The following is a 57,671-nucleotide window of genomic DNA, read 5'->3' as shown; positions in this document are numbered from 1 at the left end:
ATTTTCTCCTTCTATTGGAAGTGGGAGGAGCTGATTCAACCGCTTTTGTATTTGAATAAGCCGGAGCTTTATCCTGTTTCACTTGCGCTGAAGCTTTTTCTCGATACAGAGTCGGCTTCGAACTGGGGCGCGATGTTTGCCATGTCGGCCGTCTCGTTATTGCCTGTGATTCTTGTATTCTTTTTGTTTCAGAAATATATCGTTCAGGGCATCAGTACGACCGGATTAAAATAAAAAGGAGTGTTGCAGATGGCACAGCTTATCTTTGATGAAGAAAAGGTGACGTCCGTCATTGACCGGATCGTGAAACGGACATTTCAGATGGATTTTGCGTGGGATTGGCCTGGCGGCGTCGCGTTTTACGGTGTGGCGGAGGCCTATGAAGCGACGGAAAACGAGGAATATATCAATCTGTTAAAAACGTGGGTGGATGAACAGCTGGAGGATGGGCTGCCGCCGCTTTCGATCAACGGAGTTTCCATTGGGCATACGCTTTTGTTCCTCCACAAGGTGACAGGTGATGACGTGTATTTGGAAACAGCGGCCGAGATGGCGGAATATGTGCTGCATAAGGCGCCGCGCTTTGGCGAGGGTATCCTTCAGCATACGGTGAATGCAGCAGAATACGTGTTTCCTGAGCAGGCATGGGCGGATACGCTGATGATGGCTGGGCTGTTTATGCTGAGAATCGGGCGGATCATGGAGCGTGAGGATTATTTTGAAGACGGCCTGCGCCAGTTTCACGGACATGAGGATGTGCTTCAGGACCCTGTCACGAATTTGTACTACCACGCCTGGGACAACAAAGCGCAAAATCATCTGTCGGGGATTTATTGGGGCAGGGCGAACGGCTGGGCGGCACTCACGATGGCAAAGGCGCTCCCGCTTATTGAGGTGACACATCCTTCCTTTATGATCATCGACGGATCGCTCAGAGACCAGCTGAGCGCGCTTGTCCGGCTTCAGGATGAATCAGGGCTGTGGCATACGATTTTGGATGATCCGGATTCTTATCTGGAGGTTTCGGCATCAGCCGGTATTGCTTCTGCACTGATGTCGAGCGGAAAGCTGTATACAAAATATGTGCAGAAATCGCTTGCCACCATTTTGGATGCGGTGGAAGAGGACGGACGAGTCAGCAAGGTATCGGCCGGGACAGCCGTCATGAAAAATGCCGAAGGATACAAACAGGTGCCTTACAAACGAATACAAGGATGGGGGCAGGGACTTGCGCTGACGTTTCTTGCTGATGTTTTGAAAACGAAAAAACGCGTGTATCAGTAAAGACAGTGGCGGGGGGAAAGGGATGAAAAAACAGCCTCAACAGAAGGAACGGGTTTCTCGCTGGAAGGGAAGGTATTTCAAAAGAAACTTTGTCTTCATTTTGCTGATTGCCTGTATTCCCGGATTGCTGACTGGCAGCGCAATCTACTTTCTTTCGATCGACAAGGTGGAGAAAGAGCTGCAGAGATCGCATGAAACACAGGTGGCGCGTGAGGTCAGCCGAATGGATGAGAAGCTGGGAGTGCTTGAACTGGCACTCACCCAGATGGCCTACGATTCTTCACTGATGAATGGATTGGCCGAGAGGGATTTGGAGAAAGACTTTACGTTCTCCTATCAATTAACGAAAAAGTTGTTTCTTTTGCGGGACCAGCAGCCGCTGATCGAGCAGGCTTCCATCTTTCTGAACAGCCCCCGGCCACTTGTGCTGAGCCCTGAATACAGCGCTTTGACAGAACAAGAGGGCCTTCGCAAGTATCGCTCGCTGCTTGCCTCAGACCACAGCATTTATTGGAAACGGTCGGGAAATCAAGTGATGCTGATCCAGCTCATTCCGGGCGCGGCGGAGAAACCGTTCGGCACGATCATGCTGGCGGTTGATCCGAAAGAAATGGAATCAATCCTGCAAAGCTTGTCCCCCTATCCTGATGGCAGTGCGCTGCTTTTAGATCAAAATCGAGAGGTGCTGTTTCATGAGGGGGAAAAAGATTTTGAAAAGACTTTACTTCATGAGATAAAAAAACAGCCTGCTGAGAACGGCCATTTTCAGATGGAATGGGAAGGCAAGGTGTATTCTGTCTCCTTTGGAGAAATGAACCGGATGCATCAGCAATGGACCTTTGTGTCAGCGGCGCCTCTTTCAGCTATTACAGCGCCGATGGTGTTTTTATCAAAAGTGATCATCGTGATGCTGGTCATTTGCATCGGTTTGGCGGTGTGCATGACATGGTATGCATCAAAAAAAATCTATCGTCCCATCCAGCATTTGCTTGGCTTGTTTACCGGAGGAGAGAAGAAAACATGGCAGGCGTCCGGGCAGGATGAATTCAAATGGATTGAAAAGAGATGGCAGGATCTATCCCTTGAAAGCCGGAAGCTCCAACAGCAGCTCCTGCGGCAGACGCCCCATATGAAAAAGAGTTTTTTGCAGCATCTCTTACAGGGCGATTTTTACTATGACAACGAGGAAAGCCTCAGATTGCGGATGGAGGAGGCTGGCTGGAACATCGGCGGAAACGCGTTTCATGTGCTTGATCTACAGGTGACAGGGCTCCGTTGTGAAAAAAGCATCTTCCGTGAAGGTGATGAACAGCTTGCCGTGTTTACACTGACTAATATCGCTGAGGAATTGGCGGCTAAACGCGTTTTTCAGCTCTCCATACTTGATATCGGCCGGCTTTCTGTCACCGTTCTTGTGATGAAAACAAACAGCTCTGATCTGAAGGCGTATATAACGGAGCTGGCACGCCAATTTGGAGATGTAACCGGACTATGCCTGACCTCGACATTGAGCAGCAAGACGGAGCGTGTCACGGAAATTCCTTCTTTATTTCAGAATGTGAAAAGCGGCAAATCCCGCAGGAAGTTTGCTAACCGGGATCAGGTCATTGATTTGCAGGCCGACTTCCCTCGGGATGAGCAGTTCGCTCCTTATTACCCTTTTGAGCTGGAAAAACAAATTGTTCAGGCCATCCGGCTGGAAAGAAAACAGGAAGCCAAGGAACTGATAGATGGATGTATGAAGGAACTGTCGGAAAAAGCGGCCATAGACAGGCATGTGCATTCCGCCCTGATTCAGCTGTTTTCCCGCATTCAGGAGGATATTTTGCATTCCGGGCTCAATCCCAGCGAACTGTTTCAGCACCGGAATCCGTTTCTTGATATTTCAGAATTGCGCGAACCTAACGAAGCGGCGGCCTGGCTGATGGATGTAGTGGTGACGCCTTACCTTTCCAAGCTTGAGGGCAGAAAAAACAGACAGCAAAAGCAGCTGGCAGAACGTGTGATTGCGATGATTCACGAACAGTATATGGCGGACATTTCATTGGAAAGCTGTGCCGATGCGCTTGGCATGAATTCCTATACGTTAAGCAAGGCATTTAAGCAAGTGACCGGCATTAATTTTATCGATTATGTGACCCAGATCAGAATCGAAAAGGCGAAAGAACTGCTGGTCAATACGAATAAAAAAATTCATGATGTGTCTGAAGAAGTCGGCTATCGCCACAATTATTTCAATCGGATTTTTAAAAAACAGGTCGGCATGCCGCCGGGTGTCTTCAGGCAAATGTATCAGGAAACGCCGTGAAAGGAGAGAACATGTGATGAAGAAACCGATTCAAGTATTTTTAGCGGGGGATTCCACTGTGAGTGACTGCCCGCCTCATGAAGCGCCGATGGCGGGGTGGGGGCAGGTATTCGGGCAATTGTTTTCTGAAGATGTGCTGGTCCGCAATCATGCCAAAGGAGGAGCGAGCACCAATTCTTTTGTGGAGGAAGGAAGGCTTCAAGCAATTGCCAAGCACATCACACAAGGCGATTATTTGTTGATTCAATTCGGCCACAATGACCAAAAACCGCGGGGGACGAAGCCGTACTCCACATTTCAGCAGTTTCTTACCTTGTTTGCAGATACGGCACGCGAAAAGGGCGCGCATCCTGTGTTCGTCACATCGGTGCAGCGCCGCCGCTTTGATGAAGACGGACGGATCGAGCATACGCTCGGTGAGTATCCCGATGCGATGAAAGCACTGGCGAAGGAGCTCGATGTACCTGTGATTGATCTGCTTGCGAAAACAAAGGTGCTGTATGAAGCATACGGGCCGGAGGAGTCGAAGCGATTGTTCGTTTGGTTTCAGCCGAATGAACATCCGAATTACCCGGACGGCATTGAGGACAATACGCATTTTTCGGAAGAAGGTGCAATGGAGGTTGCGAAGCTTGTGGCAGAAGGCATTGAAGAGCTCGGACTTCCGCTTAAGGACCATCTTGTGAGCCGGGAGGGGAAAGAACATGTATAAGGAAGGCGCGTGCCTGTACCGTAATCCGCTCCGGTCTAAAAGCGATGTGAAGGACTGGCGGATGGAGGGAGGCGGACAGATCTCATTTGACGATCACAGCTTGCACCTGTCACATGTCCAGGACGAAGCGCACTTTGTCTTTTGGTGTCCGGAAACCTTTCCAGACGGCATCATTGTGACATGGGACTTCTCTCCGATCGAGCAGCCTGGACTGTGTATGCTGTTTTTTGCCGCTGCGGGTATTCGCGGCGAGGATTTGTTTGACACAAGTCTCAGGAAAAGAACAGGAACATACCCTGAGTATCATTCAGGAGATATCAATGCCCTCCACCTGTCGTATTTCCGCAGAAAATACCCGGAGGAAAGAGCATTCCGCACCTGCAATTTAAGAAAAAGCCGCGGTTTCCACCTCGCCGCAATGGGGGCCGATCCGCTGCCTTCTCCAGACGACGCTGATTCTCCGTATCGTATGAAGCTGATCAAAGACAAAGGCTATGTGCACTTTTCAATCAATGGTCTGCCCATTCTTGAGTGGATGGACGACGGCAGCACTTATGGGCCTGTGTTAACAAAAGGAAAAATCGGGTTCCGGCAGATGGCCCCCATGAAAGCCGTTTACAGGGATTTTGCCGTGCATCAAGCGGTGAGAAGATGAAGACGACTGTAACGGATGCGCTTTATGCAGGCTGCGAAGCGGTGGTGAAAATAGCATGGCTCAACGGGCTGTGGCTGTTGTTTACACTTTTGGGCGGCGTTCTTTTCGGATGGGCGCCGAGCACAGCTGCGATGTGTGCCGTTATAAGGAAATGGCTGATGGGGCAAAAGGATGTCCCGATATTTTCGTTATTTCTCGATACCTATAAAAAAGATTTTCTCAAGGTTAATGCGATCGGATTGGCGTTTTCGGCTCTTTTGCTCATATTGTCTGCCAACTATCATTATTTTTCTGCCAGTACGGATTGGCTGTCCTTTGCCGTAACAAGCTGCACGCTGCTTGCAGGGCTTTTGTATATCATCGCGCTGATGTATGTGTTTCCCCTTTATGTGCATTACCAGCTCCCGCTTCGCAAATATATTCCGCAGGCACTGCTGTTTGGCGCCATGAGACCGCTGACGACCGGCTGTATGCTGATCGGGTGCGGATTTGTCCTTTATTTGCTGTATACGCTTCCTGGCCTGATCCCATTTTACGGCCCGTGTTTATTTGGGCTTGTGTTGATGTTTTTTGCTCTTAGGGGATTTCAAAAGACGGAGGCCCAGCACCATCAAGCCGGGTAACAAAAAAATGACAAATACGCAAAAAAGTGCAGTGTCCGAAATAGGCAGATGCAAAAAAGTGAAATTGAAGACAGCTCACACAGCGCATAAAATCCAATTTAAGTAAGCGCTTACAGATAAATGAGAAGGAGCTGTCTGATGATTACACGAAGGAAACGCATGTTTACCGCTATTACGTTGCTGGTCTTGTTGGTGATGGGAGCCTCTGTATGTCCTGTGAAAGCTGAAGGGGCAGCGCGGCAGATGGAAGCGCTGAACCGGGGGCTTGTAGCGGTCAAGACGGACGGGGGCATTTTTGTCAGCTGGCGGTTTCTTGGAACCGAAAACGCATCTGTTTTGTTCAATGTGTACAGAGACGGGCAAAAACTGAATGCTGCGCCTGTCAAAACAACGAACTATGTGGATAAAAACGGTTCGGCGGGCTCAACGTATACGGTTCGGGCTGTTGTAAACGGTACCGAACAGCCGGTTTCTGAAAAAGCCTCCGTATGGGCGCAGCCGTATCATTCCGTCCCGCTGGATAAACCGGCTGGCGGCACGACGCCAAAGGGTGAAGCTTACACGTACAGCGCTAATGACGCAAGTGTTGGCGATGTGGATGGTGACGGGCAATACGAGCTGATCCTGAAATGGGACCCGTCTAACTCAAAAGACAATTCACAGGATGGCTATACGGGTGACGTGCTGATTGACGCGTATAAACTGGATGGCACAAAGTTATGGCGGATCAATCTCGGCAAAAACATCAGAGCGGGCGCGCACTACACCCAGTTTATGGTGTATGACCTTGATGGTGACGGAAAAGCGGAAGTGGCAATGAAAACGGCAGACGGGACAAAAGACGGCACGGGAAAAGTAATTGGAAATGCCAATGCTGATTACAGAAATGAACAGGGGCGTGTGCTTTCAGGCCCTGAATATCTCACTGTGTTTCAAGGTTCAACCGGGAAAGAGCTTGTCACCGCAAATTTTGAACCGGCGCGCGGCAATGTGTCGGATTGGGGAGACAGCTACGGCAACCGTGTTGACCGTTTTCTCGCCGGCATTGCCTACCTTGATGGACAGCGGCCGAGCCTGATCATGACCAGAGGGTATTACGCTAAAACCATGCTAGTTGCCTATAACTTCAGGGATGGAAAGCTGTCAAAGCTTTGGACGCTGGACTCCTCAAAGTCAGGAAATGAAGCGTTTGCCGGACAGGGGAATCACAACCTGAGCATCGCGGACGTTGACGGGGATGGAAAAGATGAGATTATTTTCGGCTCAATGGCTGTTGATCATGACGGGAAAGGCATGTACTCGACCGGCTTAGGCCATGGGGATGCCCTCCATACAGGAGATCTTGATCCGGGCCGGCCGGGGCTTGAGGTGTTTCAAGTTCATGAGGACAAAAATGCAAAATACGGCTTATCTTTCCGGGATGCTGCAACCGGAAAAATCCTTTGGGGCGTTTATGCCGGCAAGGATGTAGGCCGGGGAATGGCTGCTGATATTGACCCGCGTTATCCGGGACAGGAAGTGTGGGCAAACGGTTCTCTCTACTCAGCGAAAGGGGTCAAAATCGGAAGCGGGGTTCCGTCCTCGACCAACTTCGGCATCTGGTGGGACGGCGATCTGCTCCGGGAACAGCTGGACAGCAACCGAATTGATAAGTGGGATTATCAAAACGGCGTATCGAAAAATGTGCTGACTGCATCAGGCGCAGCGGCTAACAACGGCACAAAAGCAACACCAACGCTTCAGGCTGATCTGCTCGGTGACTGGCGCGAGGAAGTCGTGTGGAGAACGGAGGACAGCAGTGCTCTGCGCATTTACACGACGACCATTCCGACTGAGCACAGGCTGTATACGCTGATGCACGATCCGGTGTACCGGCTTGGCATCGCCTGGCAAAATATCGCCTATAACCAGCCGCCGCACACAAGCTTCTTTTTAGGAGACGGCATGGCGGAACAGCCAAAACCAAATATGTATACGCCTTAACTGAAAGGGGGAAGGAACGGGCTGCGTGCAGCCCGTTCCCATCAAATGAAACCAAAAAAGAGGCAAATGGAATACCTGACCAGAGGTTTGATTGCGGTACAGACAGAACAGGGCGTGTTTGTCAGCTGGCGTTTTCTCGGCACGGATCATGAGACGACGGCTTTTCACCTTTATCGGGATGGAAAGCGGATCACCCGCGATCCAATCGCTGAAAGCACTAATTTTCTCGATCAAAATGGAACGGCTGACTCTGTTTATCAAGTGGCGGCTGTCAATAAAGGACGGGAAGAAAAGCTTTCCAAGGAAGCTCGTGTTTGGCAGGAAAATGTCCTGGAGGTTCCGCTTGCCAAACCGGAAGGCGGTGTGACGCCGGACGGAAAGCCGTACACTTACAGCGCCAATGATGCCAGTGTCGGGGATATAGACGGGGATGGAGAATATGAAATGATCCTGAAGTGGGACCCGTCCAATTCAAAAGACAACGCTCATGACGGTTATACCGGGGAGGTGCTCATAGATGCCTATAAACTGGACGGCACCTTTTTGTGGCGCATCAACCTCGGCAGAAACATCAGGGCGGGCGCTCATTACACGCAATTTATGGTGTATGACCTTGATGGTGACGGAAAAGCAGAAATCGCCATGAAAACAGCTGACGGCACAACAGACGGGAAAGGACATATCATCGGTGATGAGCAGGCCGATTTTAGAAACGAACAGGGCAGAATTTTGTCCGGCCCGGAATATTTGACTGTGTTTAAAGGAGAAACCGGTGAGGCACTCACGACCGTGGAATATGAACCGCCCCGCGGCAAGCTGGAGGATTGGGGAGACGGATATGGAAACCGGATGGACCGTTTTCTCGCTGGAATCGCTTATTTGGATGGGGAGCGGCCGAGCCTTGTAATGGCACGCGGCTACTATACGAGAGCCGTGCTCGTGGCATACGATTTCAGAAACGGAAGGCTCAAAAAACGCTGGGTATTTGACTCCAACCATCCGGGACATGAAGCGTACGCAGGACAGGGGAACCACAGCTTAAGCGTGGCGGATGTCGACGGAGACGGAAAAGATGAAATCATATACGGCGCAATGGCTGTCGATCATGACGGAACCGGCCTGTACTCAACGGGGCTCGGGCACGGAGACGCGATGCATGTAGGGGATCTGGACCCGTCACGAAAAGGGCTTGAAGTGTTCCAGGTGCATGAGGACGCCACGAAGCCGTACGGACTGTCACTGCGAGATGCCGGAACCGGTGAGATATTATGGGGCGTCCATGCTGGAACTGACGTTGGCCGGGGCATGGCAGCTCATATTGATCCAAGCTACAAAGGGTCGCTCGTCTGGGGAATTGATCCGCCGGGCAATGATGGCATGTCGTATGGGCTTTTCACGAGCAAAGGCGAAAAAATCAGCGACAAAGCGCCCGCTTCAGCCAATTTCGCCATCTGGTGGGACGGTGATTTGGTCAGAGAACTGCTTGATCATGACTGGGACGGAACGATCGGCAGGCCAAAGATTGAAAAATGGGATGCTGAAAACGGCTGTCTGAAGACGATATTTCAGCCGGCCGGCGTGCTGTCCAACAACGGCACGAAAGGAAACCCGGTTCTTCAGGCCAACCTGTTCGGAGACTGGCGGGAAGAAGTGATATGGAGAACGGAAGACAGCAGCGCGCTCCGTATCTATACAACGACACATCTCACCCGCCACCGCTTTTACACGCTGATGCATGATCCGGTTTACAGGCTCGGCATCGCCTGGCAGAATACCGCCTACAACCAGCCGCCGCACACGAGCTTTTACCTCGGAACGGGAATGAAAAAACCGCCGAAGCCCGCCCTGTACATAGCGGGAAGTAAAGCGGAGGCACCGCTGTAGGAGGACTAAGGGATAAGACGCAAAGGCTGAACTCTACGACAAGATGATTAACGAACGGGCAGGACGAACCAATGCTCAAGCGCTGTACGCACCGGTCTTTTTCAAGGGAAGAGCTATCCGTGATGGAAGCTGTATAAAAAACGAGGGGGAATGAAAAATGGCAAATCATATTTATCTTGCCGGCGATTCGACTGTTCAAACGTATGGAGACAGCACAAATCAAGGGGGATGGGGGCAGTTTCTCGGCTCGCATCTGCCGGAGCATATTCAAGTGATCAACAGAGCGATCGGGGGAAGAAGCTCGAAAACATTTGTGGAGGAGGGCAGGCTTCAGGCAATCCTTGATGTGATTGAGCCGGATGATTGGCTGTTCGTGCAGATGGGCCATAATGACGCGTCGAAAAATAAGCCGGAGCGCTACACCGAGCCCTATACTACTTATAAACAATATTTAAAGCAGTATATCGCAGGCGCGCGGGAAAAAGGCGCCCATCCGCTTCTCATTACCCCCGTAGCCCGCTTTCATTACGAAAATGGCGTGTTTTTGAACGATTTTCCAGATTACTGCATTGCCATGAAGCAGACGGCTGAAGAGGAGAATGTCCAGCTCATTGATCTGATGGAGAAAAGCCTTGCTTTCTTTACTGAGAAGGGGGAGGAAAAAGTATACACCTATTTTATGATTTCAGAAGGGATTAACGATTACACGCATTTTACAAAAAAAGGCGCAAATGAAATGGCGAAACTTGTGGCAAAAGGCATAAAGGAGCTCGGCCTGCCATTGACAGAATCGATCATCAAAGAAAGGTGAAAATGGGATGAGAAAACTGTATCATGGCGCTTGCTATTATCCGGAATTATGGGATGAAGAGACGATTCAGCAGGACATTGACATCATGCGTGAAGTTGGCGTAAATGTTGTGCGGATCGGCGAATTTGCCTGGTCTGTCATGGAACCTGAAGAAGGAAAAATTGACGTCGGTTTTTTCAAAGAAATCATCGCCCGGCTGTATGAAAGCGGGATCGAAACGATTATGTGCACGCCGACGCCTACCCCGCCAATTTGGTTCTCACACGGCCGGCCCGAACGCATGCATGTCAATGAAAAAAGAGAGATCATGGGGCATGGCTCCCGTCAGCATGCCTGTACGAACAACCCGTATTTCCGAAAAAAAGCCGCCATCATCACCACAGCCATCGCCAAGGAGCTTGGCCGGCTCCCGGGGCTGATCGGATGGCAGCTAGACAATGAGTTTAAATGCCATGTTGCAGAATGCATGTGTGAGACATGTTTGCGCTTATGGCATGACTGGCTCAAAAATCGCTACGGGGTGATTGAGCGCTTGAATGAAGCTTGGGGAACCGATGTGTGGAGCGAAACCTATCAGACGTTTGAGCAAGTCCCGCAGCCGGGACCGGCCCCGTTTCTGCATCACGCTTCCCTAAGCACCATGTATCAGCTGTTTTCGATGGAGATGATCGCTTCGTTTGCGGATGAACAGGCCAAAATCATCCGCTGCTATTCAGATGCGCCGATCACGCATAACGGATCAGTCATGTTCAGCGTGGACAATGAGCGAATGTTTCAGAATCTGGATTTTGCCTCCTATGACACGTACGCTTCGCAGGAAAACGCCTCTGCCTTTTTATTGAACTGTGATTTATGGAGAAATCTGAAACAGGGGCGCCCGTTTTGGATTTTGGAAACGAGTCCGTCGTATGCCGCCTCGCTTGAAAGCTCCGCTTACCCGCACGCAGACGGGTATTTGCAGGCCGAAGCCGTATCGTCCTACGCCTTAGGAAGCCAGGGATTTTGCTACTGGCTATGGCGACAGCAGCGTTCAGGCAGCGAGATTTCCCACGGCTCGGTTCTCAGTGCCTGGGGCGAACCCACCATCGGCTATCAAAATGTGCTGGCGGTTGAGCGGGCAAGAAAGGAAATCGAGCCTGTTATTCTATCGACTGAACCCGTTCAAGCCGAGGCGGCGATGACTTACTCTGACAGAGCAAAAGCATTTATTAAAACTGAGCCTCACCGGGGACTCCGGCATCGTTCGCTTGTGACGCATTTTTATGAACGTATTCTCAACACGGGGATTCACCGTGACCTTATTCCGGAAGGCGCTCCACTGGACGGCTATCGCTTGCTGTTTACGCCATTTGTTCCGTATTTGTCTTCTGAATTTATCAAAAAAGCTTCGGCATTCGCTGAAGCGGGCGGCATCTGGATCACGGGGCCGCTGACAGGAGGGCGCACATGCGAGCATACCATTCATACCGATTGCGGACTTGGCGAACTTGAGAAAACGTCAGGGATCAAAACACTTTTTACCTTTCCGATGAATGAGAACGTGAATACAGGAAAAGCGTTTGGCATCACGGCGCCGCTCGGACTATGGAGCGCGGTGTTTGACACAGAGAGCGGAAACACCCTTGGCACGGTTGAATCAGGACCGGGGGCGGGCCATGCATTTCTGACGGAACGGAATTACGGCGAGGGGAAAATTATCATGCTGGGCTCGCTTCCATCCGGGAAAGAAGGGGATGCGATGCTGGAAGCGCTCGTTAGGCATTACGCGGAGGAAGCTGTTATTTCCAGCCGGTCGGATGTTACGCCCGGCACGATCGTTGCCCCGCGCAAAGGCGATAACGGCCTTGTGTGGATCATCGTGAATATGGATGGAAAAGGAGGAAGTGTGACACTGCCGGAAGCGGGAACAGATCTGTTGACGCACCGCTTGGAAAAGGCGGGGAGGCTGGCGGTCGGACCGCATGAATACCGTGTGATTCAATTTGACAATCCCAGCTGATTCTTTGCATCGAATCAGCTTTTTTCTATGGAGGGAGAGACCGATGAAAAAGATCAAATGGTTATCAGGACAGCCAAAGTTGACAAGCGGCGTGACGTGGGGCGTGCCATGGAAAAAAGGAGAATTAAAAAAAGGAGACCGTCTGGCGCTTATGAATGAAAACGCGGAAACGCGATATGTGCAAAGCGAACCGTCGGCCTATTGGCCGGACGGGAGCATCAAGTGGACAAAGCACGCGGCGGTGTTTGGCGGTAAGGAAAACCAAAACTTTATCGTGCAAAAAAGAGAAGTCCCGCAGCCAACTGAATCGCTCAGTATTCATGAGACAGAGCATGATATCCAAGTGGATACAGGAGCACTCGTTTGTACCATTAATAAAACAGGATCTGATTTCATTCAATCATTGCAGATCAACGGAAAGCCGATCGCCGCAGGCGGGAGGCTCGTTGCCATAAGAGAAACGAGAAAAGAGTCGGCGGTGGAAACGGTTCTATTTCAAGAAGCATCTGTCAGCTTTATCAAACGGGCGACGATTGAGCAGAGTGGTCCTGTCAAAGCAGTAGTCAAAATCGAGGGAGTGCATGTGCTCCATAAAACGAATGAAGAATGGCTGCCGTTTGTCATCCGATTGACGTTTTATGCCGGGCTGTCTGAGCTCGGCCTTGTGCACACGCAGCTGATTGACAGGAGCGGTAAACTAGAATTCGTTAAGGGGCTCGGCATCGAATTCGACCTTTTTTTGGAGGGAGAGCCGTACAACCGCCATTTCCGCTTTGCGGGAGAGAAAGGGATGTATAAAGAACCCGCCCAGCTGTTTGGCACACGTAAATTCAATGAACGATATCCGCTTTATGAAAAACAAATCAATGGCGAAATGCTGTCTCCAGATGAAGAGCATAAGGAATGGTTTGCACATGGCACACAGAATGCGGTTTGGGACGATGTCAAGCTCGTGCAGGATTCAAGCGATCATTACAGCCTGTCAAAACGGACCGGAAAAGATTATGCGTGGATCGGCATGCTGCATGGCTGCCGGGCGAAGGGGCTCTGCTATGCGGGCGGAGAAAATGGCGGTGTGGCTCTCGGCCTGCGGTATTTCTTTGAGAAATACCCTTCAGCACTGGAAATCACAGGTCTTGCCGTCAGCCGCCCCAAAATGACCGTCTGGCTTTGGCCCCCGGACGGCGAAGCGATGGATTTGCGGCATTATACAGGAAACACCCACGTGGCCAGCGCGTATGAAGGCTTTGATGAAATGCGCTCTGATCCGACAGGCATTGCGAACACAAATGAAATCAGCCTGGCGTGCTTTTCGCACATGCCGTCTGACGAAGTCCTCAATGCGCTCGCTGACAAATGGCAGGCGCCGCCGCTCATTGTATGCGAGCCGGACGTCTATTACGAATCAAAAGCACTCGGGGTTTGGAGCATCATTGACACATCCCATCCGCTCAAAAAAGAGCTGGAAGAACAGCTCGATGCGGCCTTTCTGTTTTATAAAAAGGAAGTAGAGCAACGCAGATGGTACGGTTTTTGGCATTATGGCGATGTCATGCATACGTATGACCCGATCCGGCATATGTGGCGGTACGATCTCGGCGGATACGCATGGCAAAACAATGAGCTCGTTCCGACCTTATGGCTGTGGCAGGCGTTTTTCCGCTCAGGCAGAGAGGATATCTTTCGCATGGCAGAAGCCATGACCCGCCATACGAGCGAAACGGACAGCTTTCACCTCGGTGAATACGCAGGACTTGGTTCACGGCATAACGTTGTACACTGGGGATGCGGCTGCAAGGAAGCGAGAATCAGCATGGCCGGGCTTTATAAATTCTATTATTATCTGACGGGTGATGAGCGGACGGGAGATCTTTTGACAGAAGTGAAGGATGCCGATTATGCCCTCGTCAAAACCGATCCGATGCGCGCTTTTTACGAGAAAGGCAAGCACCCGACTCACGCCAGAACGGGACCGGACTGGGCGGCGTTTTGCTCGAATTGGCTGGCGGAATGGGAGCGGACCGAAAATCCGGAATATCTCCACAAAATCCAAACGGGAATCAACTGTCTGAAGCGGCTGCCGCTCCGCTTATTATCCGGCCCGACATTTGAATATGACCCGGCGACCTCGATGCTTCATCACATGGGAGACGGCATTGCGGGCGGATATCATATGATCATTGCCTTCGGCGCGCCGCAAGTGTGGATGGAGCTGGCTGAGCTTCTTGATGACCGGGAATGGGAAGATATGCTGAGTGAATTCGGCGAATTTTACACACTAAGTGATGAGGAAAAACGGAAAAAAAGCGGAGGCGCTCTTCATGACGAGCATTTTCACTGGCCGATGTTCGCCGCCGGTATGACAGCCTACGCCGCGAGAAAAAAACAAGATCCTCATCTCGCCGCCAAAGCGTGGAATCTTTTGCTCGATGATAAGCTCAGCCATACGCCGCTTCCGATCAAACCGGAGCGCATCGAGACATGGACGCAGCTAGAGGAGCTTCCATGGGTGACAACGAACACTGTCTCTCAATGGTGTTTAAATGTCATAGCGGCACTGGAACTGATCGGAGATTCCCTTCCGGCAAAAAAAGAAACATCGGGCAAAAAAGGATAACAGCCGGAATTTCATAGGAGAAATGGTGCAAAAAATGAAGATTGCAAGAATTTATGTAAGCGCTTTATATTGAGAGGGGCAAAGGGGAAATGCAAATTGAAAAAAGGGGGACTTACGCATCATGAAAATAAGAATGCGAAAAAAATGGATGGCCTTGCCGCTTGCTGCCATGATGATCGCCGGATGCAGCCATTCGGAAACATCCAATTCAGCAAGCGATTCGAAAGATACGATCAAAATTATGGCGCCGCTCTTATCGCCGGAAAGCCCAAGTGATAAGAGCCCTTCATTAAAAGCGCTCGAAAAATACACAGGCAAAGAGATTAAGGTCACATGGGTGCCTGATTCATCCTACAACGACAAATTCAACATCGTCATGGCTTCAGGAGAGATGCCTCACGCGATTGTCATTAAAGATAAGTCAGCCGGCTTTATCAAATCTGTCAAAGCAGGGGCGTTTTGGGAGCTGTCTCCTTATTTAAAAGACTACAAGAATTTAAGCCAGGCAGATGAAAAGATTTTGAAGAACAGCTCGGTGAACGGCGAGGTGTACGGAATCTACAGAACGAGGGATCTGATCAGGGCGTGTATGATCATCAGAACCGACTGGCTGAAAAATGTCGGTCTGGATATGCCGGAAACGCTTGATGATTTCTATGAAGTGCTGAAAGCCTTTAAGGAAAAAGATCCTGACGGAAACGGCAAGGATGATACGTACGGCATGGTCGTGCCGAAATGGATGGGACTCGGCAACGGAAGCCCATGGGATGTTCTGCAAATCTGGTTCGGCGCTCCGAACCGCTACGGTGTTGAAAACGGAAAGCTGATTCCGGATTTTACAACGAAGGAATACATGGATGCGCTCACGTTTTTTAAAAAGCTCTATGATGAGGGATTGATCAATAAGGACTTTGCTGTCATGGATTCTGCGAAGTGGAATGATCCGGTTGTAAAAGGAAAAGCGGGTGTCATCGTTGATACAGGCTCAAGAGCGTCTCAAATCCAAAGCGCGATGGAGGAGGCGGATGAGTCGAACAAGGATATCATTGATATCGTCGGCTCGCTTGAGGGACCGAATGGCAAGCGCACCTTCCCGACATCTGGTTATTCAGGCATGATCACGATACCAAAATCAAGCGTCAAAACCGAAAAAGAGCTGAAAGAGGTGCTGTCCTTCCTTGATAAGATGAATGATAAGGAAGCGCAGATTCTCACGAACAACGGAGTGAAGGGCCGCAATTACGAGCTCAAGGACGGCGTATTCACCTCACTTGAAAAAAACAATAAATCTCTCCTGTATGAGCATGAAGGCTTGGCACAGTTCAGCATGTCGATTCCGAAAAGCGAGTATTACATCGAAGACCAGAAAACCAAGCTCTTCCAGCATCGCAAGGACATCATAACCGAAGGAGAAAAAATAGCCGTCTTTAACCCGGCTGAGTCGCTTGTATCTGATGTCTATACCCAAAAAGGAGCCCAGCTTGACAACATCATCCTCGACGCGAGAACACAATTTATCATTGGAGAAATTGATGAAAAAGGGTTCGATGATGCGGTGGAGCTTTGGAAAAAAAGCGGCGGCAATGAACTGATGAAGGACTTGAACAAATTGTACCAATCGTCAAAATAAACCGATGCGCCTGCCTTTCGGCGGGCGCCCCGGTATCACGAAAGGAGAACAGATATGGAAACAGTGCCGAAGAAGGGAGATGCACCTGTTCTCACCGCTGGAAAAGGCATCAGCTGGATGGCTGCGCTCAAACGGGACAAATGGCTTTATCTTCTTCTTATTCCCGGTCTGCTTTATTTCTTGATTTTCAAATACTTGCCGATGTGGGGCGTGCTGATCGCTTTTAAAGACTATTCGCCATATCTCGGCTTCTGGAAAAGCGAATGGGTCGGCTTTGATTATTTCAAAGACTTTTTTATGAATCCGGATTTTTTCCGGCTGCTGCGCAACACCCTCATGCTGGCGAGCCTGGATCTTTTGTTTGCCTTTCCCGCGCCTCTCATTTTGGCCCTGCTTTTGAATGAGGTAAGAAAGGCCGTGTATAAAAGATGTATCCAAACCTTTATTTACGTACCCCATTTTGTATCATGGACAATTGTGGTCAGCATCACCTTCGTTTTCTTTACTGTCGATACAGGTGTGATCAACAAATTGATTATGAGCCTGACAGGTGAGCAGATTTCTTTCTTGTCGGATGCAGACTGGTTCCGGCCAATGATTGTGATGCAAAGCATTTGGAAGGAGACAGGCTGGGGAACGATTCTATTTTTGGCAGCGCTTGCTACGGTTGATCAAGAGCAGTATGAAGCGGCCATCATGGACGGAGCGGGGCGGTTCAGGAGAATGTGGCATATTACTCTGCCGGCGATTAGAAGCACCATTATCGTTTTGTTGATTTTAAGAATCGGCAGCTTTTTGAATCTAGGCTTTGAACAGGTGTATTTGATGACGAACTCGCTCAACCGCAGTGTGGCTGACATCTTCGACACGTATGTGTACATGATGGGGATTACCCAAGGGGCGTATAGCTACAGCACGGCGGTCGGTTTGTTTAAATCAGTTGTCGGGATTATCTTGATTTTTGGCGCCAATTACATTGCGAAAAAGTTTGATCAGGAAGGATTGTTTTAGAGGAGGGAGAGGTATGGCTGAAATTCACACGATGCATAACACCAAAGCCGGACGGGTGTTTGACGTCTGCAACATTCTGTTTCTCGGCGGTGTCGGCGCGATTACCATTTTGCCGTTTTTATATATTATCGCCGGTTCCTTTGCGACAGAAGCGGAACTCGCCCAGCGGAGCTTCTTTATTTTCCCGAAAACCTTTACACTTGATGCTTACAAGTATGTGTTTTCGACACCGACGTTCCTTCGAAGCATGGGCGTGTCCATCTTCATCACGGTGGTTGGGACGGCTGTACAGCTGTTTTTTACCTTCACGATGGCGTATCCGCTGGCGAAGCGGCATGTGAAGGGACGGAATCTGCTGTTGAATCTGGTGATTTTCTCCATGCTGTTTTCAGGCGGCATGATTCCGACGTACCTTGTCGTAAAATCACTTGGCCTTTTGGATACGTATTGGGCATTGATTCTGCCGATGGCGATTAATCCGTTCAACCTTATTATTATCAAAAACTTCTTTCAGCAGCTGCCGCGCGAGCTGGAGGAATCAGCAAAAATTGACGGCTGTTCCGAAATCGGCGTCTTCTGGCGGATCGCCCTGCCACTGTCAAAGCCGGTTATAGCGACCTTTGCGCTGTTTTATGCGGTCGGGATTTGGAATGATTTCTTCCACGCTCTCTTATATATCAATGACAGTGCAAAATGGCCGCTGCAAATGGTGCTTCGCCAAGTCACGATTTTATCGGATTTAACGGCGACCAATGGCGATACGATGCAAAATGCCGTTCCGCCGGAGCAGGGAATTAAACTCGCTGTCATTGTCATTGCAACGCTGCCGATTTTGGCGGTCTATCCATTTTTACAAAAACACTTTGCAAAGGGAATGCTGATCGGTTCGGTGAAAGGCTGAGAAAGGGAGTGTTTCATATCAGTACATTAGATCAGATTAAGATTGCCTATATTGGCGGGGGGTCCCAAGGCTGGGCCAGAAGCTTGATGAGTGATTTGTCGATTGATGAACGGATGTCAGGCACGGTGGCGCTCTATGATCTTGATTTTGAAGCCGCTCAGAAAAATGAAGTGATCGGCAATCACAGCGGGAACGGCAGATGGAGATATGAGGCTGTTTCTACTTTGAAAAAGGCGTTATCAGCCGCGGATATCGTCATTATTTCCATTTTGCCGGGATCACTGGATGATATGGAAGTCGATGTCCACTTGCCTGAGCGCTGCGGTATTTATCAGTCTGTAGGTGATACTGTCGGGCCTGGAGGGATCATCAGGGGCTTGCGTGCTGTGCCGATATTTGCGGAAATTGCCCGGGCAATAAGAGACTACGCACCTGAATCATGGGTCATTAATTATACAAACCCGATGTCTGTCTGTACAAGAGTGCTGTATAAAGTGTTTCCCGGCATCAAAGCGATTGGCTGTTGCCACGAGGTATTCGGGACGCAAAAGTTATTGGCGGAAATGGTCACGGAAAGGCTGGGGATTGAGGTGCCGCGGCGTGAGGATATCCGCGTTAATGTGCTCGGCATTAACCATTTTACATGGATCACAAAAGCCTCTTACCGCCATATTGACCTGCTGCCTATATTCCGTGAATTCAGCGCGCACTATGGGGAATCAGGATATGAGCTGGAGGGGGAAAGCTGGAGGGACAGCGTCTTTTGTTCGGCACACCGTGTTGCGTTTGATTTATTTGAAACGTATGGCGCCATCCCTGCTGCGGGAGACAGGCATCTGGCAGAGTTTCTTCCCGGCCCATACCTCAAACAGCCTGAAGTATGGAAATTTCATCTCACACCTATATCATTCAGAAAACAAGACAGAGCTGAGAAACGACAAGAAACAGAACGGTTGATCGTGCAACAACGGGGCGTTGCTGAGAAAGCTTCGGGAGAAGAAGGCGTGAACATCATAGCGGCTCTTCTCGGATTGGGTGAACTCGTCACAAATGTAAATATGCCGAATCAAGGCCAGGTCTCAAACCTTCCTATACAAGCCATTGTCGAAACAAACGCATTCATCACAAGGAACCGTGTCCAGCCGATTTTGTCCGGAGCGCTTCCGAAAGGTGTGGAAATGCTGGCGGCTAGGCATATATCCAATCAGGAGGCAGTGGCGGACGCAGGTTTAACAAAGGATGCTGGCCTCGCGTTTCAAGCCTTCCTCAATGACCCGCTTGTCCAGATTGACCGCAGTGATGCAGAGCAGCTTTTCAATGACATGCTCCAATTCACCATGCAACGTTGAGCGGAGCTTTTCCGGTTTAGAAAGGAAAGCATTGACCATACTGATAGTATAATCAAGAAGTAGGTGCTATCAATATGGGAAATTATTTAAGCGTTGCGGTAGAACTGGTCTGCGGTCTAGGCATTTTATTTATCATCTTAAAGCTTCTCGGGAAAACCCAATTTTCTCAAATTACGCCGTTTGACTTTATCTCTGCTTTAATTTTAGGAGAATTGGTCGGAAATGCCGTTTACGATCATGAAATCAAAATCAAAGAAATTATTTTTGCTTCGCTATTGTGGGGCGTGCTGATTTATATTATTGAATTTATCACGCAAAAAATGAAATCATCGCGAAAGTTCTTGGAGGGCGAGCCGAATATCGTCATCCGCAAAGGGGAGCTTCAATATAAAGTATTGAAGAAAAATAAGATGGACATTAACCAGCTGCAAAGCCTATTGAGGCAAGCTGGGAGTTTTTCGATCCAAGAAGTAGAATATGCGATTTTGGAAACAAACGGGATGGTCAGTGTGCTTCCAAAATCCGACTTTGACAAACCGACCAATAAGGATTTGCAGATTCCTTCGAAGTCTGTTTCCCTGCCGATCACTTTAATCATAGATGGAGAGGTTGTCCGGGATAATTTGAAGGAAGCAGGTGTGGATGAACAGTGGCTGAAGCAAGAATTGAAAAAGAAGAACATTGATAAGACGGAGGACGTGTTATTTGCAGAATGGCATAAAAATAAGCCGCTGTATACCGTAACATACGAACAAAGCAGATCAACATGACTCTTAGAAAAAAGCTTGCAGCAAGGCGCAAGCTTTTTATTGATTGTATGTCCCTTGTTTGACAGCACGTACATGGTACATGCTCACTTCAGTGCTGATCAGATAGTCAGGCTTTGGTTTGCCTTTGTTTGCTTTGTGGCCGGCGATATGCGCATCGCTTTTTTCCCATTGCTTCCAGCGATCCTCTGATTCCCAGCGAATCATGACAACAACTTCCTCATCACCGCGGCGTACGTTTTTCTCAAGCACTGTCACATCAATTAAACCTTCTTGTTTTTCAATGATTCCTTCAGCGCTGAAACGTTCTATGACTTTATCTGCAAAGCCTTCTTTAACCGTCATTTTTCTTAACTGTACAAACATTTGTCTCACTCCAATCATTCTCACATATGAATAATTGTAAATGAAATTCATTCTCAATGTCAAAGAAAGCGCAGGGCGGAATCGAACCGCCGTGCGCAACAGTTTATTCTTTTAATAAAAACACATTTCCGTCTTCGTCCTTAAATTGAACGAAGGTGCCCCACTCCATTTGATTGGGCTCACCGAGAAATTCTACACCGTTTGTCTTCATTTTCTCGTATGTGCCAAAGATGTCTTCGCATTCAAACACAATAGAAGCCTTCATTTGCTCTGAGCCTTTCATCATGGCTTTCGGGTAAATGACTAAACGAGTCTCGGCTCCTTTTGGCGCAACCTCCAGCCAGCTTGCTTCAGGTCCCATTGGGTGGTCCGCTGCAATATCAAAGCCTACCTTCTCTGTCCAAAATTGCTTCGCTTTCTGCTGGTCCTCGACATATACAGCAACAGTGCCAATTTGTTTGATCATAGGGAAACCTCCAAGTTGAAAAGATAATAATACTATAACCTGTTTACGGCCGAAGTAACATAAAAAAATCAGCCGGGAAACCGGCTGATTTTTAAAATGAGCAGCTGACAACATCGATGTGATTTGTGTCTAAGGCGAAATAAACCCAGCGGCGCCGTGAGGAATCCCAATAAAAGCCGCCGACGGATCTTCTGCCAAGGATAATTGGGTAGAACCAAAATGAGCGGCCATTGGTTAACCAAACATAGGTAAATCGGAAAAGGCAAGGACGAATGGTGATTGGTTCAACTAACAAAACGGCTCCTTGAGAACCCTGCGGTTTTGGGGGTTTCGCTGGTATTTGGGAAGGAGGAGGTCCCTGCGGCGCACCGCCGAAGCCTGGGCTGGCACCGCTGCCAATACCAGGGCCGGAGCCGCCGCCAAAGCCTGGAACAGCGCCGCCGCCAATACCAGGGCCGGAGCCGCCGCCAAAGCCTGGAACAGCACCACCGCCAATGCCAGGACCGGAGCCGCCGCCGAAGCCCGGAACAGCACCGCTGCCAATGCCAGGCCATGGATATCGGTATTCATATTCAAAAGCAGGCCAAGGCTCATAAAAATGCCCCGCAAACATATAAGGATCAACATAATACATGTGATAACGTCCTTTCTCATTGTAAACTGTACATTGCAGTTTATGCAGGCGGACTCTTATTGGTGCATTCGCCTAAGGATATGAAGCTGAAATGCTCTCAGAGAGCAGAATCATTTGATTTTTCTCTAGTCTTATTCACAATTCCGATTTATCATTTTATAATGAAAGTGCTTCTATTACGAAAAAGGAGACAGACCGTGAATATCGATCAATTATTATATCAATATATCATAGACAACACTGCGGATATTACTGAGAAATGGTTCAGTTTGCGTTGCCAGCTAAAAGGCGAGCTATATTCCGCCATCCATTTAAGTGAAGAAACGAAAACACTTTTAACCGAGCAGCATACATTTACCAATATAACAATCGCAAGCGCATTTCTGGAGGATCAAACCGATTTTCAAGACAACATGACAAAATGGGCGGAAAACGTTGCGAAAAACAGGGTAGAGCAGGATGTTCAAGTTCATGAGGTCGTAGAAGCCATATCCAACTCTAGAATCTCATTCTGGGACGCAGTCGTCACATTTATAAAAGAGAATCAGGAGATCGTGACAAATGAGGATGCAGACCGATGGAACCACATTGTGAATCAGTCGTTCGATAAGCTGATTATTGAATTCTCTGAGCAGTACCAAAAATTCATGCTGATGAGGCTCACATCTCAGCAGGAACTGATCTCAGAGCTTGGCTGCCCGGTCATTTCCATTGCCGATGGAATCGGGATATTGCCGCTTATCGGCTCCATTGATACAAAACGGGCACAGGTCATTTTAGAAACAGTGCCGGTCCGCTGTGTCGAGAGAAAAATCACAAGCCTCGTCGTTGATCTTTCGGGTGTTCCGATTGTGGATACCATGGTGGCTCAGCAATTGTACAACCTGTCTAAAACGCTTTTCTTATTAGGCGTCAAAGCCGTATTTTCAGGGATTCGCCCGGATGTGGCCCAAACATCGATTCAATTGGGGCTTGATTTTAGTGAATATGAAACGTACGGCACGCTGAAGCAGGCATTAGAAAACATGGGTGTCCGCTGTATTGTTGAGGAATTGGAAGAAAACAAATAGGAAGTTTCCAGGCATATGATTGTCCGTCACCGGGTGATCATATGCCTTTTTGATTTGAACAGAAATCACCATTGATTTATCAAAAAAAACATAATATTATAATTCTTATAAGAATACTGTGAATTAAACATATTCGACAGGGGGGAAGGTCTTTTGGTTTCAAAATCAACGATTGATCCGGAAGTGATTGAAAAAATAATCAGCTCGCTGGAAACACTCGATTTCGGCACCGTTCAGATTACGGTTCATGATTCTCAGATTACCCAAATTGAGAAAATAGAAAAGCACCGTTTTTCGCTGAAAAGGAAAGAATCAAAATGATAATGTAAAGGGCGTTTGTTTTCATTAAATTCTCCTTAAAACATATACATATTTCATCCAATTTTTATATAATAGACCTTTAAGATCATTTTTTAGGAGGATTTTTGACATGCAAGCTACGGTTCACGAGAGTAAGCAATCGATCATGCAACGCATTTTGACAGTCTTTGTCTTCACTTTGCTGATCGCGACTGTCGGCCTTTTTATCGGCCAATTTGTTCCTGTCGCTTTGATGCTGCCGCTTTCTATTCTTGAAGTGGCGATGATTATTCTGGCCTTCTGGATGCGCAGAAGAAAAGCGGTCGGGTATGCGTTTGTATATACATTCGCGTTCGTTTCCGGCATTACCTTATTTCCGATCGTCAGCCATTACGCTTCCATCGCCGGCGCCTATGTCGTGCTTGAAGCCTTTGGTTCTACATTTGTCATTTTTGCCGTCTTAGGCACAATCGGCGCAAAAATGAAGAAGGATTTATCCTTCCTGTGGTCATTTCTGCTGGTTGCGGTGCTCGCCCTCGCAGTGGTAGGGATTTTCAACATTTTCAGCCCGTTAAACTCAGCGGCGATGATGGCGTATTCCGTGATCGGAACCATCGTCTTTTCCCTTTACATTTTGTATGATTTGAACCAAATCAAACACCGCCACATTACGGAAGACTTGATTCCGGTTATGGCGTTATCGCTGTACCTTGACTTTATCAACTTATTCATCAACCTGCTCCGCTTCTTCGGCATTTTGAGCAGTGATGATTAATGAAAAAGCGCCTGTCATTGGATAGGCGTTTTTTGCCATACACAAAAAGACAGGTGGAGTCGTGCGTCTGTCATGTTGTCAGGCGTGATATTGAAGGAGCCGTTTGAGCTTGTGCACACTGTGTGTCATCAGCGGCATATTTGTTACGGCCATAAAGAAAAAACAGCCGGATGCGTATCCGGCTGCAGAAGAAAAACGCTGTAGCCTGTCCTGATGAGACGGCTTTTTTAGTCTTTAAACACGCTCAGCCTTTCAAAAAGATTACCAAGCATCTTTACGAACATGTCTTTTTCCTCGTCGCTGTAGTTTTCCATGACCGCTGAGATTTTGCTGAAATGGCCGGGCAGAAATTCCTCAAGGCGTGCTTTCCCTTCCGTTGTCAGTTCAATGCTGATTTTGCGTTTATCCTCTGTGTGATGCCTGCGGCTGACAAAACCGTCTCTCGCCAGCCCGTCCAGCAGGCCTGTAATTGTTGCTTTCGTGACATTTGACCGCTTGGCAAGCTCTGTCGGACTTAACCTATGTTCCTTGGCATCAAAGAGCAGCATCAGGCGATCGAGGATGCCATCGCCCTCGCCGAAGAACTCCAAAAACACGCCGACCACGAAACAGCATTACTGGCGTACTACAAAAGAAGAGCCCCACGAGCGCTCAAAGTCTAGAACTTATCCTCAGAAATCGTCCGCCGTGGGCTGAAAGGAGAGCCGGGAGCGGAAGAACTGATTGGGGAGTGCTATGCGGTGTTGAGGGAAGGTTATTAAATAGGAAAAGTCCAGAAAGTGATTTCTGGACTTTTTTTAGTCTTGCTCTGTTTTATTCCTTATCCGCTCAATCACCTCATGCAGCCCCTCAGGCTTATAAAACTCCACCGGTGAACTGCCTTTCTCAAACGAAATCGTCTCGGCTTCAATCAGCGCGACATAGCGCCCGTTTACTTTTGCGAGATGAATTGAATCGCCAAAATCCGCTAGCAATCCCTTAATCTCTGTTTCTCCGACTTTCATTTTCAGTTGGGCCTCTGGCGTGTGCTCGATGATTTGGGCGGAGGCTTCGATGACTTGATGGGTGTCGAGGCGCTCTTGGATTTCCCGTTTTTCGCTTGCTTCCCAAATTTCAATGTCGTGCTCGAACTGCTTGAGTTCTTCGCTGTTGTCTTCAAATGTCTCGTAGACGTGCTCTTGTACCATGTTCATGACCTGATTTTTCATGATTTCCGGCATCGATTCTCCGTACTCGACGAATTTCAGAAAGTCCTCAAAATAGCGGGCGTGCGAGGCCTGGTGGATTTTTAGCTCACCTTCCTCGACCATTCCTTCCTCTGGCATGTACGGGTATTGGATGCTTTTCATGTTTTTTGTCGTGATTGCCATTTCGACTTTTTTAATGAGAGAAGACGCGTCAGAGATGCGGGCGACCTTCGGCTCAAAATCACATTTCATAATGAAGACAAATGACTCGTCAAAGTATTTTCTCGGCACGGCCGAAGCGACGAGAAACACGCCGCCGCGAACCGCGCTTGTGTCAAGGTACGTGCGGACGAACTGCTCGCTCAGCTCATTGAAGTCTTCTTTTGTTTCCGCCAGGCGCGCGCGGTTGAACATGTTGTAGTTTGGGTTGGAATCGAGCTCGTGGCCGGGCTCGACGATAAAATGGCCGATTTTCGTCGGGACCTGTTCGGACTGCGGATGGCGGTCTGCTTTCCGTTTGACGATTTTTTTCAGTTCCCCGTCGAGAAAGTCCTTCAGCTCGCTTTCTTCAAATTCGCCCGTATCAAGGGTCTGGAAGTGCTTGAACTGCTTGTTCGCCTGCTCATCTTTGCCTTCAACCTGTATGACATAAAAGGATAAAAACCGAATTTCAAAATCCATATATAAACTCACCTTATTCGCGTATTGTACAGCTTCTCAAGTATAGAAAAAACAGCAATCATGCGTCAATTGGGAGAACGGAATAATCATGACCATGAAAGGGAAATGTAGTCAAATAGAAGGCATCTCATACGGAAAGGAATGGTTCGATGAAGGAAACAAGCCCGATTCCTCAGCCGAAGACGTTTGGGCCGCTCGGCAATTTGCCTTTAATCGATAAAGACAAGCCGACGCTTTCGCTGATCAAACTGGCGGAAGAACAGGGCCCGATTTTTCAAATCCATACACCCGCGGGCACGACCATTGTAGTGTCCGGCCACGAATTGGTGAAAGAGGTTTGTGATGAAGAACGGTTTGATAAAAGCATTGAAGGCGCCTTGGAAAAGGTCCGCGCGTTTTCCGGTGACGGATTGTTTACGAGCTGGACGCATGAGCCTAACTGGAGAAAAGCGCACAACATTCTGATGCCGACGTTCAGCCAGCGGGCCATGAAGGACTATCATGAGAAAATGGTCGATATCGCTGTTCAGCTCATTCAAAAATGGGCAAGGCTCAATCCGAATGAAGCAGTCGATGTCCCGGGAGATATGACCCGGCTGACGCTCGACACCATTGGGCTATGCGGGTTTAACTACCGCTTTAACAGTTACTACAGAGAAACGCCCCACCCGTTTATCAACAGTATGGTGCGGGCGCTTGATGAAGCGATGCATCAAATGCAGCGGCTTGATGTTCAAGATAAGCTTATGGTCAGAACAAAGCGGCAATTCCGCCATGATATTCAAACGATGTTTTCGTTAGTCGACAGCATTATTGCAGAGCGCAGGGCGAATGGAGACCAGGATGAAAAAGATTTGCTCGCCCGCATGCTGAATGTGGAAGATCCGGAAACGGGTGAAAAGCTCGACGACGAAAATATCCGTTTTCAGATCATCACGTTTTTGATTGCCGGCCATGAAACAACGAGCGGCCTGCTTTCCTTTGCGACTTACTTTTTATTGAAGCATCCTGACAAACTGAAAAAGGCGTATGAAGAGGTCGATCGGGTGCTGACGGATGCAGCGCCGACCTATAAACAAGTGCTGAAGCTTAAATACATACGGATGATTTTAAATGAATCACTGCGCTTATGGCCGACAGCTCCGGCTTTCAGCCTTTATCCAAAAGAAGACACAGTCATTGGCGGAAAATTTCCGATCACGACGAATGACAGAATTTCTGTGCTGATTCCGCAGCTTCATCGTGATCGAGACGCTTGGGGAAAGGACGCAGAAGAATTTCGGCCGGAACGGTTTGAGCATCAGGACCAAGTGCCTCATCATGCGTACAAACCATTCGGAAATGGACAACGGGCCTGTATCGGCATGCAGTTTGCCCTTCATGAAGCCACACTTGTGTTAGGCATGATTCTAAAATATTTCACACTGATTGATCATGAGAATTATGAGCTTGATATCAAACAAACCTTAACACTTAAGCCGGGCGATTTTCACATCAGGGTTCAAAGCCGTCATCAGGAAGCCATTCATGCAGACGTCCAGGCAGCTGAAAAAGCCGCGCCTGATGAGCAAAAGGAGAAAACGGAAGCAAAGGGTGCATCGGTCATCGATCTTAACAACCGCCCGCTTCTCGTGCTGTACGGCTCAGATACCGGCACCGCAGAAGGCGTCGCCCGGGAGCTTGCTGATACTGCCAGTCTTCACGGCGTAAGGACAGAGACAGCACCTCTGAACGACCGGATTGGAAAGCTGCCGAAAGAGGGAGCGGTTATCATTGTGACCTCGTCTTATAATGGAAAGCCGCCAAGCAATGCCGGACAATTCGTGCAGTGGCTTCAAGAAATCAAACCGGGTGAGCTTGATGGTGTCCATTACGCGGTATTTGGCTGCGGCGACCACAACTGGGCGAGCACGTATCAATACGTGCCGAGATTCATTGATGAGCAGCTTGCGGAGAAAGGCGCGACTCGGTTTTCTGCGCGCGGAGAAGGGGATGTGAGCGGTGATTTTGAAGGGCAGCTTGACGAGTGGAAAAAAAGCATGTGGGCAGACGCCATTAAGGCATTCGGACTTGAGCTTAATGAAAACGCTGATAAGGAACGAAGCACGCTGAGCCTTCAGTTTGTCAGAGGGCTGGGCGAGTCTCCGCTGGCTAGATCGTACGAAGCCTCTCACGCATCCATTGCTGAAAATCGTGAACTCCAGTCTGCGGACAGCGATCGAAGCACCCGCCATATCGAAATCGCATTGCCGCCGGATGTTGAATATCAAGAGGGCGACCATCTTGGCGTATTGCCAAAAAACAGCCAAACCAATGTCAGCCGAATTCTCCACAGATTCGGTCTGAAGGGAACCGACCAAGTGACATTGTCGGCAAGCGGCCGCAGTGCGGGGCATCTGCCATTGGGCCGTCCTGTCAGCCTGCATGATCTTCTCAGCTACAGCGTCGAGGTGCAGGAAGCAGCCACAAGAGCGCAAATACGTGAACTGGCGGCATTTACAGTGTGTCCGCCGCATAGGCGCGAATTAGAAGAACTGTCAGCAGAGGGTGTTTATCAGGAGCAAATATTGAAAAAACGAATTTCCATGCTGGATTTGCTTGAAAAGTATGAAGCGTGCGACATGCCGTTTGAACGATTTTTAGAGCTTTTACGGCCGTTAAAACCGAGATATTATTCGATTTCAAGCTCTCCAAGAGTGAATCCGCGGCAAGCATCGATCACAGTCGGTGTCGTGCGCGGCCCGGCGTGGAGCGGCCGTGGCGAATACAGGGGCGTGGCATCAAATGATTTAGCTGAGCGTAAAGCCGGTGATGATGTCGTGATGTTTGTCCGCACACCGGAATCCCGGTTTCAGCTTCCAGAAGATCCTGAAACTCCAATCATTATGGTCGGACCAGGCACCGGAGTCGCACCATTCCGCGGTTTCCTTCAAGCCCGCGAAGTTTTAAAGCGGGAAGGGAAAACGCTCGGTGAAGCTCATCTCTATTTTGGATGCAGGAACGATCGTGATTTTATATACCGCGATGAACTTGAGCAGTTTGAAAAAGACGGAATCGTCACTGTCCACACAGCCTTTTCCCGCAAAGAAGGCATGCCGAAAACGTATGTCCAGCATGTAATGGCTGACCATGCAGAAACGTTAATATCGATCCTTGACCGCGGAGGCAGGCTTTATGTATGCGGTGATGGCAGCAAAATGGCCCCGGATGTGGAGGCGGCACTGCAAAAGGCGTATCAGTCTGTTCATGGCACCGGGGAGCAAGAAGCGCAAAACTGGCTGAGACATCTGCAGGATACCGGTATGTACACCAAAGATGTCTGGGCAGGGATATAGATAAAGAAGACTGGGAACATCCAGTCTTTTTTGTCCTATCGAAAAAATGGTGATCGCGCTAAACATTCATGCATACAATAACTTCAGTCCGCCGGAAGGGCGGGCTGTCTGCAAAACCTATTTTTCGTTTTTGCTAGTTTATGTTATTCTTATACTCGGTATCTATTTCTTTTTTCAAAGGCACACATGACAAAAGAAATCCTTTTTTTATTTCCGAGAAAAAAATGTGAAACGAAATGAAGGTTTCTTTCGTCCAGTGATTGGTTTCCAAATGGTTGTAATAAAAATGATATGGTGCGTAACATAAATATTCCGGCTTGCCGCGGTGTATTTCTTGTTGTGTGATGCCTTGATTTTGTTTGGAAAGAAGGAATTGGAAGGCAGGATATAAAGAGCAGGTAAATATGAATGAAGAACTTAAAGTGTTTAAGAAAGTAGAGGTTGCCATGAAGAAACTTTTTTCTTACAAACTTAGCTTTTTTGTGCTGGCTGTTATACTGTTTTGGGCAAAAACGTATTTATCCTACAAGACTGAGTTTAATCTTGGGGTAAAAGGCACAACTCAGGAGATCCTCCTGATATTTAACCCATTCTCAAGCGCCGTCTTCTTTTTAGGACTGGCTTTGCTGGCGAAAGGGCGTAAATCAGCCATTATTATGCTGATTATCGATTTCTTGATGACATTTGTGTTATATGCAAATATTTTATTCTATCGTTTCTTTGACGATTTCTTGACGTTCCCGAACATTAAACAGTCCGGAAACGTTGGAAACATGGGAGACGGGATTTTCAGTATCATGGCCGGTCATGATATTTTCTATTTCTTAGATATTATCATTTTGATTGCGGTATTGATCTGGAGACCTGAATTAAAAGAATACAAAATGAAAAAACGCTTTGCATCTTTAGTGATCCTTTCTGGGATCGCACTGTTTTTCATCAACCTGCACTATGCGGAAAAAGACCGTCCGCAGCTGCTGACAAGAACGTTTGACCGCAATTATATTGTGAAATATTTAGGCTTATACAACTACACCATTTATGACGGTGTACAGACGGCTCAAACAGAAACGCAACGGGCCTATGCAAGCAGCGATGATTTAACAAGCGTCGAGAATTACACGACGTCTCATTATGCGAAACCGAACGCCGAGTACTTCGGCTCTGCCAAAGGCAAAAATATCATTAAAATTCACCTCGAAAGCTTCCAGTCATTCCTGATTGACTACAAGCTAAACGGTGAAGAGGTGACGCCTTTCTTAAATAAACTTGCGCACGGCGGTGAAGATGTGACGTATTTTGATAACTTCTTCCATCAGACAGGCCAGGGAAAAACATCTGATGCCGAGCTGACAATGGATAACTCGATCTTCGGTCTTCCTGAAGGCTCCGCGTTTGTGACGAAAGGCGAAAACACTTACCAGTCGCTTCCTGCGATTTTAGACCAGAAGGAAGGCTATACAAGCGCCGTCCTGCATGGTGATTACAAATCGTTCTGGAACCGTGACCAGATTTACAAACATATCGGATATGACAAGTTCTTCGACGCAAGCACGTATGATATGTCAGATGAAAATGTGATTAATATGGGGCTTAAGGATAAGCCGTTCTTTACAGAATCGATTCCAAAGCTTGAATCTCTTAAACAGCCATTTTATGCGCATTTGATTACATTGACAAACCATTATCCGTTTAACCTTGATGAAAAAGACGCGTCTCTTAAAAAAGCGACAACAGGCGATAACACAGTTGACAGCTACTTCCAGACAGCGCGTTACCTTGACGAAGCGCTTGAGCAATTCTTCAAGGAGCTGAAGGAAGCCGGCCTGTATGACAACTCAGTCATCATGATTTACGGTGACCATAACGGTATTTCTGAAAACCATAACCGAGCGATGAAAGAGATTCTTGGAAAAGAGATCACAGATTATCAAAACGCACAGAACCAGCGTGTGCCGCTGATGATCCGCGTTCCTGGCAAAAAAGGCGGAGTGAACCATACGTATGGCGGCGAAATTGACGTTATGCCGACACTTCTGCACTTAGAAGGAATTGATTCTCAGAAATATATCAACTTTGGTACTGATTTATTCTCTAAAGACCACGACGATACGGTGGCATTCAGAAACGGAGACTTCGTAACGCCGAAGTACACATCAGTCGACAATATCATTTACGATACGAAGACAGGTGAAAAACTGAAAGCGAATGAAGAAACGAAGAATCTGAAAACAAGAGTGACCCAGCAGCTGAGTCTTTCAGACAGTGTCCTGTACAAAGACTTGCTGAGATTCCATAAACTAAGTGATTTCACAGCCGTTGATCCGTCTGACTATCATTACGGCAAGGAAAAAGAAATCAAATAAAGATGAGAAAGAGCCTTGAGCGGGCGCATTGCCTTCGCTGAAGGCTCTTTTTTTTGGTTACATAACCAACTTCAAAAAATAGATTCTATTTGGTCACCAAGGCCGTCTTTCTCTCATATCATTACAGTAGATTTTGAAACCGGATTGAAATCGGACAAATTATCGGGGAAATGCCTTGATAGATTGTGAAGATGTACCAGGTTTCGAACTCAATATTCATAGAGATGAGGGGTAGAGATGAAAGCGGTCATTCTCTGCGGCGGAAAAGGAACGAGAATGAGTGAAGTCACGAATGACATTCCTAAACCGCTCGCCATGATAGGCGGCAAACCGATTCTATGGCATATTATGAAAATTTATCAGTACTACGGAGTAAACGAGTTTATTCTGCTTTTGGGCTATAAAGGAGAAAAAATCAAGGAATACTTTCTCGACTATGAATGGAAGCACAACAGCCTGACACTCGACAGCTCTACGGGAGAGGTACAGATGCTGGGGCAGCCTGAAACGTGGAAAATTACGTTTTTGGAGACTGGGGAAGATACGCTGACAGCCGGAAGAATCTTGCAGGCGAAAGACTATATCGGTGATGAAACATTTCTGCTTACCTATGGGGACGGGCTGGCCAATATCAATCTTTTCCATCTCATCAGCTATCATCAGACAAAAGGTGCTGCCGCGACTGTCACCGGCATTGACAAAGTCTCGCAGTTTGGCACCTTGACGGTTGAGGACGGCATGGCGAAAACATTTTCTGAGAAGACATCAAGTGACGGAATCATCAACGGCGGATTCTTCGTTCTCAGTCCAAAGGTTTTCGATTATTTGCCGAAGGACGGAAACACGATGTTCGAAGATGAACCGCTGAAGAACCTTGCCAAAGACGGAGAGCTTGCTGTGTACCGCCATTACGGATTTTGGACGGCCATTGATACGTATAAAAATCTCTTAGAAGTCAACAAAATGTGGAATCAAGGACAACAAGTATGGAAGGTATGGTGAATCGATTTGAGTTTCTGGAAAAATAAAAACGTATTTGTCACGGGATGCACAGGTCTTTTAGGAAGCTATTTGGTGAAAGAGCTGATTGAACAGGGCGCAAACGTTACGGGGCTTGTCAGGGATCATGTGCCTCAATCCAATCTTTATCAGGGAGAACATATCAAGAAAATGAACATCGTGCGGGGCTCTCTTGAGGACTTGGCTGTGATTGAACGCGCGCTTGGCGAGTATGAGATCGACACTGTCTTTCATCTTGCTGCACAAGCGATTGTCGGCGTGGCAAACCGCAACCCGATTTCTACCTTTGAAGCGAATATCCTCGGCACATGGAATATTCTCGAAGCCTGCCGCAAGCATCCGTTAATTAAGCGGGTCATTGTCGCTTCAAGTGATAAAGCTTACGGCGATCAAGAAAACCTTCCATACGATGAAAACATGCCGCTGCAAGGCAAGCACCCGTACGACGTCTCAAAAAGCTGCGCAGATCTGATCAGCCACACCTATTTTCACACGTACGGGCTTCCGGTCTGCATTACGCGCTGCGGAAACTTATACGGCGGCGGAGATTTGAACTTCAACCGCATCATTCCTCAGACGATTCAGCTTGTGCTGAACGGGGAAGCGCCGGAAATCCGAAGCGACGGCACATTTGTACGGGACTACTTCTATATTGAAGACGCCGTTCAGGCTTATCTGCTTCTTGCAGAAAAAATGGAAGAAAACAATCTTGCCGGAGAGGCCTTTAACTTCAGCAATGAGATCCAGCTGACCGTACTTGAACTGGTAGAGAAAATATTAAAGAAAATGAACAGTAATCTGAAACCTAAGGTGCTGAATCAGGGAAGCAATGAAATCAAACATCAATATTTATCCGCGGAAAAAGCAAGAAAGCTGCTGAATTGGACACCGGCCTACACTATTGATGAGGGACTTGAAAAAACGATTGAGTGGTATACGGAATTCTTCAAAAAGTAATGTGAAACGAGGTGAACAAGACTGTGACCAGCGCGTATTGCACCGTTTTATCAAAAGGAAGATTATATCAGGCAGTCGCTTTGTTTAAGTCGTTAGAGCAAGTTGATCAAGACAGTCCCATTTTTATACTTTGCATGGATGAAGATACGCACCGCGTGTTACAGAAGCTGAAGATGAAGCAGCTGAACCTTGTGCCGGTGGCCGCTCTTGAAAATGAATTGCTGCTGAAGCTGAAGGAAACTAGAGATCAAAGTGAGTATTGCTGGACGATGAAGCCGATCTTTCTGCAAGCTGTGCTGAACAGCAATCCTGAGCTGGAGCGTGTGACGTATATTGACGGGGATCTCTTTTTCTATGCAGATCCATCGCCGATTTTTGAAAACCAGCCGGACTGCTCGGTGCTGCTTTCACGGGGGGATATTGTAATCCCTTCTTTTGAGAAAGAGCAGATTGACATGCTGCAGCGTCTTTTAGGCAGATATAATTCAGGGTTTATCAGCTTCAAGCATGATGATGCAGGCACGGATTGCTTGGAGTGGTGGAAGGAACGCTGTCTTGAGGAATGCAAAAATGCACCGGGTGAAGGAAAATTCGGTGATCAGGGCTATTTGGATTATATGTCTGAGCTGTTTCCGAATGTGTGTGACATTACAACACCCGGCGTGAACATCGGGCATTGGAATTATGGGCAGCATACGTTTTCCTGGAAAGATGGCCGGATCGTGCTGGAGGATGGCAGTCCGCTGATCTTTTATCATTTCAGCGGATACCGAATCGTCAGCATCAATGAAATCAAACAGATTCATGAAACAACCCGCACAGATCTGCCGTTTGTGCATGAACTGTATCAAGAGACACTGCCGCATATCATTCAGCACATGAAAACGTTAGACCCTGAATTTAACGGTTTTGCTTCAAAAGATGACAACAAATAAATGAGTAAATACAGGAAGTGAAAATGAAGTGAAAGCAAGCGTTATTATTCCTGCATATAATTCGAAGGAGCGTCTTTACAACAGCCTTCTGTCATTAAACCAGCAGGAGTGCGATGAAGAATTCGAAGTCATTGTAGCGGACAATGGCTCTGAGGACGGGACGCTCTCGATGCTTGAGTCATTTCAAGCGGAATTTCCGCTGATCTTTACACGGATTAAAGAAAACAGGGGCATTGCGTACGGACGAAATCAGGCGCTTCGCAATGCCAGAGGAGACATCCTGATTTTCCATGACAGCGATATGCTTGCGGCAAAGGACCTTGTGGCAAAACATATTAAAGCCCATGAGAACGAAGAGAATCTCGTCGTGTGCGGGTTGTTTTGGAAACGGATCTACAGTTTTTATTATGAACGGTTTGAAGAAGAACATAAGGAACAGCTCGCAAAGCTCACAGGTGAAATGCCGAAGAAAGACAAACAAAAGCTGCTGGAGGAAGCGGACATCAAAAACGGAAGCTTTCTTGATAAAAGCTTTGACCTCGATACTGACTTTATAGACGTGCTCAAGAAGATTTTAGATGAGTACGGCGATGACTTGAAAGGCTATCATATGCCATGGCGCTTTTTTATCACGAATAATTCCTCTGTGAAACGCAAGCATGTGGTTGACCTCGGTTTATTTGACGAAGGCATTGTGCGGTACGGGTTTGAGGATTATGACCTCGGGATCAGGCTTCATCAGGCCGGATTGACCTTCAGGCTTCGTCGCGATATTGTCAGTGTTCATCAGGAACATCCAAGCAATTGTAAGTCTGTAGACGATATTCGGGCAAACATTGCCTATATGTGCGATAAATACAATAACATCCGCTCCTTTGACGTTCATCTCGCTTTTAATGGGCCGTTCCCGCCTGACATGACGAACAGAATCATGGCTGATATTCAAAAGCTGCTGGAATCACAGAAATATGATATGCTGCTGAATCTGTTTCTTGAGCTTCTACATGTTGTTAAAGAGCGCAACATTGATCCGGATTGGAGAAAGAAATCCCCAAGGGTGACGGCGAAAAGCTTTGATTTACAAACTGTCCGCAAGCTTCTGCCGAAAGCGAAGAAAAAGCTAGGCGTGAACGATTTTGCCAACGCACTGTATGCGCTTGTCAACGATTTGCTGCACGTGGATCTTAGATCATTGGATGTGGTATAAGTGAGTACATTTCATTTTTCAACGATAGTGTCAAGGACACATATCTTTAAGCTCATGCCTATGATTCATTCTCTCCATGAGCATTGCGATGATTTTCATTTATATGTGCTGTGTGTCGACCAGAAAGCGTATGAATTGCTTCAGCATGTTCCATGGGAGCATGTCACCTTTGTGCAGCTGCATGAAATGGAAGACCCGGAGCTGCTGAAAGCGAAAAGCAACAGAACGTTTCATGAATATTGCTGGACGTTAAAGCCCGCCTTTTTGTTTCATGTGATGAGCAAGTGGGATGACGCTGAATACTTTGCCCATATGGATACGGATCTATTTTTCTTTTCTGATCCGGCACGTATTTTTGCAGAAAACCCAACGGCGTCTCTGTATTTGACTGATCATCGTAATTCGCCGCGCTTCATGTCCTACTACGACCGAACCGGACGCTTTAATACAGGCTTTGTCGGTGCCGGTAATACAAAGGAAGCATATGAAGCGGTGTGGCAGTGGAGACAGGACTGTATTGAATTTTGCACGGTCGAAATGGATACGGAACGAAAGACATATGGTGATCAAAGGTATGTGGAGAAATGGCCGGCGCAGTTTAAAGGTGTTCATGTTGTCAAATCAATAGGAGCCAATACAGCGCTTTGGAATATCGAAAACTATAAGGTCGGGCAAAAGGACGGCCGCGTGTATATAGATGAAACGCCGCTGATTTTCTATCATTTCTCTGGGTTTACACTGGTGACAGAAAAAGAGTTTAATCTTTGCTGGTACTACCGGATTGAAGACGAAGCGACAATTGAGATGATTTATATGCCGTATATATTAAATCTGAAAAGATGGATTGATGAAATACAGTCGGCGTTTCCGGACTTTGCGGATGGCTTTATCCCGAAGCACGCAGTGCCTGACACTCATTTTATCCAGCTGGATTAAAAAACCCCTGCCGCCTGGCAGGGGTTTTTTCAGCTATGCCATTCTCTCAGCTTCTGGTCACTCGGCAATAGGAAGGCAAGGATGCCGAGAACAGGGAGAAAGGCAATGGCGATCATCGTCGGGGTCAGTCCCGCGGCGTCAATCAGAGCGCCCAGCGCCACAGCGCCGATTGCGCCCATCCCGAAGGCAAGCCCGACGGTTAAACCGGACATTGTGCCGATTTTTCCAGGAACTAGCTCCTGTGCGTAGACGACCGTTACAGAAAAACTCGACATCAGAACCAAGCCAATCAATGCGAGCACGCCATAGGCGAGAACCGGGCCGGCAAATGGCAGCACAATCGCCAGCGGCGCCGAGCATAACAGCGAACCGAGGATAACGAAGCGTTTTCCAAAACGGTCTGCAAGCGGGCCGCCGAGAAACGTGCCGATTGCGCCGAACAGCAAGAAGACAAAAATATAGCTTTGTGCCTGCTGAATGCTTACGTGATAGGTATCCATCGCGTAAAACGTGTAAAAGTTACCGATCGCACTCGTATACCAAGAACGAGCAAAAATGAGAAATATAATAATAATAAGAGCAGATACAACAGATTTGGTGATGGCCGTGTTTTCAGCCGTTTTCTTTTGTTTGCCTGATTTCTGGGCAAGGCTGCCGAGACGTGAGGCGTACCATTTCGCAATATACATGAGAAACATAACAGCAAGCGCGGCGACAAGCGTGAACCAAACAGCGCCGAATTGCCCGAGCGGCACAAGAATCAGCGCGGTGATCAGCGGCGCCATCGCCTGGCCTGAGTTTCCGCCCACCTGATAAATCGACTGGGCGAGCCCGCGTTTTGTGCCGGCGGCCATATACGCCACACGGGAGCCCTCCGGATGGAAAATGGCCGAGCCTAATCCAATGAAAAACACACAGCATAAGATCGTTATGAATGACGGGGCAAATGCAAGGCCCAAAATGCCAAGCATGCTGGCGGTCAAACCGACTGGCAGCGCATACGGCCGCGGCCGTTTATCGGTATACCAGCCGACAACAGGCTGCATGACGGATGACACCATGTTTAATGTGAAAGCGATGATGCCGAGCTGTGTAAACGTCAGGCTCATGGAGCGTTCCAAAATAGGGAACATGGCCGGAATCACAGCTTGAAGCGAATCGTTGAGCATATGGCAGATTCCGATAATAATCAAAATCGGATACACCGTGGTGCCTGGTTTTTGAACTGTTTTTTCTTTTAACGGGGCGGCGATAGCCAATTGAGTCTCCTCCTTACATATATAACCAAAGCATACCACCATATTATTCATAAGGTGAAGAATTTATCAAGAGGAAAAAAGACTCTTATGAAAGAAACGCCGTCAGCCTGATTAGCAGCTGACGGTATTTTCGATATTCAAAATGTGATATAGCTCTTCAAGCTTACGAATCTCATAGGTTGGTATGATCTCTGGCACATTCGGCTTCATGTCAGGGTTCATCCAGCAAGTATCAAGCCCGGCGAGCTGTCCGCCTTTGATATCAGCAGTTAGTGAATCCCCGATGATTAATGTGTGCTCTGCTGAAAATTGAGGAATCCGTTCAAACACGTAATCGAAATATTCCTTCATCGGCTTTTGGAAGCCTGTGTCTTCAGAAACGAAAATGTCCTTGAAGAATGGAAATAATCCTGAATCACGGAGACGCTTATATTGTGTGTTAGACACGCCGTTTGTCACGATGTACAAATCAAACTGTTGCTGCAGATTTGAGATGAGATCAAATGCACCGTCAATAAGCTGATGTCCTTCTTCAAGAAAGCGGCGGTATTTTTGCTCAAGCAAGGCGCCGTCCGCCTCGTAACCGTACTCCTTGAGCAAAGCGGAAAAACGCGTGTTTACGACTTCATCCCGTGTCATCTTACCTTCTTCAAAGGCTCTCCAGAGACCTTGATTGATGGTTTTATACTGCGCCTTCATGTCATTTGTTAAAGGAATGTTCTGATCTTCAAACAGCAAACGCAGGGCTAAAGCTTCTGCCGCTTGAAAATCAAGGATGGTATCATCTACATCAAATAATAAAGTGCGGTATCGTTTCATCTGTGTGTCTCCCTTTCCTCATATGTATTCAAAGTATAGCACATAAAAAAAGGAAAAAGCCGGCGGGTGAGGCACCGCCGGCTAAAAAGAGATTATTTGTTTAATAAGCTGTGTTTTCTCGAATATAGGAAGTAAACCAGCGTTCCGACAGCGATCCAGATGACAAATGAAAGCCATGTGACGCCGGGAAGGCTGTACATGAACCAAATGCAGATGCCTGCGCTGATAATCGGCACAACCGGAACGAACGGCACTCTGAAGGACGCCTTGATTTCAGGATGTTTCTTTCTTAGCACAATGACAGCAATAGATATGACCGTAAACGCGGCAAGTGTTCCCATGTTCACCAGATGGGCCAGCGTTCCGAGGTTAATAAAGCCGGCGATTCCCGCTGCAACGATTCCTGTCAGCCATGTGTTGCGGAACGGGGTTTTAAATGACTGATGAACCTTTGCGAACAATCCAGGCAGAAGGCCGTCTCTGCTCATGGCAAATGTCAAACGAACCTGAGCGTACAGCAAAGCGAGCATCACCGTCGTAATCCCGATAATCGCACCGACAGAAATAATTCCGGCAACAGCGTCCTGTCCGACGAATTTCAGCGCAAAGGATACAGGATCTCCGACATTCAATTTGGCATAAGGCATCATGCCTGTCAGCACAAGCGATACCGCGATGTACAGAACCGTGCAGACAGCTAGAGCTGAAATAATGCCGACGGGCATGTTTTTTTGCGGATTTTTCACTTCCTCTGAAGCGTTAGAAACCGCGTCAAACCCAAGGTACGCGAAGAATACAGTGGCAGCGCTAAGAATGACGCCTTTCATCCCGAATGGCATAAAAGGAGACCAGTTGTCCGGTTTTACATAGCCGATGCCGACAATAATGAACAATAAAATGATCGCGATTTTCATCAGTACGATGACGTTGTTAAAGCGTGTGCTTTCCTTGACGCCTCTGCTGACAATCGCGGTGATGAGGAGAATGATCACCGCAGCCGGAAGATTAAATACGGCGCCCGCCGTGCTTCCCGGCGCTCCTGTCAGTGCAGCCGGAATATGAAGATTGAAGCCGGCAAGCAGTGATTGAAAGTATGAAGACCAGCCGGTGGCAACCGCCGACAGTGCAATGACATATTCAAGCATGAGATCCCATCCGATCAAAAAGGCGAGCAGCTCTCCAAGTGTCACGTATGAGTATGAGTATACGCTTCCCGAAATCGGAATTGAAGACGAAAACTCAGCATAACAGAAAGCAGCCAGCGCACAGGCGAGCCCCGCTAAAATAAACGATATGATGAGGGCGGGACCTGCACCGGTCGCTGCCACTGTTCCTGTAATGACAAAAATCCCTGTACCGATGACACAACCGATACCGAGCAAGGTTAAATCAAATGCGCTTAACGTACGGGCAAGGCTTTTTGACTTGCTCTGCGCACTCAATGTTTCAAGCGGTTTTTTTCTAAATAATGAACTCATCAAAAGTTCCTCCTGGAAATATTCAAAATATTCTAATCATTATATACAGTTCTTGTTGTATTATATTGTCGAAATTTGACGCAGTCAATAAAATATTTTTCTGCTTTAAATGATAGAAGCGAAACAGCGTTGTCGTATCATAGGATAGTAATTTTTACTAATCGTATATTCAATTTTATGCAAGATGAACCGATAGAAAAAATAGATTCGCCCATATTTTGATTTGCGGTTATAAAGGAGATGCTGACCATGTTTCAATATGAAGAGTTGAATAAACAGTTTATCGGCGGGAAATGGCAGGAGGGCAGCAGCCCAAATGTATTGGAAAACAAAAATCCTTATACTCAAAAAACATTCACAACATTCCGTAAAGCGACTGCTGACGATGTAGATGAAGCGTATCGGGCAGCGGCGCTGGCAAAGAAAAAATGGGATGCGGTCAACCCGTTTGAGAAAAGAACCATTTTAGAAAAAGCCGTCACGTATATTGAAGAAAATGAAGAAGCCATTATTTATTTGATTATGGAGGAGCTAGGCGGTACAAGGCTCAAAGCGGCTTTTGAAATCGGACTTGTCAAAAACATCATGAAAGAAGCGGCAACGTTCCCAATTCGCATGGAGGGGAAAATTCTTCCGTCCACAATAGATGGCAAGGAAAACAGATTATATCGCGTGCCGGCAGGCGTTGTCGGTGTCATCAGTCCGTTTAACTTCCCATTCTTTTTATCTATGAAATCAGTGGCGCCTGCACTCGGAGCCGGCAATGGCGTTGTGCTAAAGCCGCATGAGGAAACGCCGATTTGCGGCGGAACGCTGATTGCGAAAATTTTTGAGAACGCGGGAATTCCAGCGGGGCTGCTGAATGTTGTTGTCACAGACATTGCTGAAATCGGCGACAGCTTCGTTGAGCATCCAGTGCCGCGGATCATCTCATTTACCGGTTCTACGAAAGTCGGCAGCTACATCGGACAGCTTGCGATGAAGCATTTTAAAAAGCCGCTTCTTGAGCTTGGCGGGAACAGCGCCTTCATCGTACTTGAGGATGCAGATATAGAATATGCGGTCAATGCGGCGGTGTTCAGCCGATTTACACATCAAGGACAGATTTGCATGTCAGCCAACCGCGTGCTTGTTCATTCTTCTATTTATGACAAGTTCCTTGAGCTGTACCAGGCAAAAGTGGAATCGCTGAAAGTCGGTGACCCAATGGACCCTGATACGATTATCGGGCCATTAATCAACAGCAGACAGACGGACGGACTGATGAAGACTGTTGAGCAAGCAATTGAAGAAGGCGCTGTACCAGTGAAGCTTGGCGGATTTAACGGGACGATCGTGGAACCGACGATCTTAAAAGACGTCAAACCGTTCATGAGCATTGCCAAGGAAGAGCTGTTCGGACCGGTCGTCTCCTTTATGAAGTTTGATTCAGAAGACGAAGCGGTGGATATCGCAAACGAAACCCCGTTTGGCTTGAGCGGTGCCGTACACACGTCAAATCTTGAGCGCGGCGTGGCTTTTGCGAAACGCATTGAAACAGGCATGATTCACGTCAATGACACGACCATCAATGATGAACCGAATGTAGCCTTCGGCGGTGAAAAGCAATCAGGCCTCGGCCGTTTAAACGGTGAGTGGAGCCTCGAAGAATTTACAACGCTGAAATGGATCTCGGTCCAGCACGAAAAACGCAGATTCCCTTATTAATGAAAAGGAGTGAATGGAATTGACCATAAACACGGAAAAAGAAACCGCAGATATTCTGGACGCATTTATCAAAGTAGCCCCTTATTTAAACAGCCTGGTTCAGGATGATATTACAATCGGCATTTATGATACGGAAAAACTGCTCGTGAATATACCGGCCAAAACCTTTTCGCTGAACGTAAAAGCCGGCGATCCGCTGCAGGAAGGGGATATCATCACAGATGCCATCCGCAGCAATCAGAAGAAGACGAGCATGGTTCCGAAAGAATTGTTCGGCTTCCCATTGATCGCGCGTGCCATCCCGCTGCACGACGAGAATGGAAGAGTCATTGGAGGTGTCGGCCTCGGAACGAGCCTTGAGGAGTCGTCAAAGCTGCATGATGTGGCGGAAAGCTTATCAGCTGTCGTTGAACAAACAGCCGCGGCTATTTCCGACATTTCTGAATCAATTAACGGGTTTTCAACTCAAATGTCGGGCATTTCCTCTCAGGCGAAAAAAGTAAGCGAAAGCGCCGGTGAAATCGCCGATATTTCAGTAACTGTTAAAGGCATCTCTGACCAAAGCAATCTGCTCGGCTTGAATGCCGCGATCGAAGCGGCAAGAGCAGGGGAGTCCGGAAAAGGCTTCTCTGTCGTCGCAGATGAGATCAGAAAGCTAGCAACGCATTCAAAAGAAAATGTCGGCCAAATTGACCAGATTACGAAAAAAATCCACAGCCTGCTGAAAGGGCTCGAGGAATCCATTGAGTCGATTAACCAGCATACAGACGGACAAGCCGCTGCCGTTGAACAAATTTCCGCCACAATGCAGGAGATTTCAGGAAGCGCGCAGCATCTTGCAAAAATGGCCGAAAAAGCGCTTGAGGAAGAGTAAGAGACCGGGGACAAACATCCCCGGTCTTTTTCTTATCCTGCATTTCCATGAAATTCGTCTGACGTTTTACTAGTTTTATTCCAGCGGCTGATTTAAAATGTACACATGAACTTACGTGAGGATTGATAGGAACCATGAGCATATTAAAAGCGGAAAATCTTTATAAAACATACGGAGATAAAACATTATTTGACCATATCTCCTTTCATATTGAAGAGAATGAGAGAATCGGATTAATCGGGCCGAACGGAACAGGAAAATCAACGCTGCTGAAAGTGATTTCCGGCTTGGAATCTATCGAAGAAGGAGAAATCACGAAATCTGGAAGCGTGCAGGTCGAATTTCTTCATCAAGACCCGGAGCTGCCTGCGGGGCAAACAGTGCTGGAGCATATCTATTCCGGTGAATCGGCTGTGATGAAAACCTTGCGTGAATATGAAAAAGCGCTGTATGAACTGGGGAAAGATCCCGAAAATGAACAGCGCCAGAAACACCTGCTGGCAGCACAAGCGAAAATGGACGCAAACAATGCATGGGATGCAAACACCTTGGCAAAAACCGTATTGTCTAAGCTGGGCGTCAACGACGTAACAAAACCGGTCAATGAGCTCTCAGGCGGCCAGAAAAAACGGGTAGCCATTGCCAAAAACTTAATTCAGCCCGCTGATCTGCTCATTTTGGACGAGCCGACAAACCATTTGGATAATGAAACGATTGAGTGGCTTGAAGGGTATTTAAGCCAATATCCCGGCGCCGTCATGCTGGTGACGCACGATAGATATTTCTTAAACCGTGTCACCAACCGCATTTATGAGCTTGAAAGAGGCAGCCTCTACACGTACAAAGGCAACTATGAAGTGTTTTTAGAAAAACGCGCGGAACGGGAAGCGCAGGCTGAGCAAAAGGAAACGAAGCGGCAAAACCTGCTGCGCCGCGAACTGGCTTGGCTCAGACGAGGAGCGAAAGCCCGCTCAACAAAACAAAAAGCGAGAATTGACCGGGTAGAGTCGCTTAAAGAGCAGAAAGGCCCTCAGTCATCAGGTTCACTCGATTTTGCCATTGGCTCGCACCGTCTCGGAAAACAAGTTATTGAAGCGGAGAACGTCATGATCGCTTATGACGGCCGCATGCTCGTCGACCGTTTTAATGAACTTGTCATACCAGGTGAACGGATCGGGATCATCGGGCCAAACGGCATCGGGAAAACAACGCTGTTAAATGCCCTTGCCGGCCGTCATACACCGGACGGAGGCGATATTACGATCGGACAGACGGTCAGAATCGGCTACTATACTCAGGATCATAGTGAAATGAACGGTGAGTTAAAGGTCATTGACTATATAAAAGAAACGGCGGAGGTCGTAAAAACGGCAGATGGCGATATGATTACAGCTGAACAAATGCTCGAGCGTTTCCTCTTCCCGCGTTCGATGCAGCAGACGTATATCCGCAAGCTGTCCGGCGGGGAAAAACGCCGTTTATACTTGCTTCAGGTTCTCATGCAGGAGCCGAATGTCCTGTTTCTCGATGAGCCGACGAATGATTTGGATACTGAAACATTAAGCGTTCTTGAGGATTATATTGACCAGTTCCCTGGCGTCGTCATCACCGTATCCCATGACCGCTATTTCCTTGACCGCGTCGTCGACCGTTTGATTGTATTTGAAGGAAATGGCGTCATTTCCCGCTTTCAAGGCTCCTACAGCGACTATATGGAGGAGTCAAAAGCGAAAAAAGCGGCCCCAAAACCGGCAGCTGAGGAAAAAACGGCTGAAGCCGAGCCGAAGAAAAAACGGAAAAAGCTTTCTTACAAAGACCAGCTGGAATGGGACGGCATCGAAGATAAAATTGCCCAGCTGGAAGAAAAGCATGAACAGCTCGAAGCTGACATCGCCGCAGCAGGCAGTGATTTTGGCAAAATCCAAGAGCTGATGGCCGAGCAGGCGAAAACTGCGGAAGAACTTGAGGCTGCGATGGACCGCTGGACAGAATTGTCCCTCATGATTGAAGAACTGGAAAGCTAAAAAGCGTGGCCGCAGCAGGCCGCGCTTTTTTTCACATAATGGACAAAAACGAATCGGCCTGCTTATGTTAGGATAAAATTGTGTGTCAGCGGCACATGGAAAACTAACGGAGATGATGAAGTATGACATGGGCGATCGTGATGTTAATTCTCATGAGTCTGGTGAAAATCGTATTAACCTGTCTTCCTACAGGCGTCATAGAATGGCTGCTCGGCAAATTTGAAGTGCACGCCAAGCTGAGTGACGAAAATGCGAGTCTCTCTCTAGATGGAAAACGCCTCGAGGGTGCAGAGAAGCAGAAAGTGATTGATCAATTTAACGAAGCTATCTTCCTGGAAAAATATTATATCTATCCAGGTGATGAAGAGCGTTATTTACATCCGGAAAATGGCGGCACGCCGCTGGTGATAGATACAAAAAAAGGAAAAAAAGACGTGAAGCTGTTCGTGTACCGCTACGACGACCATATCGACGTCGTGAAACAGTACAAGAAGAAAGTGATCGCGTATCGAGTGCTTTCTGAAAGCCTTCAAAAAGAGTCTCTGTCAGTGGCGGGAAGTTTAGCTTAAACAGGAAAGTGAAAGACGGGTGCTTTATGCTGCTCGTCTTTTTTATTGTTTTTTAAAACTTAACGTTTACGTTAAGGTTCAAAAGGTGTATAATGGTAACAGAAACGGCGAAGGGGGATTTACCTTGGAATGGATGAAGATTGATCAAGTGGCCAAAAGAAGCGGACTGACAAAGCGGACCATCCGGTTTTATGAAGAAATCGGCTTGATTCCGGCGCCGAAACGGACAGACGGCGGTGTAAGGCTTTATTCAGAGGATGATATGGAGGAGCTTGAGAAAGTCATCAGCACAAAAGAGGTGCTCGGTTTTTCCCTTCAGGAGCTTCAGCATTTCATGGAAACCAGCCGCCAGCTAGAGTTAAACAAAGAGGGGTATTTGTTGTCACTGGATCCTAAGGAACGGAAAGAAAAACTGGAGGAAATTCAGGAAACCCTGAATCACCAGCTGAGTTTGATTGATGAGAAAATCCGCACATTCCAAAGCTTTAAAGAACGCCTGCAAGGCATGAAAAATAAAGCGGAACGCGCCATTCAATCAATCGAATGAAAAGTTTGTTAAACGCTATTTTTGTAGCGTTTCTTTTAATGGAATAAAGATGGAGGTCAGGTCAAATGGATAAGACAACACAAGTGAATCAGAAAACAGGCTTGCTCAGCCAGCCAAAAGCGGTATGGGCTGTCGCGTTTGCCTGTGTGATTTCTTTTATGGGAATCGGGCTGGTCGATCCAATTCTTCCGGCCATTGCCGCACAATTACATGCTTCACCTAGTGAAGTATCACTCTTGTTTACAAGTTATTTGCTTGTAACCGGATTTATGATGTTTTTCTCAGGAGCCATTTCCAGCCGCATCGGCGCGAAATGGACGTTAATTCTCGGACTTATTTTTATTATTGTATTTGCGGGGCTTGGCGGCAGCTCAAGCTCAATCGCTCAGTTAGTCGGCTATCGCGGCGGCTGGGGATTAGGGAATGCTTTGTTTATTTCAACAGCGCTTGCGGTCATCGTCGGCGTGTCAGTCGGCGGCAGCGCCCAAGCGATTATTTTGTATGAGGCCGCGCTTGGTCTAGGGATTTCTGTCGGGCCGCTTGCAGGCGGAGAGCTCGGAAGCATTTCATGGCGCGCACCGTTTTTCGGAGTATCTGTCCTGATGTTTATTGCGTTAATCGCGATTTCTTTCATGCTTCCGAAGCTGCCGAAACCGGCAAAACGCGTCGGTGTGTTTGATGCGATGAAGGCGCTCAAATATAAAGGCCTTTTAACAATGGCGGTATCGGCATTCTTATACAACTTTGGATTTTTTATTTTGCTTGCTTATTCTCCGTTCGTTCTGGATTTAGATGAACACGGTCTTGGATATGTCTTCTTCGGCTGGGGCCTTCTGCTGGCGATTACGTCAGTCTTTACGGCGCCGCTCGTGCACAAAGCGCTGGGCACAGTGCGTTCGCTCGTCATTCTCTTTATCGCCTTTGCGGCCATTCTCGTTATTATGGGGATCTGGACAGACCATCAGACTTTGATTATTACATGTATCGTTGTCGCTGGTGCTGTCCTCGGTATGGTGAATACGATCATGACAACCGCTGTGATGGGTTCTGCGCCGGTTGAACGTTCAATCGCGTCTTCAGCCTACAGCTCAGTCCGCTTCATCGGCGGCGCGCTCGCCCCGTGGATTGCAGGAATGCTGTCAGAACACTTTACTGCAAGCACACCATATACAGTAGGCGGAATCGTCGTTTTTGTCGGCATGCTTGTCCTTCTCATGGGACGTAAACATCTTGCTGGAATTAAGGCGGGGCATTAATAACGAAAGACACTGCACAGATGCAGTGTCTTTTTTTAAGTTGCTAAATCTACTTATCATAATAGTGTTATAGTATATTCTCGTTTATTTTAGGGGACTAAGAGGACTATTCATCGCGTTGAGTTCCCTGAAGAGATAGGTTGTTATAAAAATTTTAAAATTGCATTTCTCGAACATTAGTTTATGAGAGGATCTTTGATCTTTTAAAAGCTCTTTTTCTTTCATAATACAATGTCTTATGTCCTGTTTAGAGCTAACTAGTAAGGTCATCATCTTATGATTATCCTATTAGCACCACTTTTATGACAAATCTTCTGTTAATACTAATTGGTATCAGAAGGTTGTATAATATTAACTTTATGTCCTTAATATGATATACTACAAAAAAACATACGAGGTGCGTTTTGTCAGATGGAAACGAATCCAAAAACAGTTCAGCAAGATGATGATAAATTTTTTGGCTTTGTTTTAGCAGCAGTTAGTATCCTTGTAGGTTGTGTTTTATATTTTTCTTGGGATACTTTTGGTAATGAAACCGCAATGAAACTGCTATCGATGATATTTTTGGTTTTTGGTATTTGTGGCCTAGGAGTCGAATTAAGTAAAGTAACCCTTAACGATGGTGCGTTAGAGATGTGTATAGGGTTGGGGTTTACGTTAATACCAATAATCCTAAAAGATATTTTTATTAGTTTCCCAAATCTTTTGGCTTTATTTATTATTGCATTTGGGTTTCTTTTTATCGGGAAATCTGCTCTTCGCCTATACAAACCTAAACCTGATAAACCAAAACCAAAGCTTATATTTCGTATTATGATAGCAACAGGACAGTTTCTCGGGTTCATTGTTAATGTAAATAATTTTGTAAAGATGTTTTTTGAATGATAATCTTAAAATGAAAGTTTGAATTCACCTCGCCATAGCAGCTCATTTTAAAAGACAGAGAGCTTTTGAGAATCGTTCAGAAAAAATGGCAGTAAAAAACCCGCCCTTTAGCAGGCGGGTTTTTTTATAAATTAAAGCACTTTCGTCGTCCAAGACTCGCAGTTCCACGTTTCTGTCGCAATATCCATATAAAAGTCTGGCTCGTGGGAAATGAGCAGAATGGAGCCTTTATATTCTTTCAGGGCGCGCTTGAGCTCTTCCTTGGCATCGACATCCAAGTGGTTTGTCGGCTCATCGAGCACCAGCAGGTTTGTTTCTGAGTTGATTAGCTTGCACAATCTGACTTTCGCTTTTTCGCCTCCGCTTAATACGGAGACGCGGCTTTCGATATGCTTTGTCGTCAGTCCGCATTTTGCCAGAGCGGCACGGATTTCATACTGCGTATAAGAAGGGAATTCGCTCCATACTTCTTCGATGCACGTATTGTTGTTTGTTTCCTTGACCTCTTGCTCGAAATAGCCGGTATAGATGTGCTCACCGCGTTCAACAGAGCCCTCAAGCGGCTGGATTTCGCCAAGCAAACTTTTCAGCAACGTCGTTTTTCCGATCCCGTTTGCGCCGTAAAGGGCGATTTTTTGGCCGCGTTCCATGCGGAGGTTGAGTGGACGGGACAGCGGGGAATCGTAACCGATCACGAGATCCTTCGTTTCGAAAATCAGCTTGCCTGACGTTCTCGCCGGCTTGAAATGGAATTCCGGCTTTGGCTTTTCTGCCGCAAGCTCGATCATATCCATCTTATCGAGTTTCTTTTGGCGGGACATCGCCATGTTTCTCGTGCTGACACGCGCTTTGTTGCGGGCAACGAAATCCTTCAGCTCCGCGACTTCCTGCTGCTGCTTTTTGTAGGCCGCTTCAAGCTGCTGTTTTTTCACCTCGTAGACTTCCATAAACTGATGGTAGTCGCCGACATAGCGTGTCAGCTCTTGATTTTCAACGTGATAAATCAGGTTGATGACGCTGTTTAAGAACGGAATATCGTGGGAAATCAGGATGAACGCGTTCTCGTATTCCTGCAGGTAGCGTTTCAGCCATTCAATATGCTGTTCATCAAGATAGTTGGTCGGCTCATCGAGAAGCAGAATTTCCGGCTTTTCAAGGAGCAGCTTAGCGAGAAGGACCTTTGTGCGCTGTCCGCCGCTCAAATCGGTGACATCTCGCTCTAATCCGATATCGCTCAAACCGAGACCGCGGGCGATTTCCTCCACCTTGGAATCAATGACATAAAAATCATTGTTTGTCAGCGCGTCTTGAATGACGCCGACTTCTTCAAGCAGCTTTTCGAGCTCGTCGGGATCAGCCTCGCCCATTTTGTTGTAAATCTCGTTCATTTCCTCTTCCATCGCAAATAAATAATGGAATGCGTCTTTCAGGACGTCGCGAATGGATTTTCCTTTTTCCAGCACGGTATGCTGATCAAGGTATCCGACACGGACATTTTTTGACCATTCGACTTTTCCCTCATCAGGTTCAAGCTTTCCGGTAATAATATTCATGAAGGTTGATTTTCCTTCACCGTTTGCGCCGATCAAGCCGACGTGCTCGCCTTTTAACAGGCGGAAGGAAACGTTATTAAAAATGGCCCGGTCCCCGAAGCCGTGGCTTAAATCCTTTACAGATAAAATACTCATGTTTACACCTCTATCGTTATCAAACACGCACAATCGGCGTGTAATATTCACCCTTTTGATTATAAAGGAGGATTCGGAATGTTGAAAGGTATAGGAAAGAAAAAGAAAAATTGCGTTCCGGGCGAGGTTTTGAGATACTATGGAATAGATTTCAGGAATTGAGGAGAACAAAATGACGCAAACTTGGCCATTTTTACATAATGCACAATCATTTATACAAGAGAATTGGAATGCTTCCGGCTTTCAAACGCCAACCCCTGTTCAAGAGCAGGCAGCCCAGCTGATCATGGACGGAAAGGATGTCATCGCGGAATCGCCGACAGGCACAGGCAAGACGCTGGCGTATGCGCTGCCGGTCTTGGAGCGGATCAAACCAGAGCAAAAGCATCCGCAGGCGGTGATTTTAGCGCCTTCCCGTGAGCTGGTGATGCAGATTTTTCAGGTGATTCAGGATTGGAAAGCGGGCTCAGAGCTGCGCGCGGCTTCCTTAATCGGCGGGGCGAATGTGAAGAAGCAGGTCGAAAAGCTGAAGAAACATCCGCATATCATCGTCGGCACGCCAGGCAGGGTATTTGAACTGATTAAAGCAAAGAAACTCAAAATGCATGAAGTGAAAACGATTGTACTTGATGAAGCGGATCAGCTTATCCTGCCGGAGCATCGCGAGACGATCAAACAAATTATTAAAACGACATTAAGAGACCGCCAGCTTCTATGTTTTTCCGCGACACTCAAAAAGGAAACAGAGGATGTGCTCCGCGAATTGGCGCAAGAGCCTGAGGTGTTGAAGGTACAGCGAAGCAAGGCGGAGGCAGGGAAAGTGAAACATCAATACCTGATTTGCGACCAGCGCGACAAAGTGAAGCTGCTGCAAAAGCTGTCAAGGCTTGAAGGCATGCAGGCACTCGTATTTGTGAGAGACATCGGCAACCTGAGTGTATATGCGGAAAAGCTGGCATATCACCATGTCGATCTTGGCGTTTTGCACAGCGAAGCGAAAAAAATGGAGCGGGCGAAAATCATTGCCGCATTCGAAGACGGAGAGTTTCCTCTTTTATTGGCGACTGACATTGCCGCACGCGGTTTAGACATTGAAAACCTGCCATACGTGATTCATGCTGATATTCCTGATGAAGATGGCTATGTCCACAGATCAGGACGAACAGGCCGGGCCGGAAAAGAAGGCAACGTGCTGAGTCTTGTGACAAAATTGGAGGAATCAAAGCTGAAAAAAATGGCGAAGAAGCTTGGTGTTGAACTGAGTGAAGCTGTGTATGCAGGCGGAAAACTGAAGACGAAATAAAAAGAAGGGCGGAAAGCCCTTCTTTTTTGTTGTAAAATAATAGAAAAGATTATGCGCGGGGTGGGAAGATGGTTTCAATAGACAGGTTTCAAGCAGTGAAGAAGTCAGAGCTGAAAATCCTTAAACACTGGTTTGAAAATGAGGATACCAGACGGAGAATGGATGGGATGCTGCCATTAGATGAGTGGTATGCACGAGTAAATAAAGATAAACACTATACTGTCATCATGGCGTATGATGGACAGCTGCCGGCAGGGATGGCCGTTATTGAGTTCGGGGAGGAGCGGACGTATATTGGATTGATCGTCAATCCCTTGTACCGGCTTCAAGGGTACGGAAAACGGATATTGCAAAAACTGCTGACCGAACCTGATTTTACTAGCGTACGGGAATGGGTGGCATGCATTGAAGAAGACAATCGAATCAGTTTAGCTTGCTTTCAAGCAGCAGGATTCACTTTGGAAGATACGGAACCTGATGAAGATGGTTTTCTTACGCTGATTCTTCGCAGCTGACCTCATCTAAACACATAAGGAGGGCAAAAAGCCCTCCCGATTTCATCTTCAGCTCGGATCGCTGACCTTGATCAGCTGTTTCCCTTTATTTTCTCCCTTAAATAAACCGAGAAACGCGTCAGGAATGTTTTCGAAGCCTTCTGTGATGGTTTCCTCGTAATGGAGTTTACCAGCCTTCAGCCATTGGGCCAGCTGTTTTGCTCCCTCAGAAAAACGATCGGAGTAGTCGCTAACGATAAACCCTTGCATCAGCGACTTTGTTTTAATGAGTTTTGATTGAACACGAGGGCCCATGTCATCTGCTTCGCTTTCTGCGTTATAGGAAGAAATGGCGCCGCACACCGGAATGCGGGCAAATTCATTGAGCAGGTTCATGACCGCGTCTGAAATCGGTCCGCCGACATTGTCAAAATACACATCGACACCGTCAGGACAAGCGTCTTGAAGCGCTTTTTGGATATCACCCGCTGTTTTGTAATTGATGGCTTCGTCAAACTGCAGCTCCTGTTTTAAGTAGTCGATTTTTTCATCAGAGCCCGCGGTACCGACAACTCGAGCGCCTTTGATTTTGGCAATTTGCCCGACTGTTGAACCAACGGCTCCCGCAGCTCCGGAGACAACCACGGTTTCGCCTTCCTTCGGGCGTCCGATGTCCAGCAATCCGAAGTATGCTGTTAAGCCGGTCATTCCCAAAATGCCGAGATAGGCCGAAGCGGGAGCAAGGCTTGTATCAATTTTTCGCAAGGCAGACTCGCTCACAGCGGAAAATTCCTGCCAGCTGAGATTTCCGATGACGATATCGCCTTTTTTCAGATGATTCCCGTCTGACACAACTTCAGCGATAACCCCGCCAGAAAGCGCTTCATCTAAAGCGAACGGCTCAACATATGATTTCGTATCCTGCATACGGCCGCGCATATAAGGGTCAACCGATACATAAAGCGTTTTGACAAGCACTTCCCCTTGCTTGGGTTCAGGAACCGGAATGGTTTCAAAGCGAAAGTCTTCATGAACAGGAATACCTTGTGGACGTCTTGCTAATTGAATTTGCTGCTGAGATGCTGTCATTTTCATCCTCCTATCACTTGGTTGACACCACTGTAACATGGACAGGAGAGGAAATACAAAAGGTAAGCTGGCATACAAAAAAGGAGAGGGGGCTCCTCTCCTTTTCATTTCGCCCGTAATTTCGGGCACAGTCCCGTCGGCAGGCACATTGGCTTCTGGTCGATCGGGCTTCTCATGATGCAGCATTCCAAGCCGAAGACTTCACGGAAAAATGGCTGGGTGAACACATCTTCCGGTGTTCCGGCGTTGTATATTTTTCCGTCCAGCACACTGATCAGATAGTCAGCATATTGAGCGGCTTGGTTTAAATCATGGAGCACCATGACAACGGTGCGGCCATGGTCGCGGTTCAGCTTTTTCAGCAGTTCAAGCACTTCAATCTGGTGTGAGATGTCTAAATACGTGGTCGGCTCATCAAGCAAAAGCAAATCAGTGCCTTGCGCAAGTGCCATGGAAATCCAGGCTCTTTGTCTTTGGCCGCCTGAGAGGGCATCAAGTGTCCGATCCTTCAGTTCAATCATGCCCGTTGCTTCCAGTGCCCACTCTACCATGTCATGATCCTCTTGGGTATGCTTGGATAACAGCTTTTTGTGAGGATGTCTGCCAAAATAGCATAATTCCTCTACCGTCAATCCTTCAGGAGCCTGAGGAGATTGTGGAAGAATGGCCAGTTTTTTTGCGACTTCTTTTGATGGCTGGCGGTGGATGTCTTTTCCTTCTAGTAGCACTGTACCGCTTTTCGGGGCCATCAGCCTGGCGAGCGATTTGAGGATTGTTGATTTACCGCAGCCATTAGCGCCGATGAGCGCAGTGATTTTTCCTTCTTCTATCTTTAAGTCGACTCCGTCAATAATCACTGTACTGTCATATGAAAGAGTGAGCTGGTCTGCAGCCAGTTTTCCCATGGTATCCTCTCCCTACTGTTTCCTCGCTTCGAATTTCAATAAATATAAGAAATAAGGCGCGCCGATCACGGCTGTCAGTATTCCGGCAGGTATTTCAACCGGAGGCATAATGCCGCGCCCTAACGTATCTGCAATTAATAATATAATAGCACCAATCAATGCCGATGCAGGCAGTAAATATTTAGCTTTTTCTCCGGTAAGCCGTCTGGCGATATGCGGAGCAAGCAAGCCGATAAAACCGATTGAGCCGACGACGGCTACACAGCTTCCCGCCAGCGCCACCGCGGTGAAAATCAGGATGAATCTCAGCCGGTTTGCGTTTTCTCCGAGACCCTGTGCAAGCTCATCCCCGAGTGACATAAGATCCAGCTTCGGTATGAGTATGCAGACGATCGGAAAAAGAATCAAAAGCCATGGCGCAAGCAGCTTGACTTCTTCCCAGTTTCTTCCCCAGAGGCTTCCTGTCAGCCAAATGAGTGCAGCATTCACGTCGCCTGGAAACTTGACCATCATATATTGCATTCCGGCGTGGCAGACCGCGCCTAAAGCAATGCCTGATAAAGCCAGTGAAGAGGGCTGAATGCTCTTTTTTCGGGCTATCATTAATAATAGTACAGCAATAATGGCGGCTCCGGCAAATGCGGAGAACGGAAGCACGTATACCGGCGACTCAGGAAAGATGAGAATCACAGCCATCGCCGCAAGTCCGGAGCCTTTTGAAATGCCGACAACGTCTGGGGAAGCGAGCGGATTTCGGATCACACCCTGTAAAATCGCTCCGGCAGCGGCAAGCCCAGCACCGGCCAAAATCGCTAATATGATGCGGGGCAGACGATATTGCTGGATGATAAATTCAAAGGAATGATCCAGTCCCAGCAGATTCGTCACTACCGCATCAGGTGAAATGTATAATGCACCGATCCCAATGCTGATGACGGACAGAACGATCAAAATCACGGCCAATATGAGTATCGCCAGCAAGGGGCGTTTTTGTTTTCTGGTTGTTTTCTTCATTTCAGATGCCGCCCTTTCCTTGCCAAATATAAGAAAAACGGCGTTCCGATAATCGCGGTGACAATGCCGACCGGTGATTCATAAGGAAATGCAATCCATCTGGCCAGAACATCTGCGTACACCAGCAAAATGGCACCGAACAGTGCCGAAAACGGAAGCACGTATTGATAATGTTCTCCGATCAGCTTGCGGACAATATGCGGGACGAGCAGCCCGACAAAGCCAATCGGCCCGGCGACGGCTACGGAAGCGCCGGAAAGGATTAAAATAATCAAACTGATCAGAATCCGGATGCCGTTCATATTTTGTCCAAGCCCTTTTGCTGTTTCGTCTCCGAGACCGAGAACAGAAACAGAACCGGAAAATATGAGGGCAAGCCCGATGCCAATGACAGAAAACGGAGCGATGGTTATGACGTCCTGCCAGTTGCTGCCGTCGATTGCGCCTGTCATCCAGTACAGAACATCCTCACCTGACTCATTTAAAATAATGATGGCCTGTGTCATAGAGGAGAGGAACAAGTGCACGGCCATTCCTGACAGCGCCAGCTTGACAGGTGTCATTCCGCCGGATGAGGCAATCATATACACAATCGCGCCGCCTGCTGCCGCACCTGCAAAAGCGAATATAACAGATGAATAGGGCGATGCCGGCAGAATGACGAGAGAAGCAACGACAAAAAGCGATGCACCCGCATTCACACCGAAAATTTGGGGTGAAGCCAGAGGGTTTCTGGTCATAGCCTGCATCAGCGCCCCTGCTACAGCTAGGCTGGCGCCGACAAAAACGCCGATTAATGTGCGGGGAAGGCGAAGAGTAGAGATGATGAGCTGTTCCTTTGAACCGTCCCATACAAAAAGATATTTCAATGAATCTATGATGCCGATGTCTGAGGCTCCTACTGAAAGATTCAGCCCAAGCCCAAATATAAAAATAATCAGTGCAATGATGAACATCATCAGTCTTGATGATGAGCGCCGTTTGGCTGAATGATACAACAGTCTCACTTCCTTACTGCGTCTGGTTGCAAAAACGAAGAAGCAAGGATTTCCCCTCGCTTCTCATTTGTCCTATTTATTATACACTTTTTTAAGCACATCTTTGGCGCTTGTTTCACTAGACTTGATGCCTCTGAATCTTGTCCAAGTGTCACGGTCCGCATCATAGACTTGTCCATTTTTCACCGCTTTGAGATTTTTCCAGAGCGGGTTCGTTTTCCACTCGTCTACAATGGTTTTGCCTTCGTTGGCTGAGATGAACAAAATATCAGGATCGATTTTGCTCAATTGCTCGAGGCTGACCTCTTGATAGGCGTTATCTGACTTCACAGCGTGTGTAAAGCCTAGCATTTTAAAGATTTCTCCGTCATAGGATGATGATGTATGAAGCTGGAAGGAATCCGCTCTTGCAACGCCGAGAACAATGTTGCGGTTTTCATCTTTCGGAAGTTCAGCTTTTAGATCGTTGATGACTTTTTTGTGATCGGCAAGCTTTTCTTTTCCTTCATCTTCTTTATTTAATGCTTTAGCAATGGTCGTAAAGCTGTCGATCGTTTCGTCATATGTCGCTTCACGGCTTTTTAATTCAATCGTCGGGGCGATTTTTTTCAGCTGTTTATAAATGTTTTTATGGCGCTCAGCGTCAGCGATGATTAAATCAGGCTTCAAGGAACTGATGACCTCAAGATTGGGTTCGCTGCGTGTGCCTACAGATGTGTAATCAATGGAGCTGCCGACAAGCTTTTTAATCATATCTTTTTTGTTGTCATCGGCGATGCCCACCGGCGTAATGCCGAGATTGTGAACGGCATCCAAGAATGAAAGCTCAAGCACAACCACCCGCTTAGGTGTGCCGCTTACTGTCGTTTTTCCTTCTTCGTCATGGATCACTCTGGAATCCTTAGACTTGCTTTCGCCGCTTCCGTTGTTATTCTGGCTTGATGAACAGCCGGATACAATGAGGCAGGCGAGCAATAAAACACTCATGATGGCAATCAACTTGTTAGAATAGGTGCGCATGTCATTCTTCCTTTTTTCAGATTTAGTAATGAGAATCATTATCACATGTAACACTATAATAGCATGGCTTATCATGTCAATATTTTTTTAGTAAAGAAAGCTGCGTTTTTTACTGCTTTCTCATGAAAGCATCATCAGACACAAATAAGTGGTATGCAGCGTTACCGTGTCTTCGAGACAAAAACGCATGGGCGTTGGCTTTAGAGGTTTCGAACATATCAGCAGTGACATAAGGAAGGAGAGTGCTGAGATAACCGGACAATTTCTTTTCTATTTCATCTGTTAGTGCAAATTCAATGTCGCCGATATTCATGATAATCGAGAAAACAAAGTCGATATCGATATGAAAATGTTCCTCGGCAAAAACCGCAAGCTCGTGAATTCCTGGTGAACATCCGGCACGCTTATGGAAAATCTGTTTGACTAAATCACTCACAACCCAAGCATTGTATTGCTGTTCTGGTGAAAAATATTGCATTAGACATACCTCCTGCTCGTACGGATAAAGGCAGCATTTCATGGTCGTGTGCTCCGTGCAGCGGCTTCTCTTTAATTTTGACTTTTCTGAAAATGGTCCTGTTCCTATCACTTTACCATGGACGGAAAATAAATAGCTACTACCATTCTTCCTGTTTTTCTATTCAATGTTCTGGAATCTGTTTCAGGTACAGACGATCGGGTATGAAAGAAATATAGAAAACATGAAGGAGGAATATCGACATGAAACCAGTTGTAAAAGAGTATACAAATGACGAACAGCTCATGAAGGATGTAGAGGAATTACAGAAAATGGGTGTTGCGAAAGAGGATGTATACGTCTTAGCTCACGACGATGACAGAACGGAACGCCTGGCAGACAACACGAATGCCAATACGATCGGAGCCAAAGAAACAGGTTTCAAGCACGCGGTGGGAAATATCTTCAATAAAAAAGGAGACGAGCTCCGCAATAAAATTCACGAAATCGGTTTTT

General features: G+C 47.4%; 50 protein-coding genes and 3 pseudogenes (2 of these 53 running past the window's edge). 38 read left to right on the top strand and 15 right to left on the bottom strand.

What is annotated here, in order from left to right:
- The 16 genes from AC07VD_RS19430 to AC07VD_RS19355 all read left to right on the top strand — a co-directional run.
- A protein-coding gene (locus AC07VD_RS19430) for a carbohydrate ABC transporter permease (RefSeq protein WP_014479106.1) crosses the window boundary here: on the top strand, positions 1 to 234 show its end. The gene continues 657 nt to the left of window position 1, outside the view; 234 of the gene's 891 nt are visible here — the last part of the coding sequence; its start codon lies beyond the left edge, outside the window; it ends in the stop codon at positions 232 to 234.
- Between the two features lie 15 nt (positions 235 to 249).
- Entirely contained in the window at positions 250 to 1,284 is a 1,035-nt protein-coding gene (gene yesR, locus AC07VD_RS19425) for a rhamnogalacturonyl hydrolase YesR (RefSeq protein ID WP_349612342.1), read from the top strand.
- Positions 1,285 to 1,306: 22 nt separating this feature from the next.
- Complete coding sequence (gene yesS, locus AC07VD_RS19420; protein WP_349612344.1) at positions 1,307 to 3,592, top strand: transcriptional regulator YesS; 2,286 nt, start codon at positions 1,307 to 1,309, stop codon at positions 3,590 to 3,592.
- A gap of 13 nt (positions 3,593 to 3,605) precedes the next feature.
- Positions 3,606 to 4,304 carry a rhamnogalacturonan acetylesterase gene (gene rhgT, locus AC07VD_RS19415; protein WP_494721948.1) on the top strand — a complete coding sequence of 233 codons (699 nt, stop codon included), beginning with the start codon at positions 3,606 to 3,608 and terminating at the stop codon, positions 4,302 to 4,304.
- On the top strand, positions 4,297 to 4,959 hold the full coding sequence (locus AC07VD_RS19410) for a YesU family protein (protein WP_160221416.1): 663 nt from the start codon (positions 4,297 to 4,299) through the stop codon (positions 4,957 to 4,959). Before rhgT ends, AC07VD_RS19410 begins: the two co-directional genes overlap by 8 nt.
- Positions 4,956 to 5,582 (top strand): YesL family protein, encoded by a 627-nt coding sequence (locus AC07VD_RS19405; protein WP_038427511.1) that lies wholly within the window; start codon positions 4,956 to 4,958, stop codon positions 5,580 to 5,582. Before AC07VD_RS19410 ends, AC07VD_RS19405 begins: the two co-directional genes overlap by 4 nt.
- A 138-nt stretch (positions 5,583 to 5,720) precedes the next feature.
- On the top strand, positions 5,721 to 7,565 hold the full coding sequence (gene rhgW / locus AC07VD_RS19400) for a rhamnogalacturonan lyase (protein WP_494721947.1): 1,845 nt from the start codon (positions 5,721 to 5,723) through the stop codon (positions 7,563 to 7,565).
- A gap of 45 nt (positions 7,566 to 7,610) precedes the next feature.
- Positions 7,611 to 9,449, top strand: coding sequence for a rhamnogalacturonan exolyase (gene rhgX / locus AC07VD_RS19395; RefSeq protein ID WP_494721946.1), 1,839 nt, complete (start codon positions 7,611 to 7,613; stop codon positions 9,447 to 9,449).
- Positions 9,450 to 9,606: 157 nt separating this feature from the next.
- Positions 9,607 to 10,260 carry a rhamnogalacturonan acetylesterase gene (locus AC07VD_RS19390; protein ID WP_003233813.1) on the top strand — a complete coding sequence of 218 codons (654 nt, stop codon included), beginning with the start codon at positions 9,607 to 9,609 and terminating at the stop codon, positions 10,258 to 10,260.
- 7 nt (positions 10,261 to 10,267) lie between these two features.
- Complete coding sequence (gene yesZ, locus AC07VD_RS19385; RefSeq protein ID WP_494721945.1) at positions 10,268 to 12,259, top strand: beta-galactosidase YesZ; 1,992 nt, start codon at positions 10,268 to 10,270, stop codon at positions 12,257 to 12,259.
- Positions 12,260 to 12,302: 43 nt separating this feature from the next.
- Positions 12,303 to 14,876, top strand: coding sequence for an exo-rhamnogalacturonan lyase family protein (locus tag AC07VD_RS19380; protein ID WP_494721944.1), 2,574 nt, complete (start codon positions 12,303 to 12,305; stop codon positions 14,874 to 14,876).
- Between the two features lie 121 nt (positions 14,877 to 14,997).
- Positions 14,998 to 16,506 carry an extracellular solute-binding protein gene (locus AC07VD_RS19375; protein ID WP_029317444.1) on the top strand — a complete coding sequence of 503 codons (1,509 nt, stop codon included), beginning with the start codon at positions 14,998 to 15,000 and terminating at the stop codon, positions 16,504 to 16,506.
- 54 nt (positions 16,507 to 16,560) lie between these two features.
- Positions 16,561 to 17,517: an ABC transporter permease gene (locus tag AC07VD_RS19370; protein WP_014479122.1), complete on the top strand. Its 957-nt coding sequence runs from the start codon at positions 16,561 to 16,563 to the stop codon at positions 17,515 to 17,517.
- A gap of 13 nt (positions 17,518 to 17,530) precedes the next feature.
- Positions 17,531 to 18,418, top strand: coding sequence for a carbohydrate ABC transporter permease (locus tag AC07VD_RS19365; RefSeq protein WP_003242715.1), 888 nt, complete (start codon positions 17,531 to 17,533; stop codon positions 18,416 to 18,418).
- An 8-nt stretch (positions 18,419 to 18,426) separates the two neighbouring features.
- The gene (gene lplD / locus AC07VD_RS19360; RefSeq protein WP_130573215.1) at positions 18,427 to 19,767 is read left to right on the top strand and encodes an alpha-galacturonidase LplD; all 1,341 of its coding nucleotides are present in this window, start codon (positions 18,427 to 18,429) and stop codon (positions 19,765 to 19,767) included.
- 74 nt (positions 19,768 to 19,841) lie between these two features.
- Positions 19,842 to 20,537 carry a DUF421 domain-containing protein gene (locus AC07VD_RS19355; protein WP_069964043.1) on the top strand — a complete coding sequence of 232 codons (696 nt, stop codon included), beginning with the start codon at positions 19,842 to 19,844 and terminating at the stop codon, positions 20,535 to 20,537.
- Between the two features lie 36 nt (positions 20,538 to 20,573).
- Here the strand turns inward: AC07VD_RS19355 and hmoA are convergent, their stop codons facing one another.
- The 3 genes from hmoA to AC07VD_RS19340 form a co-directional block, all read right to left on the bottom strand.
- Positions 20,574 to 20,900, bottom strand: coding sequence for a heme-degrading oxygenase HmoA (gene hmoA / locus AC07VD_RS19350; RefSeq protein ID WP_014479126.1), 327 nt, complete (start codon positions 20,898 to 20,900; stop codon positions 20,574 to 20,576).
- Between the two features lie 103 nt (positions 20,901 to 21,003).
- Positions 21,004 to 21,366 (bottom strand): VOC family protein, encoded by a 363-nt coding sequence (locus tag AC07VD_RS19345; protein WP_003233803.1) that lies wholly within the window; start codon positions 21,364 to 21,366, stop codon positions 21,004 to 21,006.
- Positions 21,367 to 21,457: 91 nt separating this feature from the next.
- Positions 21,458 to 22,000: a hypothetical protein gene (locus tag AC07VD_RS19340; protein WP_031315514.1), complete on the bottom strand. Its 543-nt coding sequence runs from the start codon at positions 21,998 to 22,000 to the stop codon at positions 21,458 to 21,460.
- A 197-nt stretch (positions 22,001 to 22,197) separates the two neighbouring features.
- Here AC07VD_RS19340 and AC07VD_RS19335 point away from each other — a divergent pair, with 197 nt between their 5' ends.
- The 4 genes and pseudogenes from AC07VD_RS19335 to AC07VD_RS19320 all read left to right on the top strand — a co-directional run.
- Positions 22,198 to 23,070 carry an STAS domain-containing protein gene (locus AC07VD_RS19335; RefSeq protein ID WP_494721943.1) on the top strand — a complete coding sequence of 291 codons (873 nt, stop codon included), beginning with the start codon at positions 22,198 to 22,200 and terminating at the stop codon, positions 23,068 to 23,070.
- Between the two features lie 153 nt (positions 23,071 to 23,223).
- Positions 23,224 to 23,391, top strand: a complete 168-nt coding sequence (locus AC07VD_RS19330; RefSeq protein WP_003244522.1) for a YezD family protein — start codon at positions 23,224 to 23,226, stop codon at positions 23,389 to 23,391.
- Positions 23,392 to 23,500: 109 nt separating this feature from the next.
- Positions 23,501 to 24,145 carry a Bax inhibitor-1/YccA family protein gene (locus AC07VD_RS19325; protein WP_003244397.1) on the top strand — a complete coding sequence of 215 codons (645 nt, stop codon included), beginning with the start codon at positions 23,501 to 23,503 and terminating at the stop codon, positions 24,143 to 24,145.
- 63 nt (positions 24,146 to 24,208) lie between these two features.
- Positions 24,209 to 24,359: pseudogene (locus AC07VD_RS19320) on the top strand (hypothetical protein); the annotation flags it as partial.
- A 13-nt stretch (positions 24,360 to 24,372) separates the two neighbouring features.
- Here the strand turns inward: AC07VD_RS19320 and yetL are convergent.
- Positions 24,373 to 24,702: pseudogene (yetL, locus tag AC07VD_RS19315) on the bottom strand (transcriptional regulator YetL); the annotation flags it as partial.
- On the opposite strand from yetL, the pseudogene AC07VD_RS19310 reads away from it, so the two are divergent.
- Positions 24,697 to 24,906, top strand: a pseudogene (locus AC07VD_RS19310) (oxidoreductase); the annotation flags it as partial. The pseudogenes yetL and AC07VD_RS19310 overlap by 6 nt on opposite strands.
- Before the next feature lie 36 nt (positions 24,907 to 24,942).
- Here AC07VD_RS19310 and AC07VD_RS19305 read toward each other — a convergent pair.
- Complete coding sequence (locus AC07VD_RS19305) at positions 24,943 to 26,013, bottom strand: DUF3900 domain-containing protein (RefSeq protein ID WP_003233793.1); 1,071 nt, start codon at positions 26,011 to 26,013, stop codon at positions 24,943 to 24,945.
- Between the two features lie 149 nt (positions 26,014 to 26,162).
- On the opposite strand from AC07VD_RS19305, the gene cypD reads away from it, so the two are divergent.
- The 7 genes from cypD (at position 26,163) to AC07VD_RS19270 (ending at position 36,769) form a co-directional block, all read left to right on the top strand.
- Positions 26,163 to 29,348, top strand: a complete 3,186-nt coding sequence (gene cypD / locus AC07VD_RS19300) for a bifunctional P-450/NADPH--P450 reductase (protein WP_494721942.1) — start codon at positions 26,163 to 26,165, stop codon at positions 29,346 to 29,348.
- 446 nt (positions 29,349 to 29,794) lie between these two features.
- Complete coding sequence (ltaS1, locus tag AC07VD_RS19295) at positions 29,795 to 31,714, top strand: lipoteichoic acid synthase LtaS1 (protein ID WP_024572622.1); 1,920 nt, start codon at positions 29,795 to 29,797, stop codon at positions 31,712 to 31,714.
- A gap of 237 nt (positions 31,715 to 31,951) precedes the next feature.
- Positions 31,952 to 32,716: a glucose-1-phosphate cytidylyltransferase gene (locus tag AC07VD_RS19290; RefSeq protein ID WP_014479136.1), complete on the top strand. Its 765-nt coding sequence runs from the start codon at positions 31,952 to 31,954 to the stop codon at positions 32,714 to 32,716.
- Positions 32,717 to 32,722: 6 nt separating this feature from the next.
- Positions 32,723 to 33,691: a GDP-mannose 4,6-dehydratase gene (locus AC07VD_RS19285; RefSeq protein ID WP_003244102.1), complete on the top strand. Its 969-nt coding sequence runs from the start codon at positions 32,723 to 32,725 to the stop codon at positions 33,689 to 33,691.
- Positions 33,692 to 33,714: 23 nt separating this feature from the next.
- On the top strand, positions 33,715 to 34,626 hold the full coding sequence (locus AC07VD_RS19280; RefSeq protein ID WP_017695588.1) for a putative nucleotide-diphospho-sugar transferase: 912 nt from the start codon (positions 33,715 to 33,717) through the stop codon (positions 34,624 to 34,626).
- Between the two features lie 28 nt (positions 34,627 to 34,654).
- On the top strand, positions 34,655 to 35,833 hold the full coding sequence (locus tag AC07VD_RS19275; protein WP_285300151.1) for a glycosyltransferase family 2 protein: 1,179 nt from the start codon (positions 34,655 to 34,657) through the stop codon (positions 35,831 to 35,833).
- Positions 35,834 to 36,769, top strand: coding sequence for a putative nucleotide-diphospho-sugar transferase (locus AC07VD_RS19270; protein ID WP_015482937.1), 936 nt, complete (start codon positions 35,834 to 35,836; stop codon positions 36,767 to 36,769).
- A 29-nt stretch (positions 36,770 to 36,798) separates the two neighbouring features.
- Here the strand turns inward: AC07VD_RS19270 and AC07VD_RS19265 are convergent, their stop codons facing one another.
- From AC07VD_RS19265 to bcaP, 3 genes are all read right to left on the bottom strand, one after another.
- Positions 36,799 to 38,028, bottom strand: coding sequence for an MFS transporter (locus AC07VD_RS19265; RefSeq protein ID WP_003243467.1), 1,230 nt, complete (start codon positions 38,026 to 38,028; stop codon positions 36,799 to 36,801).
- Positions 38,029 to 38,139: 111 nt separating this feature from the next.
- Entirely contained in the window at positions 38,140 to 38,847 is a 708-nt protein-coding gene (locus tag AC07VD_RS19260) for a YjjG family noncanonical pyrimidine nucleotidase (RefSeq protein ID WP_014476102.1), read from the bottom strand.
- 92 nt (positions 38,848 to 38,939) lie between these two features.
- Positions 38,940 to 40,325, bottom strand: a complete 1,386-nt coding sequence (gene bcaP, locus AC07VD_RS19255; RefSeq protein ID WP_494721941.1) for a branched-chain amino acid transporter BcaP — start codon at positions 40,323 to 40,325, stop codon at positions 38,940 to 38,942.
- 249 nt (positions 40,326 to 40,574) lie between these two features.
- Between bcaP and yfmT the strand changes: the two genes are divergently transcribed.
- The 7 genes from yfmT (at position 40,575) to AC07VD_RS19220 (ending at position 48,187) form a co-directional block, all read left to right on the top strand.
- Positions 40,575 to 42,032 (top strand): benzaldehyde dehydrogenase, encoded by a 1,458-nt coding sequence (yfmT, locus tag AC07VD_RS19250; RefSeq protein ID WP_086343559.1) that lies wholly within the window; start codon positions 40,575 to 40,577, stop codon positions 42,030 to 42,032.
- Between the two features lie 13 nt (positions 42,033 to 42,045).
- On the top strand, positions 42,046 to 42,906 hold the full coding sequence (locus AC07VD_RS19245; RefSeq protein ID WP_003233767.1) for a methyl-accepting chemotaxis protein: 861 nt from the start codon (positions 42,046 to 42,048) through the stop codon (positions 42,904 to 42,906).
- 134 nt (positions 42,907 to 43,040) lie between these two features.
- Complete coding sequence (locus AC07VD_RS19240; RefSeq protein WP_494721940.1) at positions 43,041 to 44,930, top strand: ABC-F family ATP-binding cassette domain-containing protein; 1,890 nt, start codon at positions 43,041 to 43,043, stop codon at positions 44,928 to 44,930.
- Between the two features lie 122 nt (positions 44,931 to 45,052).
- Positions 45,053 to 45,499 carry a YfmQ family protein gene (locus AC07VD_RS19235; RefSeq protein WP_003243426.1) on the top strand — a complete coding sequence of 149 codons (447 nt, stop codon included), beginning with the start codon at positions 45,053 to 45,055 and terminating at the stop codon, positions 45,497 to 45,499.
- 124 nt (positions 45,500 to 45,623) lie between these two features.
- Positions 45,624 to 46,046, top strand: coding sequence for a MerR family transcriptional regulator (locus AC07VD_RS19230; protein WP_043857940.1), 423 nt, complete (start codon positions 45,624 to 45,626; stop codon positions 46,044 to 46,046).
- Positions 46,047 to 46,111: 65 nt separating this feature from the next.
- Entirely contained in the window at positions 46,112 to 47,302 is a 1,191-nt protein-coding gene (locus tag AC07VD_RS19225; RefSeq protein WP_085187077.1) for an MFS transporter, read from the top strand.
- A 411-nt stretch (positions 47,303 to 47,713) separates the two neighbouring features.
- Positions 47,714 to 48,187, top strand: coding sequence for a hypothetical protein (locus AC07VD_RS19220; RefSeq protein WP_128992525.1), 474 nt, complete (start codon positions 47,714 to 47,716; stop codon positions 48,185 to 48,187).
- 131 nt (positions 48,188 to 48,318) lie between these two features.
- Here the strand turns inward: AC07VD_RS19220 and AC07VD_RS19215 are convergent, their stop codons facing one another.
- Positions 48,319 to 49,875 carry an ABC-F family ATP-binding cassette domain-containing protein gene (locus AC07VD_RS19215; RefSeq protein ID WP_014476110.1) on the bottom strand — a complete coding sequence of 519 codons (1,557 nt, stop codon included), beginning with the start codon at positions 49,873 to 49,875 and terminating at the stop codon, positions 48,319 to 48,321.
- A 172-nt stretch (positions 49,876 to 50,047) separates the two neighbouring features.
- On the opposite strand from AC07VD_RS19215, the gene AC07VD_RS19210 reads away from it, so the two are divergent.
- On the top strand, positions 50,048 to 51,178 hold the full coding sequence (locus tag AC07VD_RS19210) for a DEAD/DEAH box helicase (protein ID WP_134156881.1): 1,131 nt from the start codon (positions 50,048 to 50,050) through the stop codon (positions 51,176 to 51,178).
- Positions 51,179 to 51,246: 68 nt separating this feature from the next.
- Positions 51,247 to 51,693: a GNAT family N-acetyltransferase gene (locus AC07VD_RS19205; RefSeq protein WP_024572932.1), complete on the top strand. Its 447-nt coding sequence runs from the start codon at positions 51,247 to 51,249 to the stop codon at positions 51,691 to 51,693.
- A gap of 48 nt (positions 51,694 to 51,741) precedes the next feature.
- Here the strand turns inward: AC07VD_RS19205 and AC07VD_RS19200 are convergent, their stop codons facing one another.
- The 6 genes from AC07VD_RS19200 to AC07VD_RS19175 form a co-directional block, all read right to left on the bottom strand.
- Positions 51,742 to 52,761, bottom strand: coding sequence for an NADP-dependent oxidoreductase (locus tag AC07VD_RS19200; RefSeq protein WP_494721939.1), 1,020 nt, complete (start codon positions 52,759 to 52,761; stop codon positions 51,742 to 51,744).
- A gap of 104 nt (positions 52,762 to 52,865) precedes the next feature.
- The gene (gene yfmF, locus AC07VD_RS19195; RefSeq protein WP_003233737.1) at positions 52,866 to 53,666 is read right to left on the bottom strand and encodes a Fe(3+)-citrate ABC transporter ATP-binding protein YfmF; all 801 of its coding nucleotides are present in this window, start codon (positions 53,664 to 53,666) and stop codon (positions 52,866 to 52,868) included.
- Positions 53,667 to 53,678: 12 nt separating this feature from the next.
- Complete coding sequence (gene yfmE / locus AC07VD_RS19190) at positions 53,679 to 54,680, bottom strand: Fe(3+)-citrate ABC transporter permease YfmE (protein WP_003243506.1); 1,002 nt, start codon at positions 54,678 to 54,680, stop codon at positions 53,679 to 53,681.
- Entirely contained in the window at positions 54,677 to 55,678 is a 1,002-nt protein-coding gene (gene fecD / locus AC07VD_RS19185; RefSeq protein ID WP_086343566.1) for a Fe(3+) dicitrate ABC transporter permease FecD, read from the bottom strand. Before fecD ends, yfmE begins: the two co-directional genes overlap by 4 nt.
- A 72-nt stretch (positions 55,679 to 55,750) precedes the next feature.
- Complete coding sequence (yfmC, locus tag AC07VD_RS19180) at positions 55,751 to 56,698, bottom strand: Fe(3+)-citrate ABC transporter substrate-binding protein YfmC (protein WP_024572848.1); 948 nt, start codon at positions 56,696 to 56,698, stop codon at positions 55,751 to 55,753.
- Between the two features lie 109 nt (positions 56,699 to 56,807).
- A complete protein-coding gene (locus AC07VD_RS19175) occupies positions 56,808 to 57,176 on the bottom strand; it encodes a YfmB family protein (RefSeq protein WP_494721938.1) in 369 nt (122 codons plus the stop codon).
- 242 nt (positions 57,177 to 57,418) lie between these two features.
- Here AC07VD_RS19175 and AC07VD_RS19170 point away from each other — a divergent pair, with 242 nt between their 5' ends.
- On the top strand, positions 57,419 to 57,671 hold the 5' portion of the coding sequence (locus AC07VD_RS19170; protein WP_003233729.1) for a YflT domain-containing protein. Its footprint extends 95 nt past the window's final position; only the first 253 of its 348 coding nucleotides appear in the window; it begins with the start codon at positions 57,419 to 57,421; the stop codon falls past the right edge of the window.

It is taken from the genome of Bacillus sp. GW821-FHT01G09 (genome assembly GCF_059422205.1).
This window is presented reverse-complemented; position numbering and strand designations above follow the sequence as displayed.

What these genes read in the sequence shown, in the direction of transcription:
- hmoA (WP_014479126.1), bottom strand. Translation starts at nt 20,900, where the DNA reads ATGTTTGTACAGTTAAGAAAAATGACGGTTAAAGAAGGCTTTGCAGAT.
- yfmF (WP_003233737.1), bottom strand. Translation starts at nt 53,666, where the DNA reads ATGGGAAAACTGGCTGCAGACCAGCTCACTCTTTCATATGACAGTACA.
- AC07VD_RS19305 (WP_003233793.1), bottom strand. Translation starts at nt 26,013, where the DNA reads ATGGATTTTGAAATTCGGTTTTTATCCTTTTATGTCATACAGGTTGAA.
- rhgX (WP_494721946.1), top strand. Translation starts at nt 7,611, where the DNA reads ATGAAACCAAAAAAGAGGCAAATGGAATACCTGACCAGAGGTTTGATT.
- AC07VD_RS19370 (WP_014479122.1), top strand. Translation starts at nt 16,561, where the DNA reads ATGGAAACAGTGCCGAAGAAGGGAGATGCACCTGTTCTCACCGCTGGA.
- AC07VD_RS19200 (WP_494721939.1), bottom strand. Translation starts at nt 52,761, where the DNA reads ATGACAGCATCTCAGCAGCAAATTCAATTAGCAAGACGTCCACAAGGT.
- cypD (WP_494721942.1), top strand. Translation starts at nt 26,163, where the DNA reads ATGAAGGAAACAAGCCCGATTCCTCAGCCGAAGACGTTTGGGCCGCTC.
- AC07VD_RS19210 (WP_134156881.1), top strand. Translation starts at nt 50,048, where the DNA reads ATGACGCAAACTTGGCCATTTTTACATAATGCACAATCATTTATACAA.
- AC07VD_RS19345 (WP_003233803.1), bottom strand. Translation starts at nt 21,366, where the DNA reads ATGATCAAACAAATTGGCACTGTTGCTGTATATGTCGAGGACCAGCAG.
- yfmC (WP_024572848.1), bottom strand. Translation starts at nt 56,698, where the DNA reads ATGCGCACCTATTCTAACAAGTTGATTGCCATCATGAGTGTTTTATTG.
- AC07VD_RS19240 (WP_494721940.1), top strand. Translation starts at nt 43,041, where the DNA reads ATGAGCATATTAAAAGCGGAAAATCTTTATAAAACATACGGAGATAAA.
- AC07VD_RS19290 (WP_014479136.1), top strand. Translation starts at nt 31,952, where the DNA reads ATGAAAGCGGTCATTCTCTGCGGCGGAAAAGGAACGAGAATGAGTGAA.
- yfmE (WP_003243506.1), bottom strand. Translation starts at nt 54,680, where the DNA reads ATGAAGAAAACAACCAGAAAACAAAAACGCCCCTTGCTGGCGATACTC.
- AC07VD_RS19355 (WP_069964043.1), top strand. Translation starts at nt 19,842, where the DNA reads ATGGGAAATTATTTAAGCGTTGCGGTAGAACTGGTCTGCGGTCTAGGC.
- rhgW (WP_494721947.1), top strand. Translation starts at nt 5,721, where the DNA reads ATGATTACACGAAGGAAACGCATGTTTACCGCTATTACGTTGCTGGTC.
- AC07VD_RS19215 (WP_014476110.1), bottom strand. Translation starts at nt 49,875, where the DNA reads ATGAGTATTTTATCTGTAAAGGATTTAAGCCACGGCTTCGGGGACCGG.
- ltaS1 (WP_024572622.1), top strand. Translation starts at nt 29,795, where the DNA reads ATGAAGAAACTTTTTTCTTACAAACTTAGCTTTTTTGTGCTGGCTGTT.
- yesR (WP_349612342.1), top strand. Translation starts at nt 250, where the DNA reads ATGGCACAGCTTATCTTTGATGAAGAAAAGGTGACGTCCGTCATTGAC.
- AC07VD_RS19325 (WP_003244397.1), top strand. Translation starts at nt 23,501, where the DNA reads ATGCAAGCTACGGTTCACGAGAGTAAGCAATCGATCATGCAACGCATT.
- AC07VD_RS19245 (WP_003233767.1), top strand. Translation starts at nt 42,046, where the DNA reads ATGGAATTGACCATAAACACGGAAAAAGAAACCGCAGATATTCTGGAC.
- yfmT (WP_086343559.1), top strand. Translation starts at nt 40,575, where the DNA reads ATGTTTCAATATGAAGAGTTGAATAAACAGTTTATCGGCGGGAAATGG.
- AC07VD_RS19405 (WP_038427511.1), top strand. Translation starts at nt 4,956, where the DNA reads ATGAAGACGACTGTAACGGATGCGCTTTATGCAGGCTGCGAAGCGGTG.
- AC07VD_RS19390 (WP_003233813.1), top strand. Translation starts at nt 9,607, where the DNA reads ATGGCAAATCATATTTATCTTGCCGGCGATTCGACTGTTCAAACGTAT.
- AC07VD_RS19375 (WP_029317444.1), top strand. Translation starts at nt 14,998, where the DNA reads ATGAAAATAAGAATGCGAAAAAAATGGATGGCCTTGCCGCTTGCTGCC.
- bcaP (WP_494721941.1), bottom strand. Translation starts at nt 40,325, where the DNA reads ATGAGTTCATTATTTAGAAAAAAACCGCTTGAAACATTGAGTGCGCAG.
- AC07VD_RS19365 (WP_003242715.1), top strand. Translation starts at nt 17,531, where the DNA reads ATGGCTGAAATTCACACGATGCATAACACCAAAGCCGGACGGGTGTTT.
- AC07VD_RS19225 (WP_085187077.1), top strand. Translation starts at nt 46,112, where the DNA reads ATGGATAAGACAACACAAGTGAATCAGAAAACAGGCTTGCTCAGCCAG.
- AC07VD_RS19340 (WP_031315514.1), bottom strand. Translation starts at nt 22,000, where the DNA reads ATGTATTATGTTGATCCTTATATGTTTGCGGGGCATTTTTATGAGCCT.
- AC07VD_RS19220 (WP_128992525.1), top strand. Translation starts at nt 47,714, where the DNA reads ATGGAAACGAATCCAAAAACAGTTCAGCAAGATGATGATAAATTTTTT.
- AC07VD_RS19410 (WP_160221416.1), top strand. Translation starts at nt 4,297, where the DNA reads ATGTATAAGGAAGGCGCGTGCCTGTACCGTAATCCGCTCCGGTCTAAA.
- AC07VD_RS19380 (WP_494721944.1), top strand. Translation starts at nt 12,303, where the DNA reads ATGAAAAAGATCAAATGGTTATCAGGACAGCCAAAGTTGACAAGCGGC.
- AC07VD_RS19260 (WP_014476102.1), bottom strand. Translation starts at nt 38,847, where the DNA reads ATGAAACGATACCGCACTTTATTATTTGATGTAGATGATACCATCCTT.
- AC07VD_RS19175 (WP_494721938.1), bottom strand. Translation starts at nt 57,176, where the DNA reads ATGCAATATTTTTCACCAGAACAGCAATACAATGCTTGGGTTGTGAGT.
- AC07VD_RS19205 (WP_024572932.1), top strand. Translation starts at nt 51,247, where the DNA reads ATGGTTTCAATAGACAGGTTTCAAGCAGTGAAGAAGTCAGAGCTGAAA.
- AC07VD_RS19235 (WP_003243426.1), top strand. Translation starts at nt 45,053, where the DNA reads ATGACATGGGCGATCGTGATGTTAATTCTCATGAGTCTGGTGAAAATC.
- yesS (WP_349612344.1), top strand. Translation starts at nt 1,307, where the DNA reads ATGAAAAAACAGCCTCAACAGAAGGAACGGGTTTCTCGCTGGAAGGGA.
- yesZ (WP_494721945.1), top strand. Translation starts at nt 10,268, where the DNA reads ATGAGAAAACTGTATCATGGCGCTTGCTATTATCCGGAATTATGGGAT.